Below are 55,329 nucleotides of genomic sequence, written 5' to 3'. Positions count from 1 at the left end.
TCCAGCCCTCTTCGGGCGCTGTGACGGTCAATAACTGGTCCAACTCTGCCATGTGCAGGCCCGACAATTCTAGGGACACCTTATGCACCTGCCAGGCATCCTTGATCCAGTGATCCGGCGCGGGGCCTGCCAGAAGGGTCGGCCAGATCTCCACCAGAGCCACCGGCGTGTCCAGGGATTCAAACGGCCAGACAGCGACCTGCCCGGCAAAACGCTTTCGCAGGCGTGACAGAACCGGCAGGCCCATCATCACCTGGCTGCCCACGGCACCTGCCCCGGCCATCTGCCAGCAGGTAAAGCTGCCCTTGGCCCGATGCTCAACCGCGCGGCGGTCCGGGAACGGGTTGCGATAGCGGTCCTTGCGACGCGGCAAACCGTCGATGTCGCGGGCTAGCCCGTTGGCCCAGAATGGCCCTTGCCCACCAAAGCGGCGATTGATCGCCCCCGCCAGATCAAAGCGGTTGTTAGACTTTGGCGCATCCTCAATATGTGTCTCAAACCAGTCCCACAGGCCAAGAGGATCATCCGAACCCGTGATTGCATCGCAAAACCCCGCCGGATAGCCAAAGGGGAAATCAAACCCAAGCATCAGGCGACGCCCGGCGGTCAGTTCTGCCTCGACCAGCTCGGTGAGCCACAGCTCCGCCAGCTGCCGATTGCGCAGATATACTGGTTCATCCGCTGATCTATCGCGGCTGACGCTGGCCCAGATGGCATCCTTGCAAGGGCTTGGCCCGCGGTCGTTGCCACCAGACCAATCCACCATGGCAAAGCTCTGCCATCCGCTCAAAGGGAAATCTCCCCGGCGATGAAATCGGCAATCGCCACCGTGTCGTCCAGATCGAAAACCGGCCTGTCCAGATGCAGCGGAATGTCACTGGCAACGGCACGAATCGACCGGTCCTCAGGCGCGATGAGCGGCTGGCCCGCCGCTGTGCGATAGGCCTCAATCTTCGGATGCACCTCGCGTTTGAACCCCTCGACCAGCACCAGATCCACAGGCCGCAGACGGGCCAGCAGCTCGGTAAAGCTGGGTTCGGCCATGCCACGCAGTTCCTGCATGATCGCCACCCGATTGGGCGAGGCAAGGATCACCTCGGCGGCACCCGCCATCCGGTGGCGATGGCTGTCAGTACCGGGTTGATCCACATCAGTGCTGTGATGGGCATGTTTCAAGGTCGACACGGTAAGACCACGTCTGCAGAACTCAGCCACCAACCGCTCCATCAGCCCGGTCTTGCCACAGTTCTTCCAGCCGGTGACGCCATATATTTTCATCGCAGCAAGGCCTCTGCCCGGGCCAGGTCCTCAGGCGTATTGACGTTGAAAAACGGATCAAACGGATCCGCCTCAAACAGGGCCTCCTGGCCGCCGTGACGGTCTGTCCACAAAACCACCTTGCGCAGGCCGCCCTCCAGCGCCGCGCGCAGGTCATCGCGCAGGGCAACAGGCCAAAGACCAAAGGTCGGATGCCGGTTCACCCGGCCGCCGCCACCGGATTTCAGATGCTCCTCGCCGGACTTTGGCGTTGTCGCCAGCACCAGCGGATGTTGCTGCCCGGCGGCGCTCTCCTTTAGCCGCAGAACCAGATCCTTTGGGAAGAACGGCGTGTCGGCAGCCACCGTGACAATGCTCTCGGCTCCCTGCGCTGCCGCCCAGTCCAACCCGGCAAGCACGCCCGCCAGAGGACCTGCGAAGCCGTCAATACTGTCGGCGATCACCGGCAACGCAAGATCGGCAAAGCGCGCAGGATCACCATTGGCATTCAGCGCGATACGCTCGACCTGCGGCGACAGACGGTCGATCACATGGGAAATCAGACTGCGTCCCCCAATCCGCAAGCGTCCCTTGTCACCGCCACCCATCCTTGTGGCCAACCCGCCAGCAAGGATGATGCCCAATGGTTTGCTTTGTCTCACGACATCTCCTCTCTGCGCCTGATGCCACATCGTCTGCTGACCATATCGCGGGCGGTCTGCGCCTAGTGGTCCGCACTCTTGCGCCGATGCGCTTTTGCCTCAACCGGCACCTTTGCCGGATCCACATCCCGGATCAGCCGATCCTCTCCCGACAGGCAGATAAACCGCTGCCCCCGCATCCGCCCGATCAAAGTGAGACCCAGCTCCTGTGCGATCTCCACCCCCCATGCGGTAAAGCCGGATCTAGACACCAGCACCGGAATCCCCATCATCGCGGTTTTGATCACCATCTCCGAGGTGAGCCGCCCGGTGGTATAGAGGATTTTGTCGGAGACCTCCGCGCCGGTGCTCTGGATCCAGCCGGCGATCTTGTCCACCGCATTGTGCCGCCCCACGTCCTCCATATAGACCAATGGGCGATCTTCTTGGCACAGAACCGTGCCATGAATGGCGCCAGCCTCAAGATAGAGCGAGGGGGTGCGGTTGATCTTATGCGCCAACGCATAAAGCCAGGAGCTGCGCACCGCTGTCTGCGGCAAGCTCACCCCTTCCAGCCCCTCCATCATGTCACCAAACACAGTGCCCACCGCACAGCCTGATGTGCGGGTCTTCTTTTGCAGCTTGTCTTCGTATGAGGTCTCAACTGCTGTCCTTACGACCACGGTATCCAGCTCTTCATCGTAATCGATGGCGGTGACCTCATCACCGGGATTCAACATCCCCTGATTGCGCAGAAACCCCAGCGCCAGATATTCGGGGTAATCGCCAATGGTCATGGCGGTGACGATTTCCTGACGGTTGAGGTAAATCGTCAGCGGTCGTTCCTCCACGACAGAGATCTCCGTCGCGGTCCCCGTGTGATCAAACCCCTGAACCACCCGTGTCAGCCGTGCATCGTTCGGCGCAGGTGCAATCACATATTCAGCCAGTATCGACGCCAGGTCGGAGCTGTTCTCAACCATCATCAATTGCAAACCTCCGCCAGCAGGCCTATGCCGTTTCAGCAATAACCTAGGACCTGATCATGGCAATCACCACCACGAAATCGGCCTTTTGGAAGGGGTTTCGCGATGGCGCGCCTTTCCTTCTGGTGTCCGGACCATTTGGGCTGCTGTTTGGCGTTCTTGCTGCCGAAGCGGGACTGATTGTCCCTGAGGCCATGGTCTTCTCCCTGTCGGTCTTTGCCGGTTCGGCCCAGTTTACAGCGCTGCAACTGATGCAAGAGAACACGCCTGTTCTGATCATCCTGATTTCAGCGCTTGCAGTAAACCTGCGGGTGGCGATGTATTCGGCATCGCTGACGCCGTACCTCGGCGGCGCTCCGTTGTGGCAACGCGCCTGTGCGGCCTATCTCACTGTCGACCAATCCTATGCGCTCTCGATCGTCCAGTTCGAAACCCATCCGCAGATGACCCTATCACAGCGCATGGCCTATTTCTTCGGCACAAATGGCTGCGTGGCACCGGGCTGGATGCTCGCAACTTATATCGGGGCGTTGGTCGGCACCCAGATCCCGGCCAGCTGGGGCCTCGACTTTGTCCTGCCGCTGGCGTTCCTGGCCATGATCGGCCCAATGCTGCGCACACCGGCCCATGTCATTGCCTGTTTCGCCGCTGTCGCCACCGCGCTGCCGGCCACCGCGCTGCCCTACAATCTTGGCCTGATTGTTGCCGGTCTTATCGGCATGATGGCTGGCGCCCAGGCCGAGCTCTGGCTGGAGCGCCGCAGCATTGCAAAGGATCCGTCATGACCCAGCCCCCCGATCCGACGTTGCTATGGACGATCATCATCGGCCTTGCCATTGGCAGCTTCGCCCTGCGCTTTGCCTTTATCGGGCTGATGGGCGGCAGGACCATGCCCGTTTGGCTGATGCGCCATCTGCGCTATACTGCGGTGGCGATCATTCCTGCGCTGGTGGCGCCGCTGGTGGTCTGGCCGACGCCGACCGGTGGCACCCCCAGCCTGCCCCATCTCGCCGTCGCCGCGGCGGTCTTCGCGCTCGGGTACTGGACACGCAATGTCCTGATCGCCATGGGCAGCGGCGCTGTTGGCTTCCTGCTGCTCTTTCTGTTGGCAGGCTGATCCATCCCGACAAACAGACAAAAGCCGCAGACGATGCTGCGGCTTTTCCCATCTATAGCTGTGCCTGAACGTGGCAGCATCACCCGCCTGCGTTCAACGCCGCATTGTTCTTTGCCAGCCCCTCTTGCAAGTCTGCGCTGTCGTTTTCACGGTAGCGTTCGGTCGTCACCCCCGGCAAGGCGCCAAACTGTTCCGAGAGATTTCCAGGGTAGAAAGTCACATCCAGCGTCTCAAACCCAGGTACCTGCTTCAGGATCGAGGCCGTGGCATTGGCACAGAACGCGCCCGGAACCCGACCGTTTGCCCGTACCAGCTGATAGGCGCGCTGCGCCTGCTCGGGCGTCACTTCGATCCGCTGCACCACCACATGATGGGTGCTGCGCGCATGTGATCCGCGATAGGCTTTCTCCACCCCCGGCGTGATGCCAAAGAGCACATCATCCCGCTCCGGCACCACATCGGCATAGAATGACCCGGCAGGGTCAAAGATCACCCGTTCCGAGGCATTGATCATCAGCGAGGTATGCGCGCCCTGCCCGGTACGATTGTTGATCATCGTATAAAGCGTCAGCGCAGGCGGACCATTATGCCGATAGGCAACCCGTTCCAGCGTGGCGTCATCCGCGTTGGGCTGCTGCTGGGCGGCACAGGCCGAGAGCAGCGCCACACCGGCGCACACAAGCGCAAGCCTTAGCCCGCTCGCAAGGTGCCGGGCGCCACAACGCCCGCTCAGATCAGAACCATTCACGAGGGTGATCAGGTTGCAAAAATCGCGAGGAACACTGCAAAGAGCAGCGCTGCGATGCAGAACCGTGTCGTGAACTTGATGAAGCCGTTGTAGGTCTTTTCCTGAACGGTGATATCCATCGAACCGTGCTTATGGTCAGCCATGTGTCCATTCCTATTCGCGTCTGTTTTCCGCTGAATACTGGATTTCACAGACCCTGTCACCACGTCAATCGGGCGCAGCCAGGGCAAATCACCGGGCAATTCACCGGCCAAACACCGCTTGGCAGTGACCATAGCCGTAGCCCCAGCGCCAGCTCAGCCCGCTGCAAGGCGCGCCACCGAATCGCACCGCAGCATATATGGCGGTTGCGACCGGTGCGGCGATGGCCGCTGTTGGGGACTCCCGGCTGCTGAGTTGCGTCTCTACACAGCGGCGCAGAGCCTGATCCGCGGCCAGTCTTGCCTGCTGGCTGGCGGTGGCCAGATCTTCGTCGCGACCATCAAGGATTCGGCCAGATGATCCGATCCCGTCGGCATCGTGATAGAGCAGGTCATGAGCCACGCAACAGGCCTCAAACGGCGGACCGTCGGCTGTCTCTTCCCTGCCACTGAACTGGCGCCAGATCGCAGACAACCCACCGCTACAGCCATCGGTGGCAAAGGGGGCTGGCCTGCCATCTGCTGCCGCGACCTCCTGCATGAGGCCGCGATGAGCTGCACGCTCCAACATTGCCCAATAGCCCGCCGCAACCGCGTCTTCGGCGGCCGCAACGCTGCTGAGCGCGCCGAACACAAGTGTGGCAACACCCCCAGCGCAACAGGCTGCCCGAACGTCAGGTCTCAGCCGGATCACTCTCAAGGTCGGACACCAAACGAAAACCGATCCGATTGGCAGGTGCCGCCTCATTCCGCTTCGGCAAGGCCCGCAACATCACATTGAGCTGGCTGACGTGTTGGACCAGCTGCGTGCGCGCGCCGCTGGAATCGCTGCCGTAATAGGTGATGATATCGGGGTCGAAGTAGCCCATACCCTCGATCCGCATCACACCGGCATCACCGCCGGCAAACCCCATCGCGACCTCATGCTCGCTATCCAGCTGCTCCTCGAAGTTCTTGATATAAAGGATCAACCGTTCATAGGCCCAGCGTGCGGCGCTTTTTTCGGCAACGGATTTTTGCAACGGCATCTGCACTTTTTCGATACCGGTGCAGGCGTCGGGATCCGCGTGGACCTCGTGAACGCAGGGCAGAACGGCCGCCTCTGCCGCCTCGGCGCTGGTTGCGATCTCATCGGTCATGATCTCTCCCTTTCCAGGGGTCGATCACCCCTTGCGCTGGTAAAGCCAAGCCCCGTCCGCACGACGGCTGCGGTCAACCTGACCCAGATGGTACAGATGATTTAAATGGGCCACCGCCTCGACCAAAGCAAGGCCATATTCCCCGGAGCCGATCTTGCGTTTGAACAGCGGCGCAAAACAGTCGGCCGCGCTGCGCGGTTCGTCGAGATGCTCAAGAAGCCGCGCCAGCGCCCCGTGATGGTTGTCGATCAACTGGGCCATCCGATGCGGCAGACCGCGAAATGGCATCTTATGCCCGCCCAAAGCCAGCTGATCACCCCGTGTCAACGGTGCCAGACGCTCGCAGGCCTCCAGCCATTCGGCCACGGGATCCGCCATCGGCTCGGTCGCATAGACGCCAATATTGGGACTGATCGAGGACAGGATCTGGTCGCCGGTGATCACCAGATTGTCATCGCGGCTCCAGAAGGTTGCGTGCTCTGGCGCGTGACCATTACCCATGTGGACGTCCCAGTTGCGCCCGCCCATGCGAAACACGTCGCCCTGTTCGATCCGGGTAAAGCCCAGCGGCATCGGATAGACCGTATCGGCGAAATTGAACGGCCGCTCCGCCAACCGTGCGTCATAGATCGCGGGATCCATGCCCGAGCTGCGGTAAAACGCCAGCGTTTCCTCAGGCCAGCTTTCCTGCACGTCCAGCGTCAGCATTCGAGCAAACAGCCAGGCCGTTCGCGTGGTCACCAGCTCAGCCCCATGCTCAGACTGGAACCAGCCGGCATTGCCGATGTGATCGGGGTGATGATGCGTGACCACCACGCGCCGGATCGGCTTGCCCTCCAGCGGCCCCGCCATCAGCCGCTCCCAGATGCGGCGGGTCTTGTTTGAGGACATGCCAGTATCGACGATGGTCCAGCCATCGCCTTCATCCAGCGCATAGACGTTCACATGATCCAGCTTCATCGGCAGCGGCAGCCGCATCCAGAGGACGCCCTCCGCCACCTCGATCGCCTCACCCTCGGCAGGCGGCGTGTTCCATGGACCGTCGGGTCGCGGGCTGGTCATCCGTCAGCCAATTCATCCAGCGTCAGAGCGCGCGCGCCGTCCGCACCCGCCTGCGCATGAGCCAAGAGCGCGGCGTGTTCCGGCAACATCCGGTTGATATAGAACCGCGCCAGCTTTTCGCGCGGGCCACCGATGTCGGCCATCGCAGCCGCCAGGTGGTAATGCCCGCCCAGAACCCGCGCAAAGGCATGCAGATAGGGAACCGCTCCTGCGAAACGCTCATCCATGTCGCTCTGTGCGGTCAACCACTCGGTCGCTTCGCGCAGGGATTCACAGGCCTGCCAGACGGCCTCGGCCATATTCGGATGAGTGGTTCGGGCGCGCTCGGCCTGCTCCTCGATCTCGTCGATCAGACGGTTGGCCATGTCGCCACCGTCCATCATCTTGCGCCCAACCAGATCCATCGCCTGAATGCCGTTGGTGCCTTCGTAGATCGCCGTCACCCGCACATCGCGATAAAACTGCGCTGCACCGGTTTCCTCAATGAACCCCATACCGCCATGCACCTGCACACCGGTTTCCGAAACACGCATCCCGGTTTCCGTGCCAAAGGTCTTGGCGATTGGCGTCAGAAACGCTGCCCGCGCGGCCCATTCCTGTGCGCCGGTTGCGGTCTGCATGTCGATGGCCTGCGAACAGGCCAGCAGGATCGCGCGCGCTGCAAAGAGATCGGCCTTCATTTCCATCAGCATCCGGCGCACATCCGCATGGTCCACGATGGTGCCGGAGGCGGATTTGCCCTGCTTGCGCTCCAGCGCGTAGGCCAGCGCCTTTTGATAGGCCGCACCAGCAACACCGACGCCCTGACCACCAACACCCAGCCGGGCATTGTTCATCATGGTGAACATTGCCGCCAGACCGCCCCCCGGTTTGCCGACCATCCAGCCGATTGCGTCGTCATATTGCATGACACAGGTCGGCGAACCGTGCAGGCCCATCTTATGCTCAAGGCTCACCACCTTCAGCGTGTTGGCCTTGCCGGGGTTACCCTCGGCGTCCGGCAGGTACTTGGGGACGAGGAACAGCGAAATCCCCTTGGTTCCGGGTGCCGCATCAGGCAGGCGCGCCAGCACCAGATGGCAGATATTGCCCGCAAAATCATTGTCGCCCCAGGAGATATAGATCTTCTGACCGCTGATCGCATAGGTGCCGTCGTCCAGAGGCTCTGCCTTGGAGCTAAGCGCCCCCACATCCGATCCGGCCTGCGGCTCGGTCAGGTTCATGGTGCCCGACCATTCCCCCGAAATCAGCTTGGGCAGGTAGAGCGACTTCAGCTCATCGCTGGCGTGATGTTCCAACGCCTCGATCTGACCCTGGCTCATCAGCGGGGCCAGTTGCAGCGACAGGCAGGCGCCCGACATCATCTCATTGACCGCGGTGGTCAGGGTCATCGGCAGCCCCATGCCGCCAAATTCCTCTGCCGCGCTCATCCCGATCCAGCCGCCTTCGGAAATCGCCTGCCAGCCTTCGGCATAACCGGGAGAGCTGCGCAGCACCCCGTTTTCCAGACGCGCCGGTTGCAGATCGCCGCCACGGTTCAAGGGGGCCATAACTTCATCGCAGAACTTCCCCGCCTCGGTCAGGATCGCCGTAACCACATCATCGCTGGCCTCGCCAAAGCGCTCGGTAGCGGCGATTTCATGAAAACCGATGATATGTTCGAGAAGAAACTGATACTCGGGAACCGGGGCACGGAAGGTCATGTCTGGCCTCTTTCAGAGAGCTGGTTGGGGCAGCCTTGGCATCATTGCCCCAAACCTTTATGTTGAATGTCTTGTCCGATTACCTAACCGGGCCCTTTAATCAAGCAACCAAAACGCCGCGTCACCAGCCATGTCCAGTCCCACAACCCGCCTCCTGACCGCGCAACCACAGGAGATCAGCACAGCTGCGGACCTTTTGAAAGAGGGCCGGCTGGTCGCATTTCCAACCGAAACCGTCTACGGGCTCGGGGCTGATGCGCGCCAGACCGACGCGGTTGAGGCCCTCTATGCCGCCAAGGGCCGCCCCAGTTTCAACCCGCTGATTGCCCACGTCCACGCGGTGGAGACCGCCCAGCGCTATGTGATCTGGTCCGACACCGCCAGCAAACTCGCCGAGGCCTTCTGGCCGGGCCCGCTGACGCTGGTCCTGCCGCTGCGTGAGGACCACGGTATCTCGCCTCTGGTCACCGCCGGGCTGACCACCCTCGGCGTCCGTATCCCGGCCCATCCTGCGGCCCGGGCGCTTTTGTCGGTTCTGGATGGCCCGGTGGCGGCCCCCTCCGCAAACCCATCGGGCCGGATCAGCCCGACAACCGCCGCCCATGTCATCGCCGGACTGGACGGCCGCATCGCGGCCGTGGTCGATGACGGTCCCTGCGGCGTCGGCGTGGAATCCACCATTGTCGGCCTTGCAACCGGCACGCCATTGCTGCTGCGTCCCGGCGGGCTGGCCGCCGAGGAAATCGAGGCCGTTCTGGGACACCCGCTGCAGCAGCGCGATGTCGGCGATCCACTGACCGCTCCGGGGCAGCTGCTGTCGCACTACGCCCCGCGCGCCAGCGTCAGGCTGAACGTCACAAACCCAGCAGAGGGCGAGCTCTATCTCGGATTTGGCAAAATGGACTGTGATCTCAACCTCTCGGCCAGCGGCGATCTGCGCGAGGCTGCGGCGCAGCTGTTTGGACATCTCCACCAGCTTGACGCCAAGGCCCGCCCTATCGCTGTCGCCCCAATCCCGGAAATCGGGCTGGGTGTCGCCATCAACGACCGGCTGCGCCGCGCCGCCGCGCCACGCTAGCAGCCTGCTCAGGGCATCGTAAGCCGCCGGTCACGCGTGACCGGCGCTGGTGGACAGAGTCAGCGGATCGACGCCGAGGGAGCGCAGCGCCGCCTCCCATTTGGCGAAATCGTCCAGCTCGAACACCACCTCCGGCGTTGCTGTTGCGGTCAGCCAGCCATTATTGGCAATCTCGGCCTCAAGCTGCCCCGGCCCCCAGCCGGCGTAGCCAAGCATGACCATCACCTGCTCAGGTCCCTGCCCCATCGCGATATCTTCGAGCACGTCAACGGTCGCGGTCATCGAAAACGCCTCGGAAACCCGCAACGAACTGACGTTGGATTTGTACTCCGGTGAATGCAGGACAAAGCCGCGCTGCGTCTCGACCGGCCCGCCAAACCGCACCGGTAGCGCGGCCTCTTCTGCACTGCGCGGAGTAATATCCAGCTGTTCCAACAGGTTGGACAAATCAACGCCGGTGGCCGGTTTATTCACGATCAAGCCCATCGCACCATCGTCCTCATGCGAGCATAGCAAGATCAGCGAATGCTCGAACCTCGGGTCACCGATGCCGGGCATCGCAATCAGCAGTTCGCCGGTAAGATCCATATGAATCTGTCGTCCTTTTTTCAAATCGCCGCCACCCATGACCGGGCAACCTGCCTGCCCTGTCACAATGGCCACCCGCAGGCAGAGGTTCAAGACCAACCCGCGCCTTAGCCAATGCTCAACGCCGTTGACCGGAACGTGACTTGGCTTTTCTTGCTGGAATGCGCATGTAAATGGGCATGGTTATGTTCTCCCTTCTCTCGGCGCTTGCGACGCCCCTGACGGCCCGCACCACGACGGCCAAGACCTTGGCGAAATGCCTCTGCGCACCGCTGGCGCTGTCGTTTCTGGCCCTGCCTGCCACGGCCCCCGCCGAGCAGATGTCCGATATTGTCCGTATCGAGGTGCTGGACGGCGGCACCACGCGACGCGGCACCCATATGGGAGCGTTGCGGCTGACGCTTTCCGAAGGCTGGAAAACCTACTGGCGCGCGCCCGGCGATGCCGGCATTCCGCCCCGCTTCAGCTGGCAAGGCTCGCGCAATGTCGGGGCCGTCGCAATCCGCTGGCCCACGCCCGAAGTGTTCCTCACCTCAGGATTTCGCACCATCGGCTATCATGATCAGCTGGTGCTTCCGGTCGAGATCACCCCGGCCAAACCCGGGCAGCCGCTGCGGCTGAAGGGCCGCATGGAGCTCGGCATCTGCAAGGATGTCTGCATACCCTCGGAACTGCGTTTCGATCAGGCGCTGAAACCGGACAGCCCGCGCAACCCGGCAATTGTCGCAGCACTGGCTGACCGTCCCTGGTCCGCAAAGGAGGCAGGGGTGCAGGCCGCGACCTGTGCGCTGTCCCCCAGCCGCTATGGGATGGAGCTGGTTGCCCGGATCACCATGCCCAGCGCAGGCGGTGAGGAGGTCGTGGTTGTCGAACCCGGCGTCCCCTCGCTGGTCACAACCGAAACGACGACCAGCCGACAGGGCCACAAGCTGACGGCGAAAACCGAAATCATCTCCGCCGATGGCGGTCCCTTCGCTGTGGATCGCTCGCAGATGCGTATCACCGTACTTGGGCAGAACCGGGCGGTAGACATTCAGGGCTGCACCCGGCACTAACAAGGGATCATCTGCCCGACCGGATCCAGCCATGCCCGCCAATCCCGCCTCCGACGAAGCCCCTCGCCGCCCGGTCCTGGGGGCGTTGGCCGTGGTCTGCCATCCCCGGCAGGATGGTGATCAGGTGATCCTCATCCAGCGCAGATCGCCGCCAAATGCAGGTTGGTGGGGCTTTCCCGGCGGCCATGTCGAACTCGGCGAGACCGCGATGCAGGCTGCCGCCCGCGAACTGCTGGAAGAAACCGGCGTCATCGCCAGCCCCCGCGAAGTGCTGACCCATATCGACGTTATGCTGAGGGATGACGCAGGTGAGGTGCAGCGGCAATATCTTCTCGTCGCCGTGCTCTGCGACTACGTCTCAGGCCAGCCCGCCCCCAATGATGACGCCCTGCAGGCACAATGGGTGCAGGTCTCCGATCTGACCACTGGCTTCGACCAGTCTCCTGACAGGATGCTGATTGACCAGGTGGCGGAGGTCGCCGCCCTCGCCCAGCAACAGCGCCGCCGGATGACGGGTTAGCCTTGGGACTCCCGCTCACACTGCATCCATAAAGCCCGGGTCGACGCTCAGAACTGTTGCGCGCTCAGACCCTGGCGCGGCGTGCGCCCACCGCGCGGGCGCAGAGGTAGCCAAACAGGCTCAGAAGCGCAGCACCAACGATGAACAGCAGCGTGGCTGCCCGCACCGGATCCATCGCCGCCAGCACCGGCACAAACGTTCGCAGCAGCGGATGCAGTAGCCCAACCGCCATCGCATAGCCAAGTGTTACCGCGAGCCACAGCAGCTGCGCCGCTCCCAGCCCCAGCGTCAGCCAGCGCAGTTCGCCCGCCCGCGATGTCAGCCCGCGCCGCAGCGCCGCAAAGGGGCGCGCCACATCGGCCTGAACCGCGATCAGCGCCGGTACCACCAGCAGCACCAGGAACATCCCGAAACCAAGACCATAGACCAGCGTAATCACGGTCGGCTTCAGAAACTGCGCCTGCTGCGAACCCTCGTACATCAAGGGCGCCAGCCCCAGCACCGTTGTCAGCGTCGTCAGCATCACCGGCCGCAGCCGGTCAGCGGCCCCGTCAATGATCGACGGTATCAAGCCACGTTCTTGCGCATATTCATCGATCGTGGTCACCAACACGATCGAATCGTTGATAATGATGCCGGTCATTCCCAACAGCCCCACCACCGTGAACATCGACAGCGGCACGTCCCACAGGTAGTGGCCCCAGATCGTGCCAACCAGACCAAAGGGAATAATCGCCATTACCACCAAGGGCCGCGTCCAGCTGGCGAATATCCACGACAGCACCAGATAGATACCGGTTAGGCAGAGTATCAGTCCGGTTCGCGCGTCATTCAGGAACTCGTTTTCCTGTTCGCTCAACCCGGCGAGCTGCCAATCGACCTGCCGTTCGCTGGCGATGCTCGGCAGGATTTCCTCTTCCAGCGCGGTTGCTATGGCCTGAGCTCTGGCCGGATCGTCCTCGGAGATATCGCCCGTGACACTGATCACGCGTACCCCGTTTTCCCGCCGCACTGTCGAAAAACCGGTGCGCTGGCTGACAGAGACGATATCCGCAAGCGGCAGATAGACACCCGCCGGGCTACGCATCAGCGTGCGCTCCAGGAAATCGGCCGTCAGCTCGTCCTTCGGCAGTTCCACCCGGATCGTGGCACTACGCGGGCCCTCCGGGTAGGTTGCCGCCTCGATCCCATTGAGCCGCGCACGCAGCGCCCGGCCAAGCGTCTCAACCGTGAACGCCAGCGCGCGCCCCTGCGGCGTCAGCTCCAGCACCAGCTCTTCCTTGTCATAGGCAAGATTGTCCTCAACAGCGGAAACCTCAGGATAGCGCAGCAGTGCCGTTTTCAGATCCTCCGATGCGCCTTTCAGAACCTCGACCGCCGCACCGCTGAACTGCACATTCAGCGCATCCCCACCCGGGCCGGACCGCCAGCCACGGAAAGACAGAGTCTCCGTCATCGGATGACGGCGCACCCTCTCCTGGATCTCCGCAACAAAGGCAAAGCTGGAATAGGGCCGCAAATCCGCATCAATCAGCTCAATCGAAATCCCGCCCAAAAGATCACTATCCTTGGCATCGACACCGGCCAGACCGCGCCCGGCGTTGCCGCCGATCTCAGCCATGACAAATTCGATGGGGTTGCGGCCATAGCGGTCCTCATACTCCGCACCCAGCTCATCCACCGCACGCTGCATCTCGCGCATCATCGCCAGCGTATCGGCCCGCGTCGCACCTTCGGCCATCGCGAAATTACCGGTGACCGAGCCACGCTCCGGCGCATTGAAGAACCGCCATTTGACATCGCCGCCGATGAACAGCGCCAGTTGACTGGCCAGGATCACCAAAGCCCCCGCGAGCACTACGTAGCGTCCGCGTACGACCAGCGCCATCAGCGGTCGGAACAGACCATCGCGCAGCCTGCGAAACCCGCGATTGACCACCCGGCTCGGCAGATCATACCAATGTTCCTTGGCGCTATGGGCCAGGGCATGGGCCAGGTGATTGGGCAGGATCAGGAAACACTCGATCAGTGACCCCGCAAGCACGGCAATCACCGTCAGGGGGATATCGCGGATCAGCTCGCCGAACCGCCCGCCAATCGACACCAATCCGAAAAATGCGATCACCGTGGTCAATGTGGCCGCGAAAACCGGCATGGCCATGCGGCGCGCGGCGTTCTCTGCCGCCGCAACCGGGTGCTCGCCCAGACGCCGCGCACGGAAATCGGCATGTTCACCCACCACGATCGCATCATCCACCACAATGCCCAGCGTGATGATCAGGCCAAACAGGCTGATCATATTGATCGTCAGACCAGCCATATACATGAAGGCCACTGCGGCAAACATCGCCGCCGGGATCCCTGCCGCGACCCAGAAGGCAATGCGTGCGTTCAGAAACAGAAACAGCAATGCCAACACCAGACCCAGACCCATCAGCCCGTTGTCCAGCAGGATATCCAGACGACCGGTGATCGCCTCGGCCCGGGTTCGGATCAGACTGGCGCTGACACCATCCGGCAGGCTGGCCTGCAAGGCCTCAACCACCCCTTCGACCTGATGCTGAATCTTAATCGCATCGCCCTGATCCGACCGGTCCACCCGGATCGACATCGCCGGATCGTCGCCGACGAAATAAGAACGATTGCGATCCACACCCTCCACACGGATTGTGGCGACATCTCCCACGGTCAGCGCGGACCCATCGGGGTTGGTACGCAGCACGATGCCTGCCAATTCCTCCGGGCTGCGCTTTTCGCTGCCGGTGCGGATCCGGGCATTTGCGCCACTCACATCGCCCGCGGGATTGGCATCAACCTCTGCGGCGATTGCGGCGGCGATATCCGTCATCGCGATATCATGGGCAATCAGACTGGCCGAGGGCACTTCGACCATAGTCTGCGGTGCGGCGATGCCACGGATCGTGGTTCGCGTCACCCCGACCTCGAACAGGCGCGCGATCAGCTCATCCGCAAACAGCCCCAGCTGGCGCGGCGCGATCGGGCCTGTGATCACCACATCCGTGACTCTGTCACGCCAGGACCCGCGAAGCACGCTGGGCTCCTCTGCCTCCTCCGGCAGGGTGGTGACGCCATCGACGGCGGTTTGCACGTCATCGGCAGCCCGCGCCATGTCCCAACCGGGTTCGAATTCCAAGGAGATGCTGGCCCAGCCTTCGCGCGACGTCGCGCTTGAACTTTCGACCCCATCAACCGCCAGCAGCGCCGGCTCCAGCGCCTGCACGATCGCGCTGTCGATATCTTCCGGGCCAGCCCCCTCCCATTCGATTCCCACCGACACCTGGTCCACGATCACATCGGGAAAGAACTGCGCCCGCATATTGGGGATCGCCGCCGCACCCAGCACCAGGAGCAGGACCAGCAGCAGGTTCGATAAGGTCCGGTGGCGAGTGAAATAACTCAGAACACCGCCAGCCGATCGGGGGAGATTGCGCAGCATCGCCGCTACCCTCCCATCCGCGTTTCGATCCGGTTGATCAGCCCAGCGGGCACCTTGGCCGCAGCCAGCTGTTCCAGCATCCGCGCCTTCACCGCCTGCGGCATCCTGCTGTTGCCTTCGACCATGGCGACGAGCTTGGCTCGACGATCCTCGGTCAGCTCAACCAGATCCGCCTCCGCGGCGGCGCTATCCCCTGCGCTGCTGGCCTCCGCCCCCTGACGGAGCGGGCGCACCTTGATCCCCGCCCCCAGCAGCGGCGTGCGCCCGGTGACGACGTCGCGGCCTTCCAGACCTGCGCCGCGCAGCAGCACGTCATCACCCTGGCGACGCACCAGCGTTACAGGAAGCGCCTCTAGGCGGTCGTCCTCCCCCAGCACCAGAACCGTCCCATCCGCCCCCAGCGCCGAGGCCGGCAGCCGCGCCACCTCTGCCAGCTCCGGTTCCTGCACGTGAACGGTGACAAAATCGCCGGGCTTGAAGCCAAGTGCCGGATCAAGCCGCGCGTAGATCAACCGCCCTGCCAGCCCTTCGCCTGCATCACCGCTGACCCGCACCGCAACACCCGTTGCCTTCAATGCGGCGCCGGTGGCATCCAGCGTGACCTCAACCGGGGCCGCAAGCAGCTGCCCATCGGCGTCCAGCAGACGGGCGTATTGAACCGTCGACACCCGGAACGCCACATCCAGCTGCGCCGGATCCACCAGATCGGCCAGCTTTTCATTGGCCGAAACCAACCGCCCTTCCACCAGGTTCACCGATTGCAGCGTCCCGTCAAACGCGGCGGTGATCGTGGTGTCGGCCAGATTGCGGCGGGCATCCTCAAGTGCGATCTCGGCCCGCGCCAGTCGCGTGACGCTTTGATCAATACGGGCCTCGGCCAGCGACACCGCCTGCCTGCGAGAAATCACCGCCTGCCGGGCCTGTGCCGCCGCCAGTTCCACCACCTCAACCGTTGCCGCCGATCCGACGCCCCGCGTTTCCAGGTTGCGCTGCCGCTCCAGCGCGCGCGTGCGCAGCTCTGCCTGATCCTCGGCAGCGGCCAGTTCATCCTGCGCCAGCGCCAGCCCGCGCCGGGCCTCTCGGGTCTCGGCCTCTGCGTCCAGCATGTCCGCCTCTGCGCGTCGCAGGGCGGCCTGCGCATCTGCCGGGTCGATCTGCACCAGAAGCGCCCCGGCCTTCACGTCACCGCCATCCTCGAAACCCGGCGCCAGCTCGACCACCCGACCGGCAGCCGCCGTACGCAGCTCCAGCCTGCGGCGGCTCTCGATCCGGCCAAAGGCGGTCAGCCGCGGCTGCACCGTGCCCAGCTCAGCCCGCTCGACATTCACCGCAAACACCCGTTCACGATCCGGCGGCGCGCCACGTTCATCCGCCATACGGGTCTGAATGGCAGACACCACCATCTGCACCGCCAGAAGCAGCAGCGCCGCTGTCAGCGCCGCAAGAAAGACCCCAATCACCGTTTGCCGCAAAAAGCGCATTCTTTATCCTTCAATCGGCTAAACGAACCGGCCACACCACCACCGCAGCGTTCAAAATGAACACCTTAAGCCGCAAGAATACCAGTTTGTACAAACTATACGAGGTTACACGCAGTCACGGATCAATTCCGTCTCACTTGCGACGCAAATGTTCGTCAAGCCGCGGCATGATTTCCACAAAATTGCAGGGACGATGCCGGTAATCCAGCTGCTTCACCAGAATTTCATCCCAGGCATCCTTGCAGGCGCCCGGGCTTCCGGGCAGCGCAAAGAGATAGGTGCCGCCAGCGACGCCGCCAGTGGCCCTTGATTGCACCGCTGATGTGCCGATCTTCTGCATGGAAATGATGGTGAAAACCGTGCCAAAGGCATCGATTTCCTTTTCATAGACATCCCGGTGTGCCTCGACCGTGACATCGCGGCCGGTCAGCCCGGTGCCGCCGGTCGATATCACCACATCGACCTCTGGGTCGGCGATCCAGTCACGCAGCTGGCCTGCGATCTCGGCCCGCTCGTCCGGCAGGATCTTGCGATCGGCCAGCACATGCCCCGCCGCCTCCAGCCGATCCACAAGAACCTGACCGGAACGATCCTCTGCCAGCGACCGGCTGTCCGAGACCGTCAGCACTGCAATGCGAACGGGAATAAAATTCTTGCTGTCGTCGAGTTGTGCCATGTTTCCGGCCCCCATCTGAAATATCAGCTGCCTTGGGTAGCGCCCGTTTCCGGCCCGCCCCGTTAGTGGTTGCGTATCACCCGGCGGTCAGCCGCATCTTCACCTCGAGCAGGTCCGCCCAGGCGGCGCGTTTCTGCACCGGCTGACGCAGCAGATAGGCCGGGTGAAACATCGGCATCACCGGTTTGCCCTGCGCCTCATGCCAAGTGCCACGCATCCGGGTGATACCGCGTTTTCCGAGCAGGGCATCACAGCTGATATTGCCCATGGCAATCAGGATATCCGGCTGCACAAGGGCAATGTGGCGCTCCAAAAACGGAGTCATCATGGCGATTTCCGCAGGCAGCGGATCCCGGTTCTGCGGCGGTCGCCACGGTAACACATTGGCAATATAAACGCTGTCCTCACGCGACAGGCCAATGGCTGCCAGCATCCGGTCCAGCAGCTGCCCGGCGCGGCCCACAAAAGGCTTTCCGGCCATATCCTCATCCCGACCGGGGGCTTCGCCAACCACCATCACGCGGGCACCGGGGTGGCCATCAGCAAACACCAGGTTACGCGCGCCCTTTTTCAGCTCGCAATGTTCAAACTGATCCAGCGCATCGCGCAGCGCCGCCAGCGAACCAGCGGCCCCTGCCATCTGTCGCGCCACCTCAACCGGGTCGATTTCGAGAGGTTTGATCGGCGCGGCATCCGCAGTCGTCGCAGCCGCCTTGGGCAGCCGCGCCTGCAGCTCATAGCGATTAACCGGCGCATCGCCGATTGCATCGGTCGCCCCCAGTTCAATCTGCCACGCCAAGAGCGCCCGCGCGCTGTGATAATCCAATGCCGATTCCATGGCCCCAAGCTACTCTGCTCGGGAGCCAAGCAAAACACCTGACTTCACCGCAGCCTTCACCCCGGCCCAGAACACGCCCCGGCTGTCTTGCCGGACGCCACAGCCCTGCTATAAGAGCGCCAAACAGCACGGAGCCAGCCCATGCCCAATGCCCCCACGTCGATTGATCCGATGTCCTTCAACCAACGGCATCTTCTGGGTATTGAGCCGCTGAAGCCGCATGAAATAACCGCCATCCTGGATCTGGCCGACAGCTATGCCGAGCTGAACCGACGCCCTGACAAACACGCCGATGCGCTGTCCGGGCTGACCCAGGTCAACATGTTCTTTGAGAACTCCACCCGCACTCAGGCCAGTTTTGAAATCGCAGGCAAACGGCTGGGGGCAGATGTCATGAACATGGCGATGCAGGCCAGCTCGATCAAAAAGGGCGAGACCCTGATCGACACCGCGATGACACTGAACGCGATGCACCCCGATCTGCTGGTTGTGCGCCACCCGCACTCAGGTGCCGTGGATCTTCTGGCGCAAAAGGTGAACTGCGCCGTGCTCAACGCGGGCGACGGGCGGCATGAGCACCCTACACAGGCGCTGCTGGATGCGCTGACCATCCGCCGTGCAAAAGGGCGCCTGCACCGTCTGAACATTGCGATCTGTGGCGACGTCGCGCATTCCCGGGTAGCCCGCTCCAATCTGATCCTTCTTGGCAAGATGGAAAACCGCATCCGACTGATCGGCCCGCCGACCCTGGTGCCCGACCATTTCGCAGAGTTCGGTGCCGAAATCTACGACGACATGCGCGAAGGGCTGAAAGACGTGGATGTTGTCATGATGCTGCGCCTGCAAAGGGAGCGAATGGACGGTGGATTTATTCCCTCAGAACGCGAGTATTACCACCGCTACGGGCTGGATGCCGAGAAGCTGGCGCTGGCCAAACCCGACGCCATCGTTATGCACCCCGGCCCGATGAACCGGGGCGTTGAAATCGACGGTACGCTGGCGGACGATATCAATCGTTCGGTCATTCAGGAGCAGGTCGAAATGGGTGTCGCCGTTCGCATGGCGGTGATGGATCTTCTGGCCCGCAATCTGCGCGCCAGCCGTCAGACTGCCATGGCGCAACCGGGCGTGGTCTGATCAATGACCGAGCCGGTAACGCAGCCTCTGACCATCCCCGCAGGCGAGCAGCGGATGATCCATGTCTTTGATCTCGACATGCGGTCGGAACAGGCCCGTTTCCTGCGAGAGCCCGGCGCATTGGCACAGGTTCTGGGGATTGAGTATGTCGACCTCGATCATGTCGAAATCTTTCCGGTAAGCGATCTGGAAGATCTGGGGCTGATCGGTTACCTGCGCGACGGCTGCGGCATTCCCGCCGAGCAGCTGGAAGCCGATGCCCAGAGGCTGATGGCAATCGACGGCTATGTGCTGCTGCTGCGGTCGCGCGCATTTCGGGGCGAGGAAACCCGCCTGATCCCGGCGCATCAGATCCGCCATATCGGCGATTATAGCGAACTTGGTGCGGATTGGGCCAGCCTGCCGAGCAATCCCGACGAAACCCCTGACAGCGCCAAACCCTATTCGGCTCCACGCCCCTCCCCGCGCGCGGCACGCTCACGCGCCCGACGCATCGGCGCGACCATCTTTGCCATCGTGATGGCACTGATCCTCCTCGTCGTGCTGTTGCTGGCGAGCTGACATCATGGCCGAGACCCGCTTTTCCCCGGACCGCATGGCCTACTGGCGCAGCCACGCCTGGCTCGCGGTCATCGCCATGGTTGGCGCGATGGGCATTCTCTGGGTGATGGGGAACCCATATGTCTGGACTGGCGCCATTGGCGGGCTCGCCGCGATCGGCCTGCGTGGTGGCTATCTGATGTCGGATGAGCTGACCCGGGTCTGGGCCCTTGGCGACACATCGGTGATCGGCCCGGATCACCAACAGATTCCGCTGGCCAATATTGCCCAGGTGAACCAGCTCGGCAGCACTGTGCAGATCGTCACCCGCGACGGCCACAAATACCTGATCAAATACCAGCCTGACCCGGCTGCGACCCGCACCGCCATCGAAACCGCCCTCTCTGACCACCCGGAAAGTCCACGCGCATGACCCTCTTGTTCACCAACGCCCGACTGATCGACCCCGAAGCCGGCACCGACAGCCTAGGTGCGGTTCTGGTACACTCGGGGCGCATTGCAGCGGTTGAAAAGAATGGCACCGACCCTGACCAATTGTTTCGCACGCGAAACATTGGGGCAGAGGATGTGACCCTTATTGACTGCTACGGAAAATGTCTTGCGCCCGGTATCGTCGACATCGGGGTCAAGGTCTGCGAACCCGGGGAACGTCACAAGGAAAGCTATAAATCCGCAGGCCTTGCAGCAGCGGCAGGGGGGGTTACCACCATGGTAACTCGGCCGGATACGACGCCCGCCATCGACAGCCCCGAGACACTGGAATTCGTGACCCGTCGCGCGCAGGCCGATGCACCGGTGAACGTGCTGCCAATGGCCGCCCTGACCAAGGGGCGCGAGGGCCGCGAAATGACCGAGATCGGCTTTCTCATGGATGCAGGTGCGGTTGCCTTTTCCGATTGCGATCATGTCGTCGCCGACACCAAGGTGTTCTCCCGCGCCCTGTCTTATGCGCGCAGCTGCGGCGCGCTGGTCATCGCCCACCCCCAGGAGCCGGGATTGAGCAAAGGGGCCGCCGCAACCTCGGGTAAATTCGCCACCCTGCGTGGGCTGCCCGCCGTCACCCCGATGGCCGAGCGGATGGGACTGGATCGCGATATCGCCCTGCTGGAAATGACCGGAGCGCGGTATCACGCAGATCAGATCACCACCGCGCGCGCCCTGCCCGCCCTTCAGCGGGCCAAAGCCAACGGGCTGGATATCACTGCCGGAACCTCGATCCACCACCTGACCCTGAACGAGCTGGACGTTGCCGACTACCGCACCTTCTTCAAGGTCAAACCGCCGCTGCGATCCGAGGAGGACAGGCTGGCATTGATCGACGCGCTGCGCGAGGGGCTGATCGACACGATCTCCTCGATGCACACACCGCAGGATGAAGAAAGCAAGCGCCTGCCGTTTGAGGAAGCCGCCGCCGGGGCTGTCGCACTGGAAACACTGCTGCCCGCGGCCTTGCGGCTTTATCATGCCGAACAGCTGGACCTGCCAACGCTGTTTCGGGCGATGGCCCTCAACCCGGCCAAACGACTGGGGCTCGACTGCGGTCGCCTGGCCGAAGGCGCACCGGCTGATCTGGTGCTGTTTGACGCCGACCAGCCCTTTGTAATGGACCGTTTTTCGCTGCACTCGAAATCGCAGAACACCCCCTTTGATGGGCAGCGCATGCAAGGTAGGGTACTGGCAACTTATGTGGCCGGCGAACCGGTCTATCGGAGAGACTGATGCCGCCAATTGAGACTGCCGCCCCATTTCTGCTGCTTTGGGCCGTGATCGGTTATGGTCTGGGGTCCATCCCCTTTGGCCTGCTGCTGACCCGGATCATGGGCCTGGGCAATCTTCGCGCCATTGGATCCGGCAATATCGGCACCACCAATGTGCTGCGCACCGGATCGAAAAAGGCCGCAGCGCTGACCCTGCTGCTGGACGGCGGCAAGGGCGCGGCGGCGGTCCTGCTGGCCCGTGTTCTGGCCGGTGAGGATGCAGCGCAGCTGGCCGGTCTCACCGCGTTTCTGGGTCACTGCTTCCCGATCTGGCTGAAGTTCAAAGGCGGCAAAGGCGTCGCGACCTTCCTCGGCCTGATGCTGGCACTGGCCTGGCCGGTGGGCATCGCCTGCTGTCTCACCTGGCTGGCGGCAGCCTATCTGAGCAAGATTTCCTCGATGGGCGCTCTGGTCTCAGCCGTAGCCGCACCGCTGTGGTGCCTGCTGCTGGGTGTCCCGATGATCACGGCACTGGCCGCGCTTCTGGCGCTGATCATCCTCTGGCGGCACAAGGAAAACATCGCCCGGCTGCGCATGGGCACCGAACCGAGGATCGGCCAGAAATAGCGGCCACCGCCATATAAGCACTTGTTTTCAAAGAAAAGCCCTCATCCACACCGGATGAGGGCTTTTTTCATCACGCGAATGTGCCAGCGCTCCGGTGCAGAGTGATTGTGCATCAACACACATACAAAAGGAGTTGTTTTGAACGTGATCGGTAGAGCCCTCATATCGGTGTCGTGACCAGGACGGTCTAATTTCGAACACCGACATTTTGATGACGCACGCCTTTTATCATTCCAACTCCGGGTGCCACGGCATCCGACAAATCGAAAGGTTCACACCGATGAACACCGTAAAATCCCTTCTGGGCGGGATCGCCCTTTCCGTGACACTGGCAACCTCGGCACTGGCAGCCGGCGTGGATGTCAACGCCTCCTCCACCGGTCTGGCAATGCAGGGCTACGACCCGGTCGCATATTTCAACGCCGGAGAGCCGACCAAAGGATCCTACAAGGTAACCGCGACATTCGATGACGCCACCTACTGGTTTGCCACCGAGGAAAACAAAGCACTGTTTGAAGCCAGCCCCGAGGCCTATGTCCCGGCCTATGGTGGCTACTGCGCCTTTGGGGCCGCGATGGGCTTCAAATTCGACGGCGACCCGAACGAGTGGAAAATCGTCGACAATGTGCTTTACCTGAACCTGTCGAAGGACATTCAGGAACGCTGGAGCAAGGACATTCCCGGCTTCATTGAAAAAGCTGATGTGAACTGGAAAGAAATCGCCGACGCTGAACCGGCCGAGCTCCTGCAGTAACCTTCCCAGCGCGCGACGCTAGATCATGAATAATGGGCGGCAGGTATCCTGCCGCCCATTTGTATTACCGCAATGCTGGGAGCATCGCCCCAGCCGATAATAGCTACTTTGAAGCCAGCCGTTCGATCGCATCAGCCGTCCGCTTGGTGTTGTTGTAGATCCCCACCGCCAGATACAGCGAGCCACCAATCAGAACGACGTAGAGACCGCCGACCACCAGCACGCCAAGGGCTGCGAGGATACCGCCGCCAACGGGCTGCAGGGCCGCAAGCACAGCACCCCCTGCGACGGCGATCAGCAGCAAAACCATGAATACGCCTACAAGTTTTTCAAATGCAGAGATAAAGAAATTGCCCATTTCAACACCTTTCAGAGCTATAGAATGCGCGCTCTTCTAGGGACCAGAAAATGAGTGAGCAAGGTGTCATTTAGGGGGAAAACCAGCTGGATAGCGCCAGTGAACCCACCGGTGAACGCCCCTGCGACACCCAGTCATAGCGAGCAGGTATCAACCGGCCGCCATATGAAAAAAGGGGCGCCCCGATAGGCACCCCCTGAGATTGGTCTGAGGCGATCTTGAGCGTTCCTCAGTAGCTGTATTCCGCGTAGATCCGGCTCAGATCGCCGTTCCAGTCGCCATTGTAGCGGTCGAGCAGCTCATCCGCCGGGACCTTGCCGGTTTCAATACTGTCCTTCAGCGCGTTGAGGAAATGCGTTTCATCCGGCACCAGCCCACCGGCGCCCGCGCGACCGCGGGATTTGAGACCCGCCTCGGAAATCGCCACCACTTCGCGCGCCAGATCGTGCATCTTGATATTGCCCACCTGTGCCTGCAGCCCCTGCTCCGAAGCGGCGACACGCAGGGCTTCACGGGTTTCCGCGTCCCAGCCCTTGGCCAGATCCCAGGCGGCATCGAGGCTGGACTGATCGTACATCATCCCCACCCAGAAGGCCGGCAGGGCACAGAGGCGACGCCACGGGCCACCGTCGGCGCCCCGCATCTCCATGTATTTCTTGATACGTGCCTCAGGGAAAGCCGTCGTCAGGTGATCGGCCCAGTCGCTGAGGGTCGGGGTTTCACCCGGCAGTGCGGGCAGTTCCCCGTTGAGAAAATCGCGGAACGACATGCCCAGCGCGTCAATGTACTGGCCGTCGCGGTAGACAAAGTACATCGGCACATCGAGGGCATATTGCACCCAACGTTCAAAGCCGAAGCCCTCTTCGAACACGAAAGGCACCATGCCGGTCCGATCTGCATCCAGATCGCGCCAGACCCGCGAGCGCCAGGATTTGTGGTTGTTCGGTTTTCCCTCAAGGAAGGGAGAATTGGCGAACAGCGCAGTGGCAACGGGTTGCAGCGCGATGGCCACCCGCATTTTCTGCACCATGTCGGCCTCCGATCCGAAGTCGAGATTGACCTGCACGGTACAGGTCCTCCGCATCATGGTCCGCCCCATGGTGCCGACCTTGCCCATATAGGCGTCCATCAGCTTGTAGCGACCCTTGGGCATCAGCGGCATTTCTTCATGGGTCCAGATCGGAGCCGCGCCCAGACCGATGAACCCGACGCCAATCTCGTCGGCGATATCCTTCACCTCGCGCAGGTGGGTGTTCACCTCGTCGCAGGTCTCGTGAATGGTCTCCAGTGGCGCACCAGAGAGTTCCAAGGCACCACCGGGTTCCAGCGAAACATTGGCGCCATCCTTTTCCAGACCGATCAGATGCCCCCCTTCGCGCACCTCGGACCAGCCATGGCGGTCGCGCAAGCCCTCAAGCACGGCAACGATGGACCGGGTGCCCTCAAATGGCAGCGGTTTCAGGGAGTCCTTGCAGTAGCCGAATTTCTCGTGCTCCGTACCGATCCGCCACTGGTCACGGGGCTTGCAGCCGGAGGCAAGATATTCCGCAAGCTGCTCGTGACGTTCGATCGGCCCACCGCCGGATTGAGGAATAGACATCTGGGGCTCTCCGTAAGGTTGATCCGTCTTGCGTTGCAAGTCGTGGTCGGTATTTCCGGTGGTGTCAATGCAGCCTGTGCACGGTCTGACGTGTTGGTGCACGCTCCCAGATCACGACCTGGTGAGCGCCGGATTTATGCAATTCTGCCAGCATCCGCTCCATACGCAACCCCGGCAGGGTCGCAAAGGCATCAAAGAGCGCATCCGTGTTGGTCGCATTGACCGGAATCGCCAGCGCCGCCTGCCCCGGCTGATCCAGCAGCCAATGGGGTGGTTTCGCGGCGTGGTCCAGTGTCAGCCGCTCCAGTTCGGATAGCGCAACGGCCCCACCGGTCAGCGGACCGAAATAGGCGATCTGGCCTTCGTCGACCTGAACCACGCCGGGGCCACCTCCACCCAGACGGAACCGCATCCGCTGCATACCGATGACGGCAATGATCACCCCAAGGCCCAGCAGAGCCCAGCCGATCAGCGCCTGAACCCCGTAGCCACCAAAAGCCCAGAACAAGCCGAGAGCCCCAAACACGGCCGCCGCGATCATCTCGCGCCAGCGCCAGAGGGACCGGCGGGCTTCGGGTCGGATGAAGCTCATGTTGTCAGCTCTCCCGCGGTCACGACGGTCTCGGGTTCCTGATCGAACAGGACAAGCGAATAGCCCCCGATGGGTTGGAACCCGATGGCACGATAGGCCCGGACTGCCGCGTCTCCGGCTGCAAAGAGAACCGCCTTCTCGACCCCTGCGGTCTGGACCTCTTGCAGGTGGAATGCCAGAGCGCAGCGGGCATAGCCGCGACCGCGTTGCTCTTGTGGCGTATAGACCCCGCCAATCTGTACGACCTTCGGCAGCTGGGCGTTGAAGCCGGTCATCGCAACCCAATGGCCCGCCACCTCAAGCACCCTATGGCTGTCGCGCAACAGATAGCTGTCGATATCGCCGGCCGCGACGGCGACGGCCTCTGATGCCGGAGTGCCCAGAGTTTCCTGATGGTAGGCGGCCCGCCACTGTACCAACATCGGGCGGGGTGCCGCAGATAGCGGATGCAACACCGCGCCCCGCAGCTGCGGACGATCAAGGCTGCTCCGATCCAGATCGGACAGGGTCAGCGCCAGCCCCGGCTCATCGCGGTCAAGGCGCTTGGGCCGCTGATCAAGGCCGGTGGCGGCGAGGTAGCGGCGCAGCTGGGCGGTCTCCCCCAACACGCCGACCTGCTGTTGCGACGCTGTCTGCGCCAGTCGGTGATCCACCAGCTGTTGCAGCTGCCGCCAGTCCTCTGCGGTGGCGGCGCCCGCCTGGATCAAGAGAATCCCATCATTGGTGAGCCCGGCAACACCATCCTCTGCGCGACTACGCACCCAGAGCTGCACCGCCTTTGGCGCGGTGCCAGCCAGCCCGTGATCACGCAGGTTGATCAGCAGAAACATGGAGCTTTCGATATGGCGATGCAGCAGATCCTGAACCGCCGAGAGATCATTGTCCTGTGCCGGGCGCCAAGTCATTACCAATCCCCATAGCGTTGCTGCCAAACGGTCAGCGCCGCCACCGCTGCGGTATCCGCGCGCAGGATGCGGGGACCGAGGCTCACGACATGGGATTGCGGCAACGCGTGGAGACGCTTGCGCTCTGCCTCGGAAAACCCGCCCTCGGGACCGATCAGGATGGCCCAAGGTACCTGTGCCTGTGCCTCGCTGGCCAGTGCCAATGCGCTGCCGACCTCTGCTTCGTCACAAAACATCAGCTGGCGCTCTTCGGGCCAATGGTCGAGCAGCCGCGAGAGTTTCTGAAGATCCGCGACCTCCGGCACGTAGGTGCCGCCACATTGCTCTGCGGCCTCCACCGCATGGGCCTGAAGTCGATCCTGCCGGATGCGGTCGGAATTGGTGAAATCGGTCTGCACCGGCAGGATCCGCGCCGCGCCCATTTCAGCGGCCTTCTCCACGATGAAATCGGTTCGCGCCTTCTTGATCGGGGCGAACAGCAGCCACAAATCCGGCGGCAGCACCAATGGCCGGGTCTGCTCCTGGCAGATAAGGACACCGCTGCGCTTGCTGGCCTCGGCCACCTCGACGCGCCATTCGCCGTCCCGTCCGTTGAACAGCAACAGCTGCGCCCCCACCGTCTGCCGCATGACCCCAAACAGGTAATGCGCCTGATCGCGGTCCAGAGGAACCGATTGCCCTGCCCCCAGCGGGTGCTCTACATACAGTCTGATCTTTGCACTCATGAGGCATACATATGCAAGGCGGGACGCCAACACCAGATGGACAGGTCGCAGATGCGGTCAAAGGCAATTGGGTCGATCACTACGCCCCGGCATGGAGCCGTCCCTATCTGCGGCTGAGCCGCGCCGATCGCCCCATCGGAACCTGGCTGCTGCTGATCCCCTGCTGGTGGGGACTGATGCTGGCGATCCTCTGGGAGCAAAGCCCGCGCTGGGGTGATCTGTGGATCTTTGTGGCCTGCGGTGCCGGTGCCTGGCTGATGCGCGGCGCAGGCTGTACCTGGAACGATATCACCGACCGCAATTTTGACGGTCAGGTCGAACGCACCCGCTCGCGCCCCATTCCATCCGGTCAGGTGACCGTTCGCGGTGCGGTGATCTGGATGGGGCTTCAGGCGCTTGTCTCCCTTGGCATCCTGCTGACGTTCAATCAGGCGGCTATTGCCATGGGAATCCTCGCGCTGTTTCCGGTGGCCATCTATCCCTTTGCCAAGCGGTTTACCTGGTGGCCGCAGGTGTTTCTTGGCCTTGCCTTCAACTGGGGTGCGATGCTGGCCTGGGTTGCCCATACCGGCACGCTGAACTGGCCTGCGGTCATCCTGTATCTGGCGGGCATTGCCTGGACGCTGTTCTATGACACGATCTACGCCCATCAGGATACCGAGGATGACGCGCTGATCGGCGTGAAATCAACCGCCCGGCTGTTTGGCACGCAAACGCCGATGTGGCTGCGCCGCTTCATCGTGGCAACGGTCAGCCTGATGGGGATCGCGATCATTCTCGCGGTGCAGCCGCAGGGATCGGTGCTGGCGCTGGTGCTGGCGCTGGTGGCTCCTTGGGCGATGGGCTGGCACATGACCTGGCAACTCAGGGTGTTTGATGCCGAAAACGGCGAGCGCCTGTTGCAGCTGTTTCGGCTCAATCGGGATACGGGCTTGATTCCGCTGATCTTCTTTGCCGCAGCTCTGTTCGCATGATTGAACCCGCCGCCGCGCCCCTGTAAGACAGACAAAAGCCGTCTCGGACGGATGCCCCAACGGAGACCAGTCTGCCTATGCGCCTGTCCTCGCTTTTGATCTCTGGCCTGACCTTTGTCGCGGCTGCCGCGCTCAGTCTGGTTGTGGCCGGGTTTGCCGTGACGGGGATCGAAGCAGGCAGCGAAACCGCCGTGCGGCGCGCGTTGGACAAGGCAGGCTACACCTGGGCCGAGGTGACCGCCGACGGGCTGCGGGTGATCCTGAACGGCACCGCCCCCGATGAGGCCACACGCTTTGGCGCGATTTCGCTGGTGGGTGGCGTGGTCGATGCGGCGCGCGTGATCGACGACATGCAGATCACCCCGTCCGAAGGGATCGCCCCTCCGCGATTTTCGGCTGAGATCCTGCGCAATGACAGCGGCATTTCGATCATCGGACTGATCCCCCGCGTCACGGACCGTGACACGGTGATCACGCGGCTGAATACGATTGCGGGCGCCGATCAGGTCGCCGATCTGCTGGAGACCGCCAATTACGCCGCTCCGAAGGGCTGGATGTCTGCGATGGATTACGCGCTGGACGCGTTGAGCCTGCTGCCCCGGTCCAAGATTTCGGTTGAGGCCGAGGAAGTTTCGATCACCGCGATCTCGGACAGTATCGAAGCCAAGGAACAGATCGAGAAACGCCTGACACGGATGGCGCCGGCCGGTCTGCGCCTATCGCTGGATATCGCGGCCCCGCGCCCGGTCATTACTCCATTTACACTGCGCTACAGCATTGATGGCTCTGGCGGGCGCTTTGATGCCTGTTCCGCCGAAAGCGAGCTGAGCCGCGACCGCATCCTGCGGGCCGCGGAGAAGGCCGGGTTTGACGGCAAGGTTGACTGCGTGATCGGCATGGGCGTTCCCTCGCCCAATTGGGCGCGCGCCGCAGAGCTGGGGATCGCGGCACTGGCCGAGCTGGGCGCTGGATCCATGACACTGGCCAATGCCGATATGACGCTGGTCGCCGCCGAAGGCACCGCAGCGGCGCTGTTCGACCATGTCGTGGGAGAGTTGGAAAGCGCCCTGCCGCAGGTCTTTGCGGTTCACGCGGTCCTGCCGCAACCCGAAGCCAACGCGGGCAATGGGCCGCCTGAGTTCACCGCAACCCTGAGCCCGGAGGGCCAGGTCCAGCTGCGCGGGCGCATTTCGGATGAGGCGCTGCGTCAGATCAGCAGCAGCTATGCCAAGGCCCGGTTTGGTTCCGACAATGTTCACAGCGCCACCCGCGTTGTCGAAGACCTGCCTGCCGACTGGCCTGTGCGGGTGCTGGCCGGGCTGGAGGCGCTGTCCTTTCTGCAACGCGGTGCGGTCTCCGTGACGCCGGATAGTCTCACACTGAGCGGGATGAGCCACCGCGAAGACGCCCCGGCTGAAATTGCCAAGCTGCTATCGGCCAAGCTGGGCGAGGCGGAGAGCTATGAGCTGAACGTCTCCTATGAGGAGCCGCCGGAGCCTGCGGACAAACCGATGTCGCCGGAACTCTGCGAAGCCGAACTGGCAGCGGTGCAGACCGTTTCGAAAATCACCTTTGAGCCGGGGTCGGCAACCGTCGCCGCGGGCAGCCGCGATACGCTGGATCAGATCGCCGATATCCTGTCGCGCTGTAACGGTGTGCGGCTGGAGATCCAGGGCCATACTGACAGTCAGGGGCGCGAGGAAATGAACCAGTCGCTCAGCCAGTCGCGGGCCCAATCGGTTCTGAACGAGCTGCGCGGACGGCGGCTGGTGACCAGCAGCTTTACCGCCAAGGGCTATGGCGAAAGCACACCAATTGCGACCAATGATACCGAGGAAGGGCGCGAGGCCAATCGCCGTATCGAATTCCGGCTGATCCGCCCGGCCAATGACCCGACAAGCGAAACGACCCTTGATGAGGCCGCCGCCGAAGAAGCCGCCCCAGACAGCGAACAGGAGACCTCCGGACAATGAACAGGACAGAGTTCATCATCACCACTGCCATTATCCTGTTTGTCGCCTTTGCGATGGGGTGGTTTGCCAATTGGCTGGTGCATCGTTTCACCCGCGTGCGGCAAAGCGATGTCGCCGATCTGGATCGGATGAGCCAGGAGCTGCACGAAGCGGAGGAAACCCGCGATCAGGCGATCACCTACCTGCAACAACGTGAGGCAGAGCTGTCCAATCAGCTGGTTCAGACCGAGGCCGAGTTGCGGGCTGCCATGGATGGGCTGCGCGATGCCCGTCGCGAGGCGGAAGAGCTGCGCGGCCAGCTGCACGGTTAATACCGGAATCAGAAACGTACCAGTCTGGCTGCCCGCTGACCGGGCGCAGAACGCTGGGTCAGTCCCAGCGGGTCAGCGCATCTTCATCGCTGTCTTTGGCCTCGACCCAGTTGCCCGAACCGTCCTGTGTCAGCTCTTTCTTCCAGAAGGGCGCGCGGGATTTGAGATAGTCCATCAGATATTCCGCCGCCTCAAAAGCATCGGAGCGGTGGCGTGCGGCAGTGGCGACCATCATGATCTGCTCGCCGGGGACCAGACGTCCATGGCGGTGGATCACCAGCGCATCGGCCAGAGACCAGCGCCGCAGCGCCTCCTCCGTGATCTGCCCGATCGCACGCTCGGTCATGCCGGGGTAATGTTCGATCTCCATCGCCACCATGTCGCCGCTGTCCGACCCGCGCACAACGCCGGTGAACGTCACGATGGCGCCGGCATTGGCGCCGGACGTCGCAACATCTGCCGCAAAGCGCTGGCTCTCCTCGCCCAGATCAAAGGTGGCCTCCTGCACTGCGATCCGCATGGCTCAGCCTCCGGTCATCGGCGGGAAGAACGCCACTTCGCGCACGCCCTCCAACGGGGCATCGAAATCCGAGAGGTCCTGATCCAGCGCCACACGAAGCGCCGACAGGTCGGCAAATGCGGCCGCATAGCGCGGATCCCGGGCGCTCAGCTCGCCCACCAGCTCGCGCACGGTGCCGGCAGTTGTCTCGATCTTTTCCTTCGGCAGGCCGATACGTTCGCGCACCCAGGCGAAATAGAGGATATCCATCAGCGGGTCTCCTTCAGATGTGGCAGTGCTTTACGCATGTAGTCAGCGCCGGTGATCAGGGTCAGCGCGGCCGCGATCCAAAGCAGCCACAACCCGAGTCGGCCGGTCCAGATCATGCCCTCGAACTTCCAGCGCAGGCCGAATTCATCGCTGATCTCCCCCATCATGATCTGATCCACAATTGACTGATCCATGCCAAAGGAGGACATGACCAGATAGTGTTCAAAGATCCCTTGCGAAAACAAGGTGGCGATGGCGGTCATCTGCGCCGTGGTTTTCCATTTCGCCAGTGACGTCACCTTGAGCGTGCCGGCCGTATCTCCAAGAAATTCGCGCAGGCCTGAGACGAAGACTTCGCGAAACAGGATCACCGTTGCAGGCAGGACCAGCCAGGGTGTCCAATGCTCGGCAGCATATCCAACCAGGATCATCAGCGCGATCACCACCATTGCCTTGTCGGCAATCGGGTCCAGCATCGCGCCCATCTTGGTCTCCTGCCCCCAGGAGCGTGCCAGATAGCCATCAAACCAGTCGGTGATGGCCGCGCTGACAAATAGGATCAGCGCAAACCAATCGGCATAAGGGCGCGAAAAATAGAGGAACATGATCGCGAGCCCCGGGGCTGCCACCAGTCGCAGGAGGGTGAGGATATTGGGAACAGTCCATTTCATGGCTGCACACTAGCCCGCAGTTTCACGGGTGGAAAGCGGAACAGATGAATTTTCCGTCGCGAATGGTCACATCTACGAGGCTGTTTTTGACCAATAAGTCAGGACCTTGCCCGGCCCAACCAATGGTTAGGCGCCAATAGCACCGGACGGCCGGTTTGCGTGGCTACCCCTGCCCGTGAAAGTAATCATAGATCCGCTGCGCCAGCGCTGCCGAGACCCCCTCGACTGCTTTCAGGTCCGACAGGTTGGCCCGGCTCACCGCCTTTGCGCTGCCAAAATGGGTGAGCAAGGCGCGTTTGCGCGCGGCACCAACCCCCGGCACCTCATCCAGCGGGGTCGCGCCGATGGCTTTCGCCCGTTTGGCACGATGGGTCCCGATGGCAAAGCGGTGCGCCTCATCCCGCATCCGCTGCACGAAATAAAGCACAGGGTCATTGCGCTGCAAAGCAAAGGGCGCTTCGCCGAGACGGTGAAACTCTTCCTTGCCATGATCGCGATCAACCCCCTTGGCGACGCCGATCATCGGGATGTCTTCGACGCCGTGGCGGGCCATGATTTCGGCAACGGCGCTGACCTGACCGGCGCCACCGTCGATCAGTAATAGATCCGGCCAAAGACCTTTGTCACGGTCGGGATCTTCTTTCAGCAGGCGTGAGAAACGTCGGTTCAGCACCTCTTTCATCATGCCGAAGTCATCGCCGGGGGTCAGTTCGTCACCTCTGATGTTGAACTTGCGATAGGCGTTTTTCATGAAACCCTCGGGACCTGCGACGATCATGCCGCCGACGGCATGGCTGCCCTGAATATGCGAGTTGTCGTAGACTTCGATCCGCTGGGGTGACCCATCAAGGCCGAAGGCTTCGGCCACGCCGCGCAACAGTTTCGCCTGCGTCGCGCTTTCGGCCATGCGGCGGGCCAGAGATTCGCGAGCATTGCGCACAGCACCGGCGACCAGTTCCGTCTTTTCCCCGCGCTGTGGCACCAGAATTTCGACGCGACGCCCGGCCTTGTCGCTGAGCGCCTGTTCCATCAGGTCGCAGTTCTCGATCTCATCCGACAGGATCAGCTGCCGGGGCGGTTCCTTATTGTCATAGAACTGGCCGATAAAGGCTTCCATCACCTCCGCCGGTGAGACATCGCCGCTGGTGCGGGGATAGAAATCCTGATTGCCCCAGTTCTGATTGGCGCGGATGAAGAACACCTGCACGCAGGCCTGTCCGCTGTCGAGATGCAGGCCGATCACATCGGCCTCTGCCACACCACGGGGGTTGATGCCCTGGGACGTCTGCACCTGAGTGAGCGCCTTGATCCGGTCGCGCAGGGCAGCGGCGCGCTCAAACTCCATGGCCTCGGATGCTGCGGTCATCTGCTCGGCGAGTTCCTCCTGGATCTTGGTCGAGCGACCGGACAGAAAACGTTCGGCGTCCCGTACGGATGCGGCATAATCCTCGGCCGATATCTCACCGGTGCAGGGCGCAGTACAGCGCTTGATCTGATATTGCAGACACGGGCGGGTGCGGCTTTCGAACATGGCATTGCTGCAATTGCGCAGCAGAAATGCCTTTTGCAGCTGATTGAGCGTCCGGTTTACGGCGCCCGCACTGGCGAAAGGTCCAAAGTAGCTACCTTTCTCACGCCGGGCACCACGGTGTTTCTTGATCTGGGGAAAGGCATGATCCTTTGCCACCAAAATGTTCGGAAAGCTTTTGTCGTCACGCAGCAGCACATTGTATTTTGGCTTCAGCTGCTTGATCAGGTTCTGCTCCAGCAGCAGCGCCTCGGTTTCGGTCCGGGTTGTCAGGAACATCATCGAAGCGGTCGCCGCAATCATTCGTTCGATCCGCGGCGAATGACCGGGACGAGAGTAATTCGACACCCGCGCCCGTAGATTGCGCGCCTTGCCGACATAGAGCACGCGGCTTTCGCTATCCAGCATCCGATAAACCCCGGGCGAGTGGTCCAGTGTCTTCAGGTACTCCTGAATCACGGCATACCCCGTCAATGCCGGGGAAGATGCCGTTTCGGATGGGGTGTCGGGCTGATGGTCTGTCATGTTTCGAGATCTATGATTCCCGGGGCTGGTCTGCAATGTTAGCGCATCGGGATCAACAGCGAACAAATCCACCGATGCTGTGGATAAGTCTGGTAGTATCTTATGGCTATCCGCGATTTTTCCTTATATTCGGCTGATTTCCAGCGTTTGCCTAATAATTAGGCACTATCATAAGTTATTGATTTCAATCGTAAAATTTTCCAATTGCTGACAAGTTTATGATTCCAAAAGGAATTTTGTAACGGATTTACGACGCGTTGACGCTACGTGCACAACTTCGCCGCTACCACTTTTGAACCAGGCCGCAGAGCCCCTTATTCCAACCCCACAACGTCGGGTGTTTCCCAGCTGAGATGCTGACCGCTGTCGATGCAGATCAGCTGCCCGGTGACCGAGGGTGCGCGCAGGAGATAGGCCAGAGCCGCGCGGATATCGGCCGGGTCAGCGCCGCGCTGCAACGGTGTATTTGCACATTGACGGGCAAATTGGCTCTCGCTCTGACGCGGGCCTTTCAGCGTTGGGCCGGGACCGATCCCGTTTACCCGGATGCGCGGGGCGAGCGCCTGTGCGCTGGTCCGCGTCAACGTCCAAAGGGCGGATTTCGCCAGCGTATATGTCATGAACTCCGGTGTAAGCTTGCGCACACGCTGATCGATCAGATTGATGACAGCGGCAGAAGCCAGCGGTCGCCCCTCATCGTCCATCTGCTGGGGCAGGTCCTGCGCGGCCAGCTGCTGTGTCAGAATGAACGGCGCGCGCAGATTGCTGTCCATGTGACGATCCCAGCTGCTGCGGGTCGCCGTCTCCAGGCTGTCGTGCTCAAAGATTGACGCGTTGTTCACAAGGCAGGTGATCGGACCGCCCAGGGCCTCTGCGGCGGCGGGCAGCAGGGCGGCTGTCGCCATCTCCTGCAGAAGATCGGCCTGCAGGGTAACAGCCATGCGCCCCATGGCGCGGATCTCTTCCGCCGTGCGTTCCGCCGCATCTGCGGAACTGGCGTAGTGAACGGCGACGTCATAGCCGCTCGCAGCCAATTCAAGTGCCATCGCGCGGCCAAGTCGCTTGCCCGCGCCGGTTACCAATGCCCGCATCTTGCTCTCTCCTCATCTGCCTGTTTGGCAATGAGTTAGAACAGCTGCACTAGGTAGACCACATAAACCGCCGATAAAATCACACCCCAGGTGCGGGTGATGTCCATTTTGAGAAAAACAAACGGCACCAGCAGCAGCGATGAGGCCAGCATCACCCAGAGATCCACCCGCAGGAAGGAGGGATCAACGCTGATCGGGCCGACAAAGGTGGCAACGCCGACAATTGCCAGCAGGTTGAACATGTTGGAGCCGATCACATTGCCCAGTGCCACATCCGCCTGCCGACGCAGTGCAGCCATGACGGTGGTTGCCAGCTCCGGCAACGAGGTGCCTATGGCCACCAGCGTGAGACCGATCACCGTTTCGGTTACGCCATAGGTCCGCGCGATGATCGACGCGTTGTCGACCAGCAGATCGGCCCCCAGCGGCAATCCGACCAATCCGAGGAACAGGTAGATGCCGATCCGCCAATAGGGCATATCGGGATCCGCCTCATCAATCTCGTCGAGGTCACTATCCTTGCCGTTGCGGCGATGGGCGCGCGCCTCGCGGAAGGCCACGCCCAGAACAACCGACAGCGCGCCCAGCAGGATAAGGCCAGACCAGACCGTGAAGGTTCCGTAAAACGCCAGCGCAATGAACAGAACCGATGCGATCAACATGAACACATAGTTCTTGCGGGTATCGCATTCGCTGGTGTGAAGCGATCGCATCAACGCCGGGATGCCGAGAACCATGAGGATATTTGCCGTGTTCGAGCCAACGACGTTGCCAAGGGCGATGCCGTCCGCATTGTCTCCGACAGCCCGGATGGAGATCAACATCTCAGGCGCCGAGGTGCCAAAGGCAACGATGGTCAGGCTGACGATCAATGCAGGCACGCCGATCCGCAGGCTGAGGTTCACCGCACCCCGTACCAGCGCATCCCCTGCCAACAGCAGGATGACCAGCCCAAGTCCAGATAACAGCCATGGCATCATTGCCGAGGCCCTCCATTCTTTTTGCAGGCACAGGGGCCTTTTCCGATCTTGAAGCGTCCGCAGCTGACGCAGCGCCGCGAGGCCAGTCGCTTTTGCCCGGGCATCCGCAGCTTGCCGAACATCGCCAGCACAGCCATCACCACAAGAAACAGGGAAACGATTTTGAAAATCACGTCAGAGGCCAAACCGCGCATATTCAGCGCGTTCCTCGATACCGTTCAGCGCATCCTGCGCCATCTGCATACCGATCCGGCCCAACAGGGGCTTTTTGATACCATAGCGGCGGAACCGCACCTTGTCGCCGAAACGGGCCTGCATCTTGGGGCGCAGATGGCCGATGCCATCAATCAGCCCCAGCGAGACCGCACGTCGTCCCAGCCAGATTTCACCGGTGTAGAGATCTTCGCTGGTGTCCAGTTTATCGCCGCGGCGATCTTTGACATGGGCGATGAAATTGTCGTGGATGTCCCCCAGAAGCTGCTTCAGACGCTTCACGTCCTCAGCGTTTTCCGGGCGGAAGGGATCGAGCATCGATTTGCTGCGGCCCGCTGTATAGACCCGCCGTTCGACACCCTGGCGGGCCAGAAAGACATGGGCGCCGAAGCCAGCCGATATCACCCCAATCGATCCGAGGATCGAGCTTTCGTCGGCCCAGATCTCATCCGCCGAGGCGGCCAGCCAATAGCCCCCGGACGCGGCGACATCTTCGACGAAAGCGATAGTGGGAACCTTCAGTTCTTCGGAGAGGCGACGAATGCGGGCACCAATCAGGGCGCTTTGCACCGGCGAACCGCCGGGCGAATTGATTTCAAAGGCGACCGCTGCCGGCTTTCCCTTTCGAAAGGCGCGCTCCAACACCGGTCCAAGAGTGGCATCATTCAGCGCACCGCGACCGGCCATGCCAATGGCGCCATTGAGGCGCACAACAGCAACCAGCGGAGGCTTGTTCAAGAAAGGCAATCTCAGGTTCATGGCGCCGATGTAGAATGCCGACTGCCCTGAAACAAGGGATGGCACCGGAACGAGGCGAAAGCAGCAGCAAAAAAGCCGCGCACCTTGGGTAAAATTGCAACGTTCGCCACATACGTGCGGAATTAACCGGGCTTACCTTCCCTTGGGGCAGCGATGTTGCGGCTGCCCCAAAGCCGCGCGGCGGGCGGGTTATGGTCCTATTCTGCCGCGCGGTTACCCAGGGTCAGGCGCGGATCCGCCAGCCGGTTTTGAAGATCCACCAGATCACCGCCAGGCAGAGCGCGGTAAAGCCGCCGATGGCCAGAAGGCTGAGCCCGACCGGCACGTCCGAGGTTCCGAAGAAGGACCAGCGAAAGCCGGAAATCAGATAAACCACCGGGTTGAACAGGGTGATTTTCTGCCAGATCGGCGGCAGCATCGAAATCGAATAAAAAGACCCGCCCAGGAAGACCAGAGGCGTGACAATCAGCAGCGGCACCAATTGCAGCTGTTCAAAGTTTTTCGCCCAGACCCCGATAATGAATCCCAGCAGCGCAAAGCTGACGCAGGTCAGCACCATGAACAGCACCATGGCGAGCGGATGCGCAATGGTCAGATCGACAAAGAGCGAGGCCGTCAGCAGGATCACCACACCGATAAACAGGGCCTTGGTGGCGGCGGCGCCGACATAGCCGATCACGATCTCAAGGAAGTTCACTGGCGCCGATAGCAGCTCGTATATAGTGCCGATGAACTTTGGGAAATAGATCCCGAAAGAGGCATTGGAGGTGGCTTGCGTCATCACGCTGAGCATGATCAGACCCGGCACGATGAAGGCACCGTAAGGCACGCCTTCGACCTGGTCGATCCGGCTACCGATGGCGGCACCAAACACCACGAAGTAAAGCGAGGTTGACAGCACCGGCGACAGGAAGCTCTGCATCAGGGTGCGAAAAAATCGCGCCATTTCAAAGCGGTAGATGGAGGCGATTGCAGTCCAATTCATGTCGGTTCTCCTGAGACCAGCCCGACGAATATGTCCTCGAGGCTGGATTGCCGGGTCTGCACATCCGCCAGCGTCAGACCCGCGGTGGCCACGTCGTTCAGCAGGGCAGTGATGCCGGTCCGCTCGGCGTTGGTGTCATAGGAATAGATCAGGCCTCGGCCATCTTCTGTCAGGGTCACACCATAGCCGCTGAGACCTTCCGGCACGGCTGTTAGCGGTTCTGTCAGCTGCACCTCCAGCTGCTTCTTGCCAAGCTGTGCCATCAGCTTGTCCTTGTCCTCGACCAGCAGGATCTCTCCGTTGGTGATGACTCCGACCCGATCCGCGATGGCTTCGGCTTCTTCAATGTAGTGGGTGGTCAGGATGATGGTGACACCGCCGCGTTTTAGCTCTGCCACGACGTCCCACATATCCTTGCGCAACTCCACGTCCACCCCGGCAGTCGGTTCATCCAGAAACAGGATGCGCGGCTCGTGGCTGAGCGCCTTGGCGATCAGCACCCGGCGCTTCATGCCGCCGGACAATTCCTTGATCTGGCTCTTGCGTTTGTCCCAGAGCGACAGCTTGCGGAGAATATCCTCCAGTAGCGCATCATTGCGCGGCTTGCCAAAAAGCCCCCGCGAAAACTTGATCGAATTCCACACCGTCTCAAACGGCTCAAGGTTGATCTCCTGCGGCACCAGCCCGATCAGGCTGCGCGCGGCCCGAAAGTCTTCGATGATGTCGTGACCGCCCACCGACACCTTCCCGGAACTGGGCGTGGTGATGCCGCAAACGGTCGAAATCAGCGTCGTCTTACCTGCGCCATTCGGCCCCAGAAGGGCAAGTATCTCCCCCTTCTCGATCTCGAGAGAGACCCCTTTGAGCGCCTGAAACCCGCCTTCGTATGTCTTTTCCAAATCACGGATAGATAGGATGGCTGACATTGCTGCCTCCCTTAAAAGTAAACTGATCAGTTCAGTGCACGTTAGCGTCCAGGTCATCGGATCGCCAGCGTGGAATGCAGGCCAAATGTTTGCCTGCGCGCAATATTTTGTGCGTTTTTGCACTGCACGAAATATCTTGACGTAAAGATAAACAATCAATACCCATTATCTCGATATCAAGATAAAAGGTTTGAAATGGATATTCTTCTCTTTGGGGCGACCGGCGATGTCGGGAGTGCGACCCTGCAACAGGCCATCGAACGCGGCCATACCGTGACCGCCGTCGCCCGTCATCCTGAACGGTCAGGCCATAGCGGCGACGCCCGGGTCACCGCAGTTGCGCTGGATGTTCTGTCCAGTGCAGACCAGCTGGCGGGGCTGGCCCGGCAACACCAGATCATTATCAGCGCCCTTCGCCCGCTGCCCGGGCAGGATGCATTGCTGGTGGATCTGACCAGGGCGGTCCTGAATGCCGCCCGCTCCGCCGGCATCCCTGCCCTCATCACCGGTGGCGCCGCTCTGTTGAAGCTTGCAGATGGCAGCGGCGAGACCGTGCTGAGCGCACCTGGTTTTCTGCCCGAAGCGGTGCGCCCGATCGCGGAAGCCTGTGCTGCGCAGGATCAGTTACTGGATTCCACACCGGATGTGGATTGGACCTGCCTGCGCCCGCCAGCGATGCTGCACGAGGGACCGCGCAAGGGGCGGTACGCTTGGGGAACCGACACGCTGGTCACCGACCACGAAGGCCAGTCACAGATTTCCTTTGCCGATTTCGGCGGTGCGCTTATGGATCTGGCGGAACAGGACCACCGGCCGGATAAACGGCTGACAGTGGCCTGGGGTAGAGCCTAATAAGGCAGGCCGACATAGTTTTCCGCCAGAGAGGCCTGGGCCGCATCGGAGGAAAACAGATAGTCGAGATCGGCCTGTTGTAATCGTACATCCGCCGGCGACATGTCGGGGAACCGATGCAGCAGGTTGGTCATCCACCAGCTGAAGCGCTCCGCCTTCCAGATCCGCGCCAGTGCGCGCTCTGAATAGCTGTCCAGCGCGCCGTCATCGCCGCGCTGGAAATGATCCGACAGCCCCTCGAACAGATAGTAGATATCAGATGCTGCGAGGTTCAGCCCCTTGGCCCCGGTGGGTGGCACGATATGCGCCGCATCGCCTGCCAGAAACAGCGCGCCGTAGCGCATCGGCTCTGCGACGAAGCTGCGCAGCGGGGCGATGGATTTCTCAATCGAGGGGCCGGTTTTCAGACTGTCCGCAACATCCGCAGGCAAGCGCCTCTTCAACTCCTCCCAGAATTGCGCATCGCTCCAATCCTCGACACGGTCGGTCAGCGGCACCTGAATGTAGTAACGGCTCAACTGTGCATTGCGCATCGAGCACAGGGCAAATCCGCGTTCATGGCGGGCATAGATCAGCTCAGCCGTTGCGGGCGGCGTCTGTGAGAGCACGCCAAGCCAGCCAAAAGGGTAGACCTTCTCATATTCACGCAGCACATCCGCTGGAATTGAGCGACGGCTGACGCCATGGAACCCATCCGCCCCGACGATGAACTTGGTATCGATCCGGCGGGTTTCGCCCTGCAACTCATAGGTGACATAGGGTTGATCCGACTCGATATCATGAAGGGCGACATTCATCGCTTGGTGAATGATCTGCCCGCCCATGGCATCGCGGGCGTCGTAGAGGTCGCGCGTGACCTCGGTCTGGCCATAGACCATGACGGTTTGACCGGCGGTTCTGCCCGAAAGGTCGATCCGGTCCAGGCGGCCCTGATGAGCAATGTGAAATCCGTGATGAACCACGCCTTCGCGGTCCATACGCGCATTGGCTCCTGCCCGGCGCATCAGGTCCACAAACCCATGTTCCAACACACCGGCACGAATGCGACCAAGCACATAGTCGCGGGTCTGACGCTCAAGCACAATCGTGTCGATACCGGCCCGGTGCAGCAGTTGCGAGAGCAACAAGCCAGACGGGCCGCCCCCTACAATGACCACCTGTGTTGTCTGGTTCGGCATTCCGGTTCTCTCCTGTTCGCATCCTTATCTTGCCCGGAGAAGGCAGGGTTGCGAATAGACCCTACCGCCGATTTCTTGTATATTTCGCACATGAGCGAAGAATACGCTATCAATACCTACTCCCTGTTTGGAGAGCATGGGGAGCTGGCAGACCTTCTGCATATCGAGAGCATCGAGGCACGTTCCTCGCTGCATGATTGGGCTTTGAAACCACACCGCCACGCGCGGCTTCACCAACTGATCGTGCTGATGCGGGGCAGCGGTGAGGCTACCCTGGATGGCATCGCTCAACAGTTGACACCGCCTTGCGTGATCAATGTGCCACGCGGTGCGGTGCATGGCTTCCGCTTTGACAGTGACACCTGCGGCTGGGTGTTGACCCTGACATCAGACCTTATTGATCAGGTACTTGATGACATTCCCGATGTCCTGGCCACGCTGGACCGCGCAACCATCACCCCGCTGGATGCGCCTCTGGAGCGCCTTGTCGAGAGTATCCGGGACGCCTATGAAACCGATGGATTTGCACGCCGCCAGATTCTGCGCGGGCTTGTCGGCGCGCTTACCGGCACTGTCGCGCAGTCTATCGGCGCCTTGCGATATCGCAACGCGAGCCCCAAGGCGCACCAGCTGTTTGCGCGGTTCGAAACGCTGGTGAACCGGGATTTCCGCAAACGGCGTCAAGTGAGCGACTATGCGCGCGAACTTGCCGTTTCGACAACACACCTCAATCGGATCTGCCATCAGGCTACCGGTCAGCCAGCCTCGCAACTTATCAGTGAGCGGATGCTGCGCGAGGCGCGGCGACTTTTGATCTATACTGCGCTGAGTGCGGCAGAAATCGCCTACGAGCTGGGCTATTCGGACCCGGCACATTTCAGCCGCGTCTTTACCCGGGGCACCGGGCTGCCACCACGCCGGTTTCGTCGCGATATCATTGCGGGAAAACCGCCCCGCGCGTGAGCCGCCCCGCCCTGGCCAAACCCCATTTGCGACCGAGCTGGTCAAACTGAAACCGCCCCGGAACACAGGTCCGGGGCGGTTATCATGGGTCATATCTGCGAGGTGGTGTCTACTGCTGCTCCGGCCCCAGCTTCGACAAGCCTTTCAGAATGTCGATGGCATAGGCCAGCTGATAATCCTCTTCGCGACGTTCGGCAGCGGCCTCGGCCTTGGCGCGGTCTTCTTCGATCTGGCGGATTTCATCCTCGGAAAGGCTGTCATTGTTCAGACGTCCGCGCAGGTCGGCCTCCGAACGGGTCCGGCGTGCTGCGGAGGCCTTCTCGTCCTCCTCCTCGGTATCCGGGGTGCGTCGGGGCTGTTCCACGACGATATCGGGTGAGACACCCAAGGCCTGAATGGAGCGCCCGGAGGGTGTGTAATAGCGCGCCGTGGTCAAGCGCATTGCACCCTCCCCTTTCAGCGGCATCACCGTCTGCACAGACCCTTTGCCAAAGGATTTGGTGCCGACCACGATCGCGCGGCGATGGTCCTGAAGGGCACCTGCAACGATTTCCGATGCAGACGCCGATCCACCGTTGATCAGCACCACAATCGGTTTGCCGTCCACAAGGTCGCCCGGCGTAGCGTTGAACCGCTCGCCGTCCTCGGGGTTACGACCGCGGGTCGAGACAATCTCACCGCTGTCGAGGAAGCTGTCGGCCACCTTGATCGCCTGTGTCAGAAGGCCACCGGGGTTGTTGCGCAGGTCGAGCACGATCCCGTTGACGTTATCCATACCACCGGCTTCTTCGAGCTGTTTTTTCAGCCCGGCTTCCAGGTTCGGCGTGGTCTGATCGTTGAATGTGGTCAGTCGCAGCACGACAGTGTCGTCTTCGGTCCGCGCCCGCACCGCTGTCAGCTTGATCGTGTCGCGGATGATCGAGACGTCAAACGGCTCCGCCTCGCCTTCGCGCACAACGGTGATGATGATTTCGGAACCAACCGGCCCCCGCATCAGCTCAACCGCATCGTCCAGCGAAAGGCCAAGAACACTTTCGCCATCCACATGGGTGATGAAATCACCGGCCTCGATCCCGGCTTCATCCGCCGGTGTTCCATCGATCGGAGAGACAACTTTGACAAAGCCCTCTTCCTGCGTGACCTCGATCCCGAGACCGCCGAATTCACCACGGGTCTGCACCCGCATCTTGGTGGCATCGTCGGGCGACAGATAGCTGGAATGCGGATCCAGCGAGGCCAGCATTCCGCCAATGGCGGCTTCGATCAGCTCGGTCTCATCGACGTCTTCGACATATTGCACGCGGATGCGTTCAAAGATGTCGCCAAAAAGATCCAGCTGTTCATAGACGCTGGCCTCTCTGCTGCCTTCCTGAGCCAGAAGCGGCTCAGCTACATAGGTGGTGGCAAGGATTCCTGCCAGCGTGCCGCCCACCGCGGCCATCGCAAATTTTCTCATGAACTAATTTCCATCCTTGTCGGTGCGGAACCAGGTTTCGGGGTCCACCGGACTGTTGTCCATTCTCACTTCTATATAGAGCGTTTCTGTGCGGTCAGTTCCAGCCCCTTCACCGCTTAGTGACAAAATGGCACCGATTTCGGGGCTTTTGCCCCCCATCAGGCCAACCGGGGTTCCTGCCGGGATGACCTCGCCCATGGTGCCGTAAACCTCAGCCAACCCGGAGAGTACAAACAGTGTCTCCGGCTGTGGTTCAAGAATGACCACATTGCCAAGATCCAGAAGCGGCCCCTGATAGCGGATCGTTGCCGCCGTGGGAGAGACCACCAGCGCGCGCGGACGTGCCGCAACAAGCCAGCCGGGCCGGGCGATGCCTGCGGCGTCTTTCTCGCCGTAGCCGCGCAGAACCAGCCCTTCGACCGGGATCGACAACTCACCCCGCAGGGCGCTGATATCAGCGTCTGTCGTTGCAATCTCGCCTTCGGCGATTTCAGCAAGCCCGCTGGCAAATCCGCTGAGGGTTTCAGTGGATGAAATCAAAATAGCCGTCCGCACCGGGTCCTGGGTAAAGCGGCGCGGCAGGTCGGTCCGGTCGGCGATAGCGGCAGACAATTGCGCCCTCGCCTCCTGCACACCGTTAAGCCCCTCCTGCAACGTATTCGCCGCGTTCTGCTGCAACAGGCGCAAGGTCTGGACCTCCTCAAGGTCGCGACGCAGTGCGGTTGCGCGCGATTGAAGCGCCGGTGTCACCTCTGCCAGTGTCATGGCGGAGCGCGCCGCGCCAAGCGGGCCTGAGGGGTGCAGCATCAACACCGGCGGCGGCGAGGTTTCAATGGTCTGCAACACGCCGAGAAGATCCGCCACATCGTCCTCGCGTGCCTTCAGCTGGGCCGCCAGCTGGCCCTCGCGCTGCGCCACACGACGCAGCCCATCGCGCATCGCCGCAAGACCCGCCTCATAGGCACGCACCGTCTCGGTCAGCGCGGCAACCCGGTCTCGCGCGCTTTCGGCGTCCTGCAAGGCCAGCGTCGCGGCTTCCAGCTGGTTGGCGGCCTGCTGCGCGGCAGCGGCGGGATTATCCGCGGCCGCCGCAGTCCCGGCCAGGATCGGCAGGACAAGCGACGCCGCCGATATCAGCAGAGCGCGCCGGATTACCGACAGTCCAGTGATGCCAAACGCAGGCCTCATACGAGCAGGCTCTCTCCAGTCATTTCATCCGGTTTCGCAAGGCCCATCAGCTCCAGCACGGTTGGGGCCAGATCCGCGAGCCGACCGTTGCGCAGCTTTGCGCCTGTCGGCCCACCAACCAGCGCGACTGGCACAAGATTGGTGGTATGGGCGGTGTGCGGCCCGCCTGTTTCGGGGTCCACCATCACCTCGCAATTGCCGTGATCGGCGGTGACCAGCATGACGCCGCCCGCCGCCGTCAGCGCGGCCACGACCTTGCCAAGACCCTGATCCACGGCCTCACAGGCCTTGATCGCGGCGTCGAGATCACCGGTATGGCCCACCATATCCGGGTTCGCATAATTGGTGACAATCAGGTCATACCCCGCTTCGATAGCCTCGATAAAGCGCTCCGTCACCTCTGGCGCCGACATCTCCGGCTGCAGATCATAGGTCGCCACCTGCGGCGATTTCGGCATCGCGCGATCTTCGCCGTCCTCGGGATCCTCTTTGCCACCGTTGAGAAAGAAGGTCACATGCGGGTATTTTTCGGTCTCGGCCAGACGGAACTGGCGTTTGCCCTGTTTTGCCACCCATGCCCCCAGGGTGTTGACGATGGCCCGTTTGGGAAACACGGTCTGCATATAGCTGTTGTGGCCTTCGGAGTATTCCACCATGCCAAGCAGCGCCGCAAGATCCGGGCGTGCGCCGGTGTCAAAAGCATCAAAGCTCGGCTCGCCAATCGCACGCAGGATCTCGCGGGCGCGGTCGGCGCGGAAATTCAGGCAGAACAGGCCATCGCCATCTTTCACGCCATCATAGCCCTCGATCACTGTCGCCTTGATGAACTCGTCGAACTCCTCGCGGGTATAGCTGGCCTCAATAGCAGCCTCCGCTGTCGCTGCCCGGTGCTGGCCTTTGGCATGGATCATTGCGTCATAAGCCTGGCTTACCCGCTCCCAGCGATTGTCGCGGTCCATGGCGTAGTAACGGCCTGTCACTGTTGCGATGCGCGCGCCAGCCGCCAGTTCCGATTGCAGGGCAGCGACGAAACCGGCAGCAGATTTCGGGGCCACGTCGCGGCCATCCGTCATCACATGCAGCCAGACAGGGACGTCGGCATCGCGGATCGCCTTTACCGCCGCAATGATATGGGTGATATGGCCGTGCACGCCACCGTCCGAAACAAGCCCCATCAGATGGGCCGTGCCGCCGGTCTGCTTCATCTTCGCAATGAAGGCTTGCAGCGCGTCATTGTCAAAGAATGAGCCATCCTCGATTGCGAGATCAATCTGGCCCAGATCCATCGCCACCACGCGACCAGCACCGATATTGGTATGCCCCACCTCCGAGTTCCCCATCTGCCCGGTCGGCAAGCCGACGTCCGGCCCATGCGTGATCAACCGTGCTGTCGGGCATGTCTTCGCAATCTCGTCCAGCGTCGGTGTCTTGGCCAGATAGGGCGCGTTGGCGGTTCCCGGATCGGCGCTACCCCAGCCATCAAGGATACACAGAACAACAGGTTTGGGCGTCGACATGGTTTCAGGCTCCGGCTCTGAGTGGCGTTACCGCCTTCTACAGATTTGCCGGGGCTTGGGAAACCGCCGATAGGCCTTTGCTGGGCATCCGGGCGCCCTTTCCCGCCCTTACTTGCAGGATCTGGCGGTATGCCGGACGGGCGCGCGATACTGCCGCTCGATATCGAGCAGGCGCTGTTTGCGCCAAAGACCGCCGCCGTAACCGGTCAGCGACCCATCAGCCCCGATCACCCGGTGACAGGGCACCACCAGCGCGATCTGATTGGCACCATTGGCGCGTGCAACAGCGCGGGTCGCCTCTGGACGTCCGATCTGGCGCGCGATCTCCGAGTAGCTACGCGTCACGCCGGGCGGGATCTGGCGCAGAGCATCCCAGACCTGCTGCATGAAAGGTGTCCCGTGATAGGCCAGCGGCGTTTCAAACCGGGCGGAGATCCCGGCAAAGAACGCGTCCAGTTCCGCACGGATCTGCTCTCCGGGTGATGTCGGACCAATACCAAGATCGCCCTTCACCGCCTTTTGCAGCTTGTCCAGCTCGCCCTTCAGCGCCTTGCGCTCCACAAATTCCAGAAGGTGCAACTCAGTCCGGCTGCTGACTGCGATCATGTCGCCGAGCGGTGTCGAGATCCAATCGGCCAGCAAAAGACCTTCGCGGGTCAGGCTGCCGGGCGCCCTGCCCAGCAACCGGGCAAAGGCCGCACGAAACGCACTGGGAGAGTCGAATTGCGCATCCAACTGTGCCTCAATGACCTTGCCGCCGTCTGACAGCGCGGTGAAGCCTTCGCGAAGACGGCGCTGGCGCGCCATCTCAAGAAAGGTCATGCCGAACTGCCGCTTGAAGCTGCGCCTGACCGTCGAGAGATCAAGACCCATGCGGAGGATATCCCCCTCGCTCCAGCGGTGCTCCGGGCGTTGATCCAAGGCGGCCAACAGGCTGGCCACTGCCGGATCGGCCTCTGCCATCGGGCGCAGCGGGTGGCATCGTTTGCAAGCCCGGAACCCGGCTTCGATACATTCGCCGACGCTGCCGAAGAACTGGCAGTTCTCCCGCTTAGGTTTGCGTGCCGGACAGGTCAGGCGACAGAAGATGCCGGTCGTGGCCACGCAGACATAGGCCTGCCCGTCATAACGGTCATCGCGGTTCAGCAGCGCCTGATAGAGCGCTTCGTGGTCAGGAAGATCAAACAACATGCGCCTTGTTTATCACGCGACAGCAGACCTGCCGCCGATAATCAGGCGTGTATTTTAATACCGCGGGCGTATAGCACCTCAGGGCCTTGACCGGCCGGACACATGCCGCCCGGTCAATGGATCAGGCCAGTGCCGGCATCAATCGAGCGCGACGCGGCACCAGACGGCATCATGATCAGACAGCGGGCGACCATTCTGATCAACTGAAGACAGCAGCCGGCTCTCGGTCGCGCGCATATCGCGGGTGCAGAACCAGTCCAGCTTCATCTGCCGATCAGGATGCGGCGTGATGAGACTGGGCCGGGTGGTGACACCATCCGGGGTCGCGCTCCAGTCGTAGCCGTGGGAACGGGCCAGATCGAACAGCGTCTCGCGCTGCCAGTCGAAATCAGGCGGCAGGTGATTGCCTGTATTCAGATCACCGCCAATCAGTACCGGCATATCCGGCGCAAATGCGTCGATGGCGCGGAGCAGCCTGTCAAACTGCTGATGCCTATGGGCTGCGTCGGCGTTGCTCTCCAGATGGGTGGAAACCACGCAGATCGGTCCAGCCTCAGTCGGTAGAACCGCGGCAATCGCCATGCGGCCACCAAGGCGCGGCTGGTCCGGGTCAGCCGGCACCTCATCCGAGGCGAACCAATGCCCGTGATCATCCAGCCGGATCAGCGTCACCCGTTCCGGCGGGACCGCCGACAGGATGGCATTGCCGTGCCAGCCGAACAGATTGAAATCATCGGTGCAGAACGCCTGTTCTGTAGGCCCACCCAGATCCAACTCGTGAAATTCCACACCAAAGACATAAGCCATGTCGAGTGCGGCAGCCATCTCCTTGGTGGTGTGGCGCTGACCGGTACGCGCCATGCCATGGTCGACCTCTGACAGCAGGACAACCTGCGGCGCCAGCGGGTGGATGTGGCCCGCGGTATCCTCAGGAAAAAGGCAGCGCTCCACGTTCCAAGCCACAACTGACACCGAGGAGGCCAACGCCTCCAGATGACCCTTACCACCGCCTTGCAAGGCGGCCATCGCCGGCACCTCTGCCATGAGCGCGCGATGCGCCGCTGCAGTGCGCGGCGCTGCCTTGATCCGGGCCTGCATCTCGGGGGAAACCGGCGGCAGACTGTCCAGAACCTCGGTCATCTGCGTTTGCCGCTTTCTGCGTCAAACAGGCAGATCGCCGCCGGATCCACCGAGATCTGATGGGGTCCGGGATCAACCGGAATGTCCTTCAGGACGTGGATTGTGAACGGCTGCCCGCCGAGATGGCCATGCAGCAGGCGATGTGCGCCCAGTTCTTCGATCAGTTCAACGTTGATCGAAATACCACCTTCGCTGACCAGCTGCACATCCTCGGGGCGGATGCCGAGCTTGACGGCACCTGATGCAGCGCCATCCAGTGCCCCCATCGCCACACCATCCGGCAGGGTGACCTGACCATCGGAGATCGTGGCATCAACCAGGTTCATCGGTGGCGCGCCCATGAAGGAGGCGACAAAGACCGACGCCGGATTGTGATAGATCTCAGACGGGGTGCCAATCTGTTCGATCCGGCCACCGTTCAGGACAATGATGCGATCCGCCATGGTCATCGCCTCAACCTGATCGTGGGTCACGTAGATCGAGGTGACGCCCAGACGGCGTTGCAGGGCCTTGATCTCAATCCGCATCTGGTTGCGCAGCTTGGCATCAAGGTTCGACAGAGGTTCATCAAACAGGAACAGCGCCGGATCGCGCACGATGGCGCGCCCCATGGCAACCCGCTGGCGCTGGCCGCCGGACAGCTGCGAGGGTTTGCGGTCCAGATATTCCTCAAGGTTCAACATCTTGGCGGCCTCGGCCACCTTCTGCTTGATCTCAGCCTCGGGGGTTTTGCGGTTCTTCAGGCCATAGGCGATGTTCTTGCGCACCGTCATATGCGGATAGAGCGCGTAGTTCTGGAACACCATCGCGATATCGCGATCCGCCGGATCGACATTGTTGACCACCCGGTCGCCGATTTCCAGCGTGCCTTCGGTGATATCCTCCAGACCGGCAATCATGCGCAGCAACGTGGATTTGCCGCAGCCCGATGGGCCGACCAGGACGACGAATTCGCCATCCTCGATTTTGAAGCTGGAGGAAGTGACGGCCTCGACCCCATTGGGGTAGACCTTGCGTACAGAATTCAGGGAAACCTGAGCCATTATTTGAAGTCCTTACTTATCGGATTCCGTCAGGCCCTTGACGAACCAGCTTTGGAAGAAAATGACGACTGCCACGGGCGGCAGGATGGCGATCACGGCGAGAAGATTTGCGCGACCGAATTCGGGGACATTGGTGCCTTCGAGGGTCTGGGTGATCTGTTTGATCCCCCGCACCAGCGTATACATGTCCTCTTCGGTGGTGATCATGGTCGGCCAGAGATACTGGTTCCAGCCAAAGACAAACATGATGATGAACATGGCCGCAATCATGGTCCGCGACAGCGGCACCAGAATATCGATGAAGAACTTCACCGGCCCAGCCCCATCAATGCGCGCAGCCTCGACCAGCTCTTCCGGCACAGACCGGAAAAACTGGCGGAAGAAGAAGGTTGCGGTTGCAGACGCAATCAACGGGATGATCAGACCCTGGTAGGTGTTGAGCATGCCCAGCTGCTGCACCACCTCATAGGACGGCAGAATACGGACCTCCAGCGGCAGCAGCAGCGTGGTGAAGATCACCCAGAATGCCAGCGTGGCAAACCGCAGGCGGAAATAAACGATGGCATAGGCCGCCATCATCGCAATCAGGATCTTCCCAAGCGCAAAGCCGATGCCGAGAACAAAGGAGTTGAACAGCATCCGCGTGCCGGTGTTGGCCCCGGAAAAGCCGGAGGCCTCGAACATCGCCTTGTTGAAGTTCTCGTCGAACTGGTCGCCGATCTTCAGCTGCGGTCCGTATTTGATGATATCCACATCCGGCACGGTTGTGGTCATCACCACCATGATCAGCGGCACCAGCATGAAGAGCGAGCCGAGGATCAGAACGGTGTGGTCGCCAACAGCCCCCCAGTTGATGGAGCGGCGCGGCGTTTGAACGGGTGTTTGGTCAGCCATGTCAGCCCCCTCAGGTATAGTGGATCCGACGGTCAATCAGCCGGAACTGGAAGACCGTAAGCGCGAGGACAAGAACCATCAGGATCACCGACTGTGCCGAGGAACCGCCAAGGTCATTGCCACGGAAACCATCGACATAAACCTTGTAAACAAGGGTCATCGGATTGTTGCCCGGCTCGCCCTTCACCAGTGTATCGACAATTCCGAAGGTGTCGAACAGGGCATAGGTAATATTGATGATCAGGAGGAAGAAGCCCGTCGGCGCAAGCAGCGGGAACGTCACATCCCAGAACCGGCTGGTCGCCGATCCGTTGTCGATCAGAGCCGCCTCACGTACGGAACGCGGGATGGATTGCAAACCGGACAGGAAGAAGATGAAGTTGACCGGAATCTGTTTCCAGACCGACACCAGAACCATCGCGGCTGCCGTATCGTTGAAGTTCACGCCCAGAACAAAGTCCCAGCCAAAGAAACCGGCAAGCCGCGTCAATGGTCCCCAGCTCTGGTCGAACATGATCAGACCAATGAAGCCGGCAACCGGCGGGGCGACCGCATAGACCCACATCAGAAGGGTCCTATAGGTGCGTGCGCCGCGCAGGACATTGTCCGCCTTCACCGCCAGCAACAGTGCAATCGCAAGCGAGAAGAAGGTCACCAAAACCGTAAATACAAGCGTGAAAACCGCAACGCGGCGATATTCACTGTTCCCCATAAGATCGGTGTAATTTTCCAGACCGACAAAGGTAGAGCCAAACCCGAACGGATCCTGCAGGTAAAAGGACGACTGGATTGCGTGCCAGGCGGGCCAATAGAAGAAAATAGCGATAATGACGAGCTGCGGCATCAGCAGCAGGATCGGCATCCACTTGGTCGAGAATCCGGCGCGTTTCACGGTGTGCCTCTTCGTTGTAATGCGTGACGGCCGCAGGGGCTGCGGCCGTCACAGGTAAGGGGGAATTCCCCGCGATTAGCCTTGGGTCTTGGCGAAACGGGCCAGCAGGTTGTTGGCTTCGGACTCAATCGCGTTGAAGGCGTCTTCAACCGAGGTTTCACCAGTCAGGATGCGACCGTATTCGCGGTTCATCACGTCACGGATCTGTACGTAGAAGCCCATGCGATAGCCCTTGGTGTTGTCACCAGCCGCCAGCGAAAGCTGCTGGATGCCGACCTCGGCCGCAGGGGCGCGGTCATAATGGCCGTCCGCCTTTGCCATCTCATATGCGGCTTCGGTGATCGGCACATAGCCGGTTTCTTTATGCCAGAAATACTGAACCTCAGCGGAGGTCAGGAAGTCGAAGAACGCAGCAGTTGCCTTGTTTTCTTCGGCATCATGGCCCGCCATGGCAAACAGCGAGGCGCCACCGATGAAGGTTTGCGTCGGCTCTGTTGTCACGGCTTCCCAATAGGGCAGCATGGTCGCGGAGAAATCAAACGGCAGGTCTTTCTTGCTCAGACCACCGAAGGAGCCGGAGGAGCCCAGCCACATCGCAACCTTGCCTTCTTCAAACGGCGTCTGGTTGTCGCCCCAACCTGTGCCGAACCATTCGAAGTAGCCGTTTTTCTGCCAGTCGGTGACAGCTGTGAAATGTGCCTTAATCGCGTCGTTGTTCACCAGGATCTGGGTGTCGGCCCCATCATAGCCATTGTTGTTGGTGGCAAACGGCAGGTTGTGGCGCGAGTGGAAATTCTCGGTGAAGATCCAGGGCAGATGTGACTGCGACAGGGCGGTATAGCCTGCCTCTTTCAGCGCTGGTGCAGTGACGGTCTGGAACTCTTCCCAGGTCTTGGGCGCGGTAACGCCCGCTTTTTCCAGCGCCTGGATGTTGTAATACATGATCGGCGTGGAGGAGTTGAACGGCATGCCGATCATCTTGCCATCGCTGTCGGCGTAGAAATAGCGCACGCCGGCGATGTAATCGTTGATGTCGAATTCAACACCATTGTTGGCCAGCAGATCCTGAACCGGAATGGTCGCGCCCTTGGCGCCGATCACGGTTGCGGCGCCAGCATCAAACACCTGCATCACATTCGGCTGTTCGCCTGCGCGGAAGGCAGCGATGCCTGCGGTCAGGGTCTCTTCATAGGTGCCCTTGAAGACCGGGGTGATCTTGTACTCATCCTGGCTCGCGTTGAAGTCGGATGCGATCTGGTTGACGGTGTCGCCCAGCGCTCCACCCATTGCATGCCACCAGGTGATCTCGGTTTCGGCAAACGCAGCGTTTGCAGCAAAAGCCAGCGTCGCAGCGGTCGTAAACGTAATACGCTTCATCATCAGTCTCCGGTCTGCCGTTGCCCAATCGGGCCAACGATCCAATTGTCCAAGGCAGCCGAAAACGGCCACCGATGGTGTTTTTTGAAATGGCCTCCCCTGGGCCTGTGCGGCTCGCTGCGTCTTTCCGCCCTGTGTCTTTTGCCAGGAGCTTGTCCGTTGCACCAGAACTGCACACGTGTTCATATAGGGGCGCTATGTAACGGTTGTGTCAAGGGTTTCGGTGTCTCACAAAAAAAACATCACGCCCGAAAGGGACGACAGATGAAGCGACAAGGGTCAGCTGGCGGCAAACGCCAACCCCGGGTGACAGCCGCAGATGTGGCTGAAATCGCTGGCGTTTCGCGTTCGGCTGTTTCTCGGGCTTTCACCGAGGGCGCCTATCTGGATCAAGAAAAACGTGAACGGATCCTGCTGGCGGCACATGAACTCGGCTACCAGCCCAATGCGCTGGCCGCCAGTCTGCAGGGGGCGCGCTCCAATCTGGTTGCGGTTTTCGCCGGTGAGATGCGCAATGAATACGACAAGGAGGCGACCTCTGCCCTGATCGCCGGCCTGAATGCCGCGGGCAAATGGCCGGTGGTGATCGCCGGTGGTGGCGACCATGCCCGCGATGCGGTGACCCAGGTGCTCCGCTATCCGCTTGATGCGATGATCCTGCGTAGCGGCAGTCTTGCGACCGAAATCGTCGAACTCTGTAGCAAACTGCATATCCCGGTCATCGCCTCTGGCCGAATCATCGCAGCAGAGGGCGTCGACAACATCTGTCTGCGCAACCACGAAGCCGCACAGATGGCGGCGGATCTGTTTGCGCAACGCGGCCGTCGCCGGGTTGCGATGGTGGGCGGTCCGGGGGAATTCGGCGCGACCGCTGAACGCCGCAGCGGACTGCTTGCCGGGTTGACGGCCAAAGGCATCACACTGGCGGGGGAGATCACCGGAACCTACACCACCGAGAGTGGATATTTCGCCACCCGCAATCTGCTGGAACAGACTGATTTCGATGGGATATTCTGTGCCAATGATGCCATGGCCATCGGCGCACTCGGTGCGCTGCGGGATGCCGGTCGGGTGGTTCCCAAAGACGTCTCGGTGATCGGTTTTGATGACATCGAAATGGCCCGTTGGCCGACCATACGACTGACCACGTTGCGAAACCCGATTGACGGCATGGTTGCCGCCGTATTGCGCTGCCTGGAGCGGCGCTTGGATTACCCGCAGGCCCCCGAAGAAACGGTGAGGCTGGACGCAGAAATGATCCTGCGCGACACCCACTGACCAGGTCCATACAGCGGATAGGCTGAGACGACTGCCTACCCTGCTGCGGCGCCGGATTGAAAGCTGTACCGCGGCGAATACATTGCCTGCCAGCCGCCTGTCTCGGCCCACTGCTCAGCGGGCGGGTGCCGAGATATGTCACCGATCAGCCAGGGCACCAGGTCTCCGGCGCGGGCCAGTGATTGCACCTCCCGGCGTGTCAGAAAAGGCAGAACACGAGGCCCATAAGCCTGCTCTACCGGATGGAGGATCAGCTGCGGCAGGCATTTAAACAGTCCCAGGCGATCTGCCGGGCCAAGCGTGGAGACCGCCATAGGGCCGGGATAAAACGTCTCGCTGGGGATTCCGTTCGACAGGATATTCTCGTGCTTTTTCAGTAGTACATGAACATAGGTAACCTGCGTCACCTCCCGTGCGAACGATGCAAATCCGGTTACCTGTGCCAGATGCTTGGCGCGCACATGCACCGGGCGCCCGCTACTGCGCTGTTTCATCAGGACGCAATGCTGAGGCGAAACAAGCAGCGCCCGCTCACCGCCAAAGGCGTCCGGGTCCAGTCGTACCGGCATCAGCGCCTCCGATAGGCGCTTGCGCGTGGCGGTGAACGACGATGCCCCAACCCATAGGATTTGCTGGGCACCCGCCCCCATTGTGCTGACACAATCACCGGGGCTGAGGTCTTCGACCTTGACGCGCCCGGTTGGCGTCTGGATCAGCGTCCCGGCCGTAAAACAGGGTATGCCCATCGCGTGCATTTCGGGCCCGTTGTCCACCTGCGACCGCTGCACCCCGACCAATGTGATGCTCTCCCCATTGGGGAAGGTCATGATCGCATCGCCGGTCCCGTCACCATTGGTATCGGTCACCACGACATCACCGATTTTGACTGGATCTCCAGCCAAATTGGTGAGCCCTGAAACATCCAGCTGATCAACCGTGGTCCCGTCACCGCTGTCCGTCAGATCGAAATCATAGATCAGATCGGATCCCGCCCCATCGGCCAACACCAGCTGATCGCGATCTGCATCCGCAGTCAGCCGAATGATGTCGTCGCCAATGCCGCCAACAATCGTATCAGCACCAGCCCCGGCAACGATGGAATCGCTGCCGCTGCCACCCTTGATGGAATCGGCCCCCGCGCCGCCGGTTATGGTGTCGTCACCGCCTCGAGCATCTATATCGACCCCGGCACTATCCGCGCTGGCATTCACGA

At 61.5% G+C, this 55,329-nt stretch carries 58 protein-coding genes (2 of these 58 running past the window's edge); 17 read left to right on the top strand and 41 right to left on the bottom strand.

The features are described from left to right. The 4 genes in view from VWZ87_RS17170 to VWZ87_RS17155 are tightly spaced (at most 32 nt apart) and all read right to left on the bottom strand, a layout consistent with a single transcriptional unit that may run on beyond the window. Positions 1–790, bottom strand: partial view of a molybdopterin guanine dinucleotide synthesis gene (locus tag VWZ87_RS17170; RefSeq protein WP_416536423.1) — the 5' portion only. 23 nt of this gene lie to the left of the window's left edge; the window shows 790 of its 813 coding nt (coding positions 1–790); the start codon lies at positions 788–790; its stop codon lies off the left edge, out of view. Beyond that, positions 787–1,278, bottom strand: coding sequence for a molybdopterin-guanine dinucleotide biosynthesis protein B (gene mobB / locus VWZ87_RS17165; RefSeq protein WP_340544247.1), 492 nt, complete (start codon positions 1,276–1,278; stop codon positions 787–789). Before mobB ends, VWZ87_RS17170 begins: the two co-directional genes overlap by 4 nt. After that, positions 1,275–1,949 carry a molybdenum cofactor guanylyltransferase MobA gene (gene mobA, locus VWZ87_RS17160; RefSeq protein WP_416601204.1) on the bottom strand — a complete coding sequence of 225 codons (675 nt, stop codon included), beginning with the start codon at positions 1,947–1,949 and terminating at the stop codon, positions 1,275–1,277. Before mobA ends, mobB begins: the two co-directional genes overlap by 4 nt. A gap of 32 nt (positions 1,950–1,981) precedes the next feature. Next, a complete protein-coding gene (locus tag VWZ87_RS17155) occupies positions 1,982–2,884 on the bottom strand; it encodes a formate dehydrogenase accessory sulfurtransferase FdhD (RefSeq protein WP_340544245.1) in 903 nt (300 codons plus the stop codon). 59 nt (positions 2,885–2,943) lie between these two features. Between VWZ87_RS17155 and VWZ87_RS17150 the strand changes: the two genes are divergently transcribed. Both VWZ87_RS17150 and VWZ87_RS17145 read left to right on the top strand, forming a co-directional pair. Further along, positions 2,944–3,669, top strand: a complete 726-nt coding sequence (locus VWZ87_RS17150; protein WP_416536421.1) for an AzlC family ABC transporter permease — start codon at positions 2,944–2,946, stop codon at positions 3,667–3,669. Beyond that, positions 3,666–4,001 (top strand): AzlD domain-containing protein, encoded by a 336-nt coding sequence (locus VWZ87_RS17145; protein ID WP_340544242.1) that lies wholly within the window; start codon positions 3,666–3,668, stop codon positions 3,999–4,001. The genes VWZ87_RS17150 and VWZ87_RS17145 overlap by 4 nt, the downstream gene beginning before the upstream one ends. Positions 4,002–4,080: 79 nt before the next feature. Here VWZ87_RS17145 and VWZ87_RS17140 read toward each other — a convergent pair whose 3' ends face one another. The 6 genes from VWZ87_RS17140 to VWZ87_RS17115 form a co-directional block, all read right to left on the bottom strand. Further along, complete coding sequence (locus VWZ87_RS17140) at positions 4,081–4,749, bottom strand: hypothetical protein (protein WP_416536420.1); 669 nt, start codon at positions 4,747–4,749, stop codon at positions 4,081–4,083. An 8-nt stretch (positions 4,750–4,757) separates the two neighbouring features. Continuing rightward, the gene (locus VWZ87_RS17135) at positions 4,758–4,892 is read right to left on the bottom strand and encodes an aa3-type cytochrome c oxidase subunit IV (protein WP_340544239.1); all 135 of its coding nucleotides are present in this window, start codon (positions 4,890–4,892) and stop codon (positions 4,758–4,760) included. Positions 4,893–4,992: 100 nt separating this feature from the next. After that, positions 4,993–5,523: a hypothetical protein gene (locus VWZ87_RS17130; protein ID WP_416536419.1), complete on the bottom strand. Its 531-nt coding sequence runs from the start codon at positions 5,521–5,523 to the stop codon at positions 4,993–4,995. A 40-nt stretch (positions 5,524–5,563) separates the two neighbouring features. Then, entirely contained in the window at positions 5,564–6,028 is a 465-nt protein-coding gene (locus VWZ87_RS17125; protein ID WP_340544237.1) for a DUF6173 family protein, read from the bottom strand. Positions 6,029–6,052: 24 nt separating this feature from the next. Beyond that, entirely contained in the window at positions 6,053–7,090 is a 1,038-nt protein-coding gene (locus VWZ87_RS17120) for an MBL fold metallo-hydrolase (protein ID WP_416536418.1), read from the bottom strand. After that, a complete protein-coding gene (locus VWZ87_RS17115) occupies positions 7,087–8,793 on the bottom strand; it encodes an acyl-CoA dehydrogenase (RefSeq protein WP_416536417.1) in 1,707 nt (568 codons plus the stop codon). The genes VWZ87_RS17120 and VWZ87_RS17115 overlap by 4 nt, the downstream gene beginning before the upstream one ends. Positions 8,794–8,923: 130 nt before the next feature. Between VWZ87_RS17115 and VWZ87_RS17110 the strand changes: the two genes are divergently transcribed. Next, positions 8,924–9,871 (top strand): L-threonylcarbamoyladenylate synthase, encoded by a 948-nt coding sequence (locus VWZ87_RS17110; protein WP_416536416.1) that lies wholly within the window; start codon positions 8,924–8,926, stop codon positions 9,869–9,871. A 30-nt stretch (positions 9,872–9,901) separates the two neighbouring features. Here VWZ87_RS17110 and VWZ87_RS17105 read toward each other — a convergent pair whose 3' ends face one another. Beyond that, positions 9,902–10,459 carry a YqgE/AlgH family protein gene (locus tag VWZ87_RS17105; RefSeq protein ID WP_416536415.1) on the bottom strand — a complete coding sequence of 186 codons (558 nt, stop codon included), beginning with the start codon at positions 10,457–10,459 and terminating at the stop codon, positions 9,902–9,904. A 185-nt stretch (positions 10,460–10,644) separates the two neighbouring features. Here VWZ87_RS17105 and VWZ87_RS17100 point away from each other — a divergent pair, with 185 nt between their 5' ends. Together VWZ87_RS17100 and VWZ87_RS17095 are read left to right on the top strand one after the other, a co-directional pair. Further along, positions 10,645–11,514: a protein-disulfide reductase DsbD domain-containing protein gene (locus tag VWZ87_RS17100; protein WP_340544231.1), complete on the top strand. Its 870-nt coding sequence runs from the start codon at positions 10,645–10,647 to the stop codon at positions 11,512–11,514. Between the two features lie 31 nt (positions 11,515–11,545). Then, a complete protein-coding gene (locus tag VWZ87_RS17095) occupies positions 11,546–12,034 on the top strand; it encodes an NUDIX hydrolase (RefSeq protein ID WP_340544230.1) in 489 nt (162 codons plus the stop codon). Between the two features lie 64 nt (positions 12,035–12,098). Here the strand turns inward: VWZ87_RS17095 and VWZ87_RS17090 are convergent, their stop codons facing one another. From VWZ87_RS17090 to VWZ87_RS17075, 4 genes are all read right to left on the bottom strand, one after another. Further along, the gene (locus VWZ87_RS17090; RefSeq protein WP_416536414.1) at positions 12,099–15,491 is read right to left on the bottom strand and encodes an efflux RND transporter permease subunit; all 3,393 of its coding nucleotides are present in this window, start codon (positions 15,489–15,491) and stop codon (positions 12,099–12,101) included. Between the two features lie 5 nt (positions 15,492–15,496). After that, the gene (locus tag VWZ87_RS17085) at positions 15,497–16,972 is read right to left on the bottom strand and encodes an efflux RND transporter periplasmic adaptor subunit (protein WP_416536413.1); all 1,476 of its coding nucleotides are present in this window, start codon (positions 16,970–16,972) and stop codon (positions 15,497–15,499) included. Positions 16,973–17,105: 133 nt separating this feature from the next. Further along, complete coding sequence (moaB, locus tag VWZ87_RS17080; RefSeq protein ID WP_416536412.1) at positions 17,106–17,648, bottom strand: molybdenum cofactor biosynthesis protein B; 543 nt, start codon at positions 17,646–17,648, stop codon at positions 17,106–17,108. A gap of 76 nt (positions 17,649–17,724) precedes the next feature. Next, on the bottom strand, positions 17,725–18,486 hold the full coding sequence (locus VWZ87_RS17075; protein ID WP_416536411.1) for a uracil-DNA glycosylase: 762 nt from the start codon (positions 18,484–18,486) through the stop codon (positions 17,725–17,727). A 141-nt stretch (positions 18,487–18,627) separates the two neighbouring features. On the opposite strand from VWZ87_RS17075, the gene VWZ87_RS17070 reads away from it, so the two are divergent. From VWZ87_RS17070 to VWZ87_RS17045, 6 genes are all read left to right on the top strand, one after another. After that, entirely contained in the window at positions 18,628–19,623 is a 996-nt protein-coding gene (locus VWZ87_RS17070; RefSeq protein ID WP_340544224.1) for an aspartate carbamoyltransferase catalytic subunit, read from the top strand. Between the two features lie 3 nt (positions 19,624–19,626). Further along, the gene (locus VWZ87_RS17065; protein ID WP_416536410.1) at positions 19,627–20,184 is read left to right on the top strand and encodes a hypothetical protein; all 558 of its coding nucleotides are present in this window, start codon (positions 19,627–19,629) and stop codon (positions 20,182–20,184) included. A gap of 4 nt (positions 20,185–20,188) precedes the next feature. Next, the gene (locus VWZ87_RS17060) at positions 20,189–20,596 is read left to right on the top strand and encodes a hypothetical protein (RefSeq protein WP_416536409.1); all 408 of its coding nucleotides are present in this window, start codon (positions 20,189–20,191) and stop codon (positions 20,594–20,596) included. Continuing rightward, positions 20,593–21,903 (top strand): dihydroorotase, encoded by a 1,311-nt coding sequence (pyrC, locus tag VWZ87_RS17055; RefSeq protein WP_416536408.1) that lies wholly within the window; start codon positions 20,593–20,595, stop codon positions 21,901–21,903. Before VWZ87_RS17060 ends, pyrC begins: the two co-directional genes overlap by 4 nt. Next, positions 21,903–22,508 (top strand): glycerol-3-phosphate 1-O-acyltransferase PlsY, encoded by a 606-nt coding sequence (gene plsY / locus VWZ87_RS17050; protein WP_416536407.1) that lies wholly within the window; start codon positions 21,903–21,905, stop codon positions 22,506–22,508. The genes pyrC and plsY overlap by 1 nt, the downstream gene beginning before the upstream one ends. Positions 22,509–22,788: 280 nt before the next feature. Then, positions 22,789–23,262, top strand: a complete 474-nt coding sequence (locus tag VWZ87_RS17045) for a YHS domain-containing (seleno)protein (RefSeq protein WP_416536406.1) — start codon at positions 22,789–22,791, stop codon at positions 23,260–23,262. Between the two features lie 103 nt (positions 23,263–23,365). Here VWZ87_RS17045 and VWZ87_RS17040 read toward each other — a convergent pair whose 3' ends face one another. The 5 genes from VWZ87_RS17040 to VWZ87_RS17020 form a co-directional block, all read right to left on the bottom strand. Then, positions 23,366–23,620 carry a hypothetical protein gene (locus VWZ87_RS17040; RefSeq protein WP_416536405.1) on the bottom strand — a complete coding sequence of 85 codons (255 nt, stop codon included), beginning with the start codon at positions 23,618–23,620 and terminating at the stop codon, positions 23,366–23,368. A 229-nt stretch (positions 23,621–23,849) separates the two neighbouring features. After that, a complete protein-coding gene (locus VWZ87_RS17035; protein WP_416536404.1) occupies positions 23,850–25,220 on the bottom strand; it encodes a glutamate--cysteine ligase in 1,371 nt (456 codons plus the stop codon). 64 nt (positions 25,221–25,284) lie between these two features. Continuing rightward, positions 25,285–25,812, bottom strand: coding sequence for a hypothetical protein (locus tag VWZ87_RS17030; RefSeq protein WP_416536403.1), 528 nt, complete (start codon positions 25,810–25,812; stop codon positions 25,285–25,287). Further along, positions 25,809–26,717: a GNAT family N-acetyltransferase gene (locus VWZ87_RS17025; RefSeq protein WP_416536402.1), complete on the bottom strand. Its 909-nt coding sequence runs from the start codon at positions 26,715–26,717 to the stop codon at positions 25,809–25,811. The genes VWZ87_RS17030 and VWZ87_RS17025 overlap by 4 nt, the downstream gene beginning before the upstream one ends. Then, complete coding sequence (locus tag VWZ87_RS17020) at positions 26,717–27,442, bottom strand: 16S rRNA (uracil(1498)-N(3))-methyltransferase (RefSeq protein WP_260099592.1); 726 nt, start codon at positions 27,440–27,442, stop codon at positions 26,717–26,719. Before VWZ87_RS17020 ends, VWZ87_RS17025 begins: the two co-directional genes overlap by 1 nt. A gap of 11 nt (positions 27,443–27,453) precedes the next feature. Here VWZ87_RS17020 and ubiA point away from each other — a divergent pair, with 11 nt between their 5' ends. The 3 genes from ubiA to VWZ87_RS17005 all read left to right on the top strand — a co-directional run bounded on the left by ubiA (position 27,454) and on the right by VWZ87_RS17005 (position 30,700). Further along, entirely contained in the window at positions 27,454–28,416 is a 963-nt protein-coding gene (gene ubiA, locus VWZ87_RS17015; RefSeq protein WP_416536401.1) for a 4-hydroxybenzoate octaprenyltransferase, read from the top strand. 77 nt (positions 28,417–28,493) lie between these two features. Further along, a complete protein-coding gene (locus VWZ87_RS17010; protein WP_416536400.1) occupies positions 28,494–30,389 on the top strand; it encodes an OmpA family protein in 1,896 nt (631 codons plus the stop codon). Next, on the top strand, positions 30,386–30,700 hold the full coding sequence (locus VWZ87_RS17005) for a hypothetical protein (RefSeq protein WP_340544210.1): 315 nt from the start codon (positions 30,386–30,388) through the stop codon (positions 30,698–30,700). The genes VWZ87_RS17010 and VWZ87_RS17005 overlap by 4 nt, the downstream gene beginning before the upstream one ends. Before the next feature lie 58 nt (positions 30,701–30,758). Here the strand turns inward: VWZ87_RS17005 and VWZ87_RS17000 are convergent, their stop codons facing one another. The 10 genes from VWZ87_RS17000 to VWZ87_RS16955 all read right to left on the bottom strand — a co-directional run bounded on the left by VWZ87_RS17000 (position 30,759) and on the right by VWZ87_RS16955 (position 39,147). Next, positions 30,759–31,220, bottom strand: coding sequence for a molybdenum cofactor biosynthesis protein MoaE (locus VWZ87_RS17000; RefSeq protein ID WP_340544209.1), 462 nt, complete (start codon positions 31,218–31,220; stop codon positions 30,759–30,761). 3 nt (positions 31,221–31,223) lie between these two features. Beyond that, entirely contained in the window at positions 31,224–31,469 is a 246-nt protein-coding gene (gene moaD / locus VWZ87_RS16995) for a molybdopterin converting factor subunit 1 (RefSeq protein ID WP_416536399.1), read from the bottom strand. Next, positions 31,469–32,140 (bottom strand): CDP-diacylglycerol--glycerol-3-phosphate 3-phosphatidyltransferase, encoded by a 672-nt coding sequence (gene pgsA, locus VWZ87_RS16990; RefSeq protein ID WP_416536398.1) that lies wholly within the window; start codon positions 32,138–32,140, stop codon positions 31,469–31,471. Before pgsA ends, moaD begins: the two co-directional genes overlap by 1 nt. A 163-nt stretch (positions 32,141–32,303) precedes the next feature. Next, positions 32,304–34,193 (bottom strand): excinuclease ABC subunit UvrC, encoded by a 1,890-nt coding sequence (gene uvrC / locus VWZ87_RS16985; RefSeq protein ID WP_416536397.1) that lies wholly within the window; start codon positions 34,191–34,193, stop codon positions 32,304–32,306. A gap of 314 nt (positions 34,194–34,507) precedes the next feature. Then, positions 34,508–35,284 (bottom strand): SDR family oxidoreductase, encoded by a 777-nt coding sequence (locus VWZ87_RS16980; RefSeq protein WP_416536396.1) that lies wholly within the window; start codon positions 35,282–35,284, stop codon positions 34,508–34,510. Positions 35,285–35,319: 35 nt separating this feature from the next. Next, positions 35,320–36,264 (bottom strand): calcium/sodium antiporter, encoded by a 945-nt coding sequence (locus VWZ87_RS16975; protein WP_340544200.1) that lies wholly within the window; start codon positions 36,262–36,264, stop codon positions 35,320–35,322. Next, positions 36,261–36,458: a hypothetical protein gene (locus VWZ87_RS16970; protein ID WP_416536395.1), complete on the bottom strand. Its 198-nt coding sequence runs from the start codon at positions 36,456–36,458 to the stop codon at positions 36,261–36,263. The genes VWZ87_RS16975 and VWZ87_RS16970 overlap by 4 nt, the downstream gene beginning before the upstream one ends. After that, a complete protein-coding gene (locus tag VWZ87_RS16965; RefSeq protein ID WP_340544198.1) occupies positions 36,439–37,236 on the bottom strand; it encodes a S49 family peptidase in 798 nt (265 codons plus the stop codon). The genes VWZ87_RS16970 and VWZ87_RS16965 overlap by 20 nt, the downstream gene beginning before the upstream one ends. Positions 37,237–37,459: 223 nt before the next feature. Next, positions 37,460–38,221, bottom strand: coding sequence for an ABC transporter permease (locus VWZ87_RS16960; protein WP_340544197.1), 762 nt, complete (start codon positions 38,219–38,221; stop codon positions 37,460–37,462). Next, the gene (locus VWZ87_RS16955; RefSeq protein WP_340544196.1) at positions 38,218–39,147 is read right to left on the bottom strand and encodes an ABC transporter ATP-binding protein; all 930 of its coding nucleotides are present in this window, start codon (positions 39,145–39,147) and stop codon (positions 38,218–38,220) included. The genes VWZ87_RS16960 and VWZ87_RS16955 overlap by 4 nt, the downstream gene beginning before the upstream one ends. Positions 39,148–39,342: 195 nt before the next feature. On the opposite strand from VWZ87_RS16955, the gene VWZ87_RS16950 reads away from it, so the two are divergent. Continuing rightward, entirely contained in the window at positions 39,343–39,999 is a 657-nt protein-coding gene (locus tag VWZ87_RS16950; RefSeq protein ID WP_416536394.1) for an NAD(P)-dependent oxidoreductase, read from the top strand. On the opposite strand, the gene pobA is transcribed toward VWZ87_RS16950, so the two are convergent. Continuing rightward, positions 39,996–41,177, bottom strand: a complete 1,182-nt coding sequence (pobA, locus tag VWZ87_RS16945; RefSeq protein WP_416536393.1) for a 4-hydroxybenzoate 3-monooxygenase — start codon at positions 41,175–41,177, stop codon at positions 39,996–39,998. The two genes, VWZ87_RS16950 and pobA, sit on opposite strands and share 4 nt — an antisense overlap. 90 nt (positions 41,178–41,267) lie before the next feature. On the opposite strand from pobA, the gene VWZ87_RS16940 reads away from it, so the two are divergent. Then, positions 41,268–42,140 carry a helix-turn-helix domain-containing protein gene (locus VWZ87_RS16940; RefSeq protein WP_416536392.1) on the top strand — a complete coding sequence of 291 codons (873 nt, stop codon included), beginning with the start codon at positions 41,268–41,270 and terminating at the stop codon, positions 42,138–42,140. 109 nt (positions 42,141–42,249) lie between these two features. On the opposite strand, the gene VWZ87_RS16935 is transcribed toward VWZ87_RS16940, so the two are convergent. From VWZ87_RS16935 to VWZ87_RS16895, 9 genes are all read right to left on the bottom strand, one after another. After that, positions 42,250–43,596 (bottom strand): S41 family peptidase, encoded by a 1,347-nt coding sequence (locus VWZ87_RS16935; protein ID WP_340544191.1) that lies wholly within the window; start codon positions 43,594–43,596, stop codon positions 42,250–42,252. Between the two features lie 3 nt (positions 43,597–43,599). Continuing rightward, positions 43,600–44,784, bottom strand: a complete 1,185-nt coding sequence (locus VWZ87_RS16930) for a murein hydrolase activator EnvC family protein (RefSeq protein WP_340544189.1) — start codon at positions 44,782–44,784, stop codon at positions 43,600–43,602. Continuing rightward, on the bottom strand, positions 44,781–46,301 hold the full coding sequence (gpmI, locus tag VWZ87_RS16925; RefSeq protein ID WP_416536391.1) for a 2,3-bisphosphoglycerate-independent phosphoglycerate mutase: 1,521 nt from the start codon (positions 46,299–46,301) through the stop codon (positions 44,781–44,783). The genes VWZ87_RS16930 and gpmI overlap by 4 nt, the downstream gene beginning before the upstream one ends. A 108-nt stretch (positions 46,302–46,409) precedes the next feature. Next, a complete protein-coding gene (locus tag VWZ87_RS16920; RefSeq protein WP_416536913.1) occupies positions 46,410–47,492 on the bottom strand; it encodes a bifunctional transcriptional activator/DNA repair enzyme AdaA in 1,083 nt (360 codons plus the stop codon). A 138-nt stretch (positions 47,493–47,630) separates the two neighbouring features. Further along, positions 47,631–48,632, bottom strand: coding sequence for an endonuclease/exonuclease/phosphatase family protein (locus VWZ87_RS16915; protein WP_416536389.1), 1,002 nt, complete (start codon positions 48,630–48,632; stop codon positions 47,631–47,633). Further along, a complete protein-coding gene (locus tag VWZ87_RS16910) occupies positions 48,629–49,675 on the bottom strand; it encodes an ABC transporter ATP-binding protein (protein ID WP_416536388.1) in 1,047 nt (348 codons plus the stop codon). The genes VWZ87_RS16915 and VWZ87_RS16910 overlap by 4 nt, the downstream gene beginning before the upstream one ends. A gap of 12 nt (positions 49,676–49,687) precedes the next feature. Beyond that, positions 49,688–50,569, bottom strand: coding sequence for an ABC transporter permease subunit (locus VWZ87_RS16905; RefSeq protein ID WP_416536387.1), 882 nt, complete (start codon positions 50,567–50,569; stop codon positions 49,688–49,690). A gap of 10 nt (positions 50,570–50,579) precedes the next feature. Then, a complete protein-coding gene (locus VWZ87_RS16900) occupies positions 50,580–51,461 on the bottom strand; it encodes an ABC transporter permease subunit (protein ID WP_340544181.1) in 882 nt (293 codons plus the stop codon). Between the two features lie 75 nt (positions 51,462–51,536). Then, the gene (locus tag VWZ87_RS16895; RefSeq protein ID WP_416536386.1) at positions 51,537–52,838 is read right to left on the bottom strand and encodes an extracellular solute-binding protein; all 1,302 of its coding nucleotides are present in this window, start codon (positions 52,836–52,838) and stop codon (positions 51,537–51,539) included. Positions 52,839–53,102: 264 nt separating this feature from the next. On the opposite strand from VWZ87_RS16895, the gene VWZ87_RS16890 reads away from it, so the two are divergent. Continuing rightward, complete coding sequence (locus VWZ87_RS16890) at positions 53,103–54,116, top strand: LacI family DNA-binding transcriptional regulator (RefSeq protein ID WP_416536385.1); 1,014 nt, start codon at positions 53,103–53,105, stop codon at positions 54,114–54,116. Between the two features lie 35 nt (positions 54,117–54,151). Here VWZ87_RS16890 and VWZ87_RS16885 read toward each other — a convergent pair whose 3' ends face one another. Then, positions 54,152–55,329 carry the 3' end of a Hint domain-containing protein gene (locus VWZ87_RS16885; protein WP_416536384.1) on the bottom strand. Its footprint extends 1,813 nt past the window's final position, so the window shows 1,178 of its 2,991 coding nt (coding positions 1,814–2,991); its start codon lies beyond the right edge, outside the window; its stop codon occupies positions 54,152–54,154.

It is taken from the genome of Phaeobacter sp. JH20_37, from assembly GCF_048056015.1.
GTDB lineage: Bacteria > Pseudomonadota > Alphaproteobacteria > Rhodobacterales > Rhodobacteraceae > Phaeobacter > Phaeobacter bryozoorum.
The sequence above is the reverse complement of the archived record's forward strand: the minus strand, read 5'-3'. Positions and strand labels throughout refer to the sequence as shown.

What these genes read in the sequence shown, in the direction of transcription:
- VWZ87_RS17145 (WP_340544242.1), top strand. Translation starts at nt 3,666, where the DNA reads ATGACCCAGCCCCCCGATCCGACGTTGCTATGGACGATCATCATCGGC.
- ubiA (WP_416536401.1), top strand. Translation starts at nt 27,454, where the DNA reads ATGCAAGGCGGGACGCCAACACCAGATGGACAGGTCGCAGATGCGGTC.
- VWZ87_RS16935 (WP_340544191.1), bottom strand. Translation starts at nt 43,596, where the DNA reads ATGAGAAAATTTGCGATGGCCGCGGTGGGCGGCACGCTGGCAGGAATC.
- VWZ87_RS16965 (WP_340544198.1), bottom strand. Translation starts at nt 37,236, where the DNA reads ATGAACCTGAGATTGCCTTTCTTGAACAAGCCTCCGCTGGTTGCTGTT.
- VWZ87_RS17060 (WP_416536409.1), top strand. Translation starts at nt 20,189, where the DNA reads ATGGCCGAGACCCGCTTTTCCCCGGACCGCATGGCCTACTGGCGCAGC.
- VWZ87_RS16955 (WP_340544196.1), bottom strand. Translation starts at nt 39,147, where the DNA reads ATGTCAGCCATCCTATCTATCCGTGATTTGGAAAAGACATACGAAGGC.
- VWZ87_RS16910 (WP_416536388.1), bottom strand. Translation starts at nt 49,675, where the DNA reads ATGGCTCAGGTTTCCCTGAATTCTGTACGCAAGGTCTACCCCAATGGG.
- plsY (WP_416536407.1), top strand. Translation starts at nt 21,903, where the DNA reads ATGCCGCCAATTGAGACTGCCGCCCCATTTCTGCTGCTTTGGGCCGTG.
- VWZ87_RS17155 (WP_340544245.1), bottom strand. Translation starts at nt 2,884, where the DNA reads ATGATGGTTGAGAACAGCTCCGACCTGGCGTCGATACTGGCTGAATAT.
- mobB (WP_340544247.1), bottom strand. Translation starts at nt 1,278, where the DNA reads ATGAAAATATATGGCGTCACCGGCTGGAAGAACTGTGGCAAGACCGGG.
- VWZ87_RS17065 (WP_416536410.1), top strand. Translation starts at nt 19,627, where the DNA reads ATGACCGAGCCGGTAACGCAGCCTCTGACCATCCCCGCAGGCGAGCAG.
- VWZ87_RS17150 (WP_416536421.1), top strand. Translation starts at nt 2,944, where the DNA reads ATGGCAATCACCACCACGAAATCGGCCTTTTGGAAGGGGTTTCGCGAT.
- VWZ87_RS16905 (WP_416536387.1), bottom strand. Translation starts at nt 50,569, where the DNA reads ATGGCTGACCAAACACCCGTTCAAACGCCGCGCCGCTCCATCAACTGG.
- VWZ87_RS17045 (WP_416536406.1), top strand. Translation starts at nt 22,789, where the DNA reads ATGAACACCGTAAAATCCCTTCTGGGCGGGATCGCCCTTTCCGTGACA.
- VWZ87_RS16920 (WP_416536913.1), bottom strand. Translation starts at nt 47,492, where the DNA reads ATGTTGTTTGATCTTCCTGACCACGAAGCGCTCTATCAGGCGCTGCTG.
- VWZ87_RS17135 (WP_340544239.1), bottom strand. Translation starts at nt 4,892, where the DNA reads ATGGCTGACCATAAGCACGGTTCGATGGATATCACCGTTCAGGAAAAG.
- pgsA (WP_416536398.1), bottom strand. Translation starts at nt 32,140, where the DNA reads ATGAAATGGACTGTTCCCAATATCCTCACCCTCCTGCGACTGGTGGCA.
- VWZ87_RS17005 (WP_340544210.1), top strand. Translation starts at nt 30,386, where the DNA reads ATGAACAGGACAGAGTTCATCATCACCACTGCCATTATCCTGTTTGTC.
- mobA (WP_416601204.1), bottom strand. Translation starts at nt 1,949, where the DNA reads ATGTGGCATCAGGCGCAGAGAGGAGATGTCGTGAGACAAAGCAAACCA.
- VWZ87_RS17115 (WP_416536417.1), bottom strand. Translation starts at nt 8,793, where the DNA reads ATGACCTTCCGTGCCCCGGTTCCCGAGTATCAGTTTCTTCTCGAACAT.
- VWZ87_RS17095 (WP_340544230.1), top strand. Translation starts at nt 11,546, where the DNA reads ATGCCCGCCAATCCCGCCTCCGACGAAGCCCCTCGCCGCCCGGTCCTG.
- VWZ87_RS16960 (WP_340544197.1), bottom strand. Translation starts at nt 38,221, where the DNA reads ATGAATTGGACTGCAATCGCCTCCATCTACCGCTTTGAAATGGCGCGA.
- VWZ87_RS17125 (WP_340544237.1), bottom strand. Translation starts at nt 6,028, where the DNA reads ATGACCGATGAGATCGCAACCAGCGCCGAGGCGGCAGAGGCGGCCGTT.
- VWZ87_RS17110 (WP_416536416.1), top strand. Translation starts at nt 8,924, where the DNA reads ATGTCCAGTCCCACAACCCGCCTCCTGACCGCGCAACCACAGGAGATC.
- VWZ87_RS17075 (WP_416536411.1), bottom strand. Translation starts at nt 18,486, where the DNA reads ATGGAATCGGCATTGGATTATCACAGCGCGCGGGCGCTCTTGGCGTGG.
- VWZ87_RS17025 (WP_416536402.1), bottom strand. Translation starts at nt 26,717, where the DNA reads ATGACTTGGCGCCCGGCACAGGACAATGATCTCTCGGCGGTTCAGGAT.
- VWZ87_RS16890 (WP_416536385.1), top strand. Translation starts at nt 53,103, where the DNA reads ATGAAGCGACAAGGGTCAGCTGGCGGCAAACGCCAACCCCGGGTGACA.
- gpmI (WP_416536391.1), bottom strand. Translation starts at nt 46,301, where the DNA reads ATGTCGACGCCCAAACCTGTTGTTCTGTGTATCCTTGATGGCTGGGGT.
- VWZ87_RS16975 (WP_340544200.1), bottom strand. Translation starts at nt 36,264, where the DNA reads ATGATGCCATGGCTGTTATCTGGACTTGGGCTGGTCATCCTGCTGTTG.
- VWZ87_RS17035 (WP_416536404.1), bottom strand. Translation starts at nt 25,220, where the DNA reads ATGTCTATTCCTCAATCCGGCGGTGGGCCGATCGAACGTCACGAGCAG.
- VWZ87_RS17010 (WP_416536400.1), top strand. Translation starts at nt 28,494, where the DNA reads ATGCGCCTGTCCTCGCTTTTGATCTCTGGCCTGACCTTTGTCGCGGCT.
- moaD (WP_416536399.1), bottom strand. Translation starts at nt 31,469, where the DNA reads ATGGATATCCTCTATTTCGCCTGGGTGCGCGAACGTATCGGCCTGCCG.
- moaB (WP_416536412.1), bottom strand. Translation starts at nt 17,648, where the DNA reads ATGGCACAACTCGACGACAGCAAGAATTTTATTCCCGTTCGCATTGCA.
- VWZ87_RS16970 (WP_416536395.1), bottom strand. Translation starts at nt 36,458, where the DNA reads ATGCGCGGTTTGGCCTCTGACGTGATTTTCAAAATCGTTTCCCTGTTT.
- VWZ87_RS17105 (WP_416536415.1), bottom strand. Translation starts at nt 10,459, where the DNA reads ATGGATCTTACCGGCGAACTGCTGATTGCGATGCCCGGCATCGGTGAC.
- VWZ87_RS16895 (WP_416536386.1), bottom strand. Translation starts at nt 52,838, where the DNA reads ATGAAGCGTATTACGTTTACGACCGCTGCGACGCTGGCTTTTGCTGCA.
- VWZ87_RS17085 (WP_416536413.1), bottom strand. Translation starts at nt 16,972, where the DNA reads ATGCGCTTTTTGCGGCAAACGGTGATTGGGGTCTTTCTTGCGGCGCTG.
- VWZ87_RS17020 (WP_260099592.1), bottom strand. Translation starts at nt 27,442, where the DNA reads ATGAGTGCAAAGATCAGACTGTATGTAGAGCACCCGCTGGGGGCAGGG.
- VWZ87_RS17000 (WP_340544209.1), bottom strand. Translation starts at nt 31,220, where the DNA reads ATGCGGATCGCAGTGCAGGAGGCCACCTTTGATCTGGGCGAGGAGAGC.
- pobA (WP_416536393.1), bottom strand. Translation starts at nt 41,177, where the DNA reads ATGCCGAACCAGACAACACAGGTGGTCATTGTAGGGGGCGGCCCGTCT.
- VWZ87_RS16930 (WP_340544189.1), bottom strand. Translation starts at nt 44,784, where the DNA reads ATGAGGCCTGCGTTTGGCATCACTGGACTGTCGGTAATCCGGCGCGCT.
- VWZ87_RS16915 (WP_416536389.1), bottom strand. Translation starts at nt 48,632, where the DNA reads ATGACCGAGGTTCTGGACAGTCTGCCGCCGGTTTCCCCCGAGATGCAG.
- VWZ87_RS16980 (WP_416536396.1), bottom strand. Translation starts at nt 35,284, where the DNA reads ATGCGGGCATTGGTAACCGGCGCGGGCAAGCGACTTGGCCGCGCGATG.
- uvrC (WP_416536397.1), bottom strand. Translation starts at nt 34,193, where the DNA reads ATGACAGACCATCAGCCCGACACCCCATCCGAAACGGCATCTTCCCCG.
- VWZ87_RS17040 (WP_416536405.1), bottom strand. Translation starts at nt 23,620, where the DNA reads ATGGGCAATTTCTTTATCTCTGCATTTGAAAAACTTGTAGGCGTATTC.
- VWZ87_RS17090 (WP_416536414.1), bottom strand. Translation starts at nt 15,491, where the DNA reads ATGCTGCGCAATCTCCCCCGATCGGCTGGCGGTGTTCTGAGTTATTTC.
- VWZ87_RS17120 (WP_416536418.1), bottom strand. Translation starts at nt 7,090, where the DNA reads ATGACCAGCCCGCGACCCGACGGTCCATGGAACACGCCGCCTGCCGAG.
- VWZ87_RS17100 (WP_340544231.1), top strand. Translation starts at nt 10,645, where the DNA reads ATGTTCTCCCTTCTCTCGGCGCTTGCGACGCCCCTGACGGCCCGCACC.
- VWZ87_RS16940 (WP_416536392.1), top strand. Translation starts at nt 41,268, where the DNA reads ATGAGCGAAGAATACGCTATCAATACCTACTCCCTGTTTGGAGAGCAT.
- pyrC (WP_416536408.1), top strand. Translation starts at nt 20,593, where the DNA reads ATGACCCTCTTGTTCACCAACGCCCGACTGATCGACCCCGAAGCCGGC.
- VWZ87_RS17070 (WP_340544224.1), top strand. Translation starts at nt 18,628, where the DNA reads ATGCCCAATGCCCCCACGTCGATTGATCCGATGTCCTTCAACCAACGG.
- VWZ87_RS17030 (WP_416536403.1), bottom strand. Translation starts at nt 25,812, where the DNA reads ATGAGCTTCATCCGACCCGAAGCCCGCCGGTCCCTCTGGCGCTGGCGC.
- VWZ87_RS16950 (WP_416536394.1), top strand. Translation starts at nt 39,343, where the DNA reads ATGGATATTCTTCTCTTTGGGGCGACCGGCGATGTCGGGAGTGCGACC.